The organism is Mesorhizobium xinjiangense (assembly GCF_009749525.1).
Taxonomy (GTDB): Bacteria; Pseudomonadota; Alphaproteobacteria; order Rhizobiales; family Rhizobiaceae; genus Mangrovimarina; species Mangrovimarina xinjiangensis.
Genome location: NZ_WOAC01000016.1, coordinates 1 through 55443, shown reverse-complemented (window position 1 = coordinate 55443; position 55443 = coordinate 1). Strand labels below are relative to the sequence as shown.

60 protein-coding genes and 2 pseudogenes (1 of these 62 only partly in view) are annotated in these 55443 nt (G+C 63.8%); 29 read left to right on the top strand and 33 right to left on the bottom strand.

Annotated elements, in window-relative coordinates:
* The 6 genes from GM909_RS17460 to GM909_RS17435 form a co-directional block, all read right to left on the bottom strand.
* Positions 1 to 571: the 5' portion of a L,D-transpeptidase gene (locus tag GM909_RS17460; protein WP_157018152.1), read on the bottom strand. It extends 38 nt beyond the left edge of the window; 571 of the gene's 609 nt are visible here — the first part of the coding sequence; the start codon lies at positions 569 to 571; its stop codon lies off the left edge, out of view.
* A gap of 158 nt (positions 572 to 729) precedes the next feature.
* Positions 730 to 1914: an L-2-hydroxyglutarate oxidase gene (gene lhgO, locus GM909_RS17455; RefSeq protein ID WP_157018150.1), complete on the bottom strand. Its 1185-nt coding sequence runs from the start codon at positions 1912 to 1914 to the stop codon at positions 730 to 732.
* Between the two features lie 93 nt (positions 1915 to 2007).
* Positions 2008 to 2466: a DUF3237 domain-containing protein gene (locus tag GM909_RS17450; RefSeq protein WP_157018148.1), complete on the bottom strand. Its 459-nt coding sequence runs from the start codon at positions 2464 to 2466 to the stop codon at positions 2008 to 2010.
* Complete coding sequence (locus GM909_RS17445; RefSeq protein ID WP_157018146.1) at positions 2463 to 3758, bottom strand: TRAP transporter large permease; 1296 nt, start codon at positions 3756 to 3758, stop codon at positions 2463 to 2465. The genes GM909_RS17450 and GM909_RS17445 overlap by 4 nt, the downstream gene beginning before the upstream one ends.
* A gap of 8 nt (positions 3759 to 3766) precedes the next feature.
* A complete protein-coding gene (locus tag GM909_RS17440; protein ID WP_157018144.1) occupies positions 3767 to 4303 on the bottom strand; it encodes a TRAP transporter small permease in 537 nt (178 codons plus the stop codon).
* A 36-nt stretch (positions 4304 to 4339) separates the two neighbouring features.
* A complete protein-coding gene (locus GM909_RS17435; RefSeq protein WP_157018142.1) occupies positions 4340 to 5359 on the bottom strand; it encodes a TRAP transporter substrate-binding protein in 1020 nt (339 codons plus the stop codon).
* A gap of 305 nt (positions 5360 to 5664) precedes the next feature.
* Between GM909_RS17435 and GM909_RS17430 the strand changes: the two genes are divergently transcribed.
* Together GM909_RS17430 and GM909_RS17425 are read left to right on the top strand one after the other, a co-directional pair.
* A complete protein-coding gene (locus GM909_RS17430; RefSeq protein WP_157018321.1) occupies positions 5665 to 6825 on the top strand; it encodes a CaiB/BaiF CoA transferase family protein in 1161 nt (386 codons plus the stop codon).
* Positions 6822 to 7946, top strand: a complete 1125-nt coding sequence (locus GM909_RS17425; protein WP_198174293.1) for an extracellular solute-binding protein — start codon at positions 6822 to 6824, stop codon at positions 7944 to 7946. Before GM909_RS17430 ends, GM909_RS17425 begins: the two co-directional genes overlap by 4 nt.
* 148 nt (positions 7947 to 8094) lie before the next feature.
* On the opposite strand, the gene GM909_RS17420 is transcribed toward GM909_RS17425, so the two are convergent.
* From GM909_RS17420 to GM909_RS17405, 4 genes are all read right to left on the bottom strand, one after another.
* Positions 8095 to 8403, bottom strand: a complete 309-nt coding sequence (locus tag GM909_RS17420) for a type II toxin-antitoxin system RelE/ParE family toxin (RefSeq protein ID WP_157018140.1) — start codon at positions 8401 to 8403, stop codon at positions 8095 to 8097.
* Positions 8400 to 8660 (bottom strand): CopG family ribbon-helix-helix protein, encoded by a 261-nt coding sequence (locus GM909_RS17415; RefSeq protein WP_157018138.1) that lies wholly within the window; start codon positions 8658 to 8660, stop codon positions 8400 to 8402. The genes GM909_RS17420 and GM909_RS17415 overlap by 4 nt, the downstream gene beginning before the upstream one ends.
* A gap of 59 nt (positions 8661 to 8719) precedes the next feature.
* The gene (locus GM909_RS17410; RefSeq protein ID WP_157018136.1) at positions 8720 to 9556 is read right to left on the bottom strand and encodes an amidohydrolase family protein; all 837 of its coding nucleotides are present in this window, start codon (positions 9554 to 9556) and stop codon (positions 8720 to 8722) included.
* 65 nt (positions 9557 to 9621) lie between these two features.
* Complete coding sequence (locus tag GM909_RS17405) at positions 9622 to 10404, bottom strand: IclR family transcriptional regulator (RefSeq protein WP_157018134.1); 783 nt, start codon at positions 10402 to 10404, stop codon at positions 9622 to 9624.
* 182 nt (positions 10405 to 10586) lie between these two features.
* Here GM909_RS17405 and GM909_RS17400 point away from each other — a divergent pair, with 182 nt between their 5' ends.
* From GM909_RS17400 to GM909_RS17345, 11 genes are all read left to right on the top strand, one after another.
* Positions 10587 to 11906: an ABC transporter substrate-binding protein gene (locus GM909_RS17400; protein WP_157018132.1), complete on the top strand. Its 1320-nt coding sequence runs from the start codon at positions 10587 to 10589 to the stop codon at positions 11904 to 11906.
* Between the two features lie 291 nt (positions 11907 to 12197).
* Complete coding sequence (locus GM909_RS17390) at positions 12198 to 13094, top strand: carbohydrate ABC transporter permease (RefSeq protein ID WP_157018317.1); 897 nt, start codon at positions 12198 to 12200, stop codon at positions 13092 to 13094.
* A 2-nt stretch (positions 13095 to 13096) separates the two neighbouring features.
* Positions 13097 to 13963, top strand: a complete 867-nt coding sequence (locus tag GM909_RS17385; protein ID WP_157018130.1) for a carbohydrate ABC transporter permease — start codon at positions 13097 to 13099, stop codon at positions 13961 to 13963.
* A gap of 3 nt (positions 13964 to 13966) precedes the next feature.
* Positions 13967 to 15064, top strand: coding sequence for an ABC transporter ATP-binding protein (locus GM909_RS17380; RefSeq protein WP_157018128.1), 1098 nt, complete (start codon positions 13967 to 13969; stop codon positions 15062 to 15064).
* A 2-nt stretch (positions 15065 to 15066) separates the two neighbouring features.
* Entirely contained in the window at positions 15067 to 16179 is a 1113-nt protein-coding gene (locus GM909_RS17375; protein ID WP_157018126.1) for a mandelate racemase/muconate lactonizing enzyme family protein, read from the top strand.
* Between the two features lie 11 nt (positions 16180 to 16190).
* Positions 16191 to 16520 carry an L-rhamnose mutarotase gene (locus tag GM909_RS17370; protein WP_157018124.1) on the top strand — a complete coding sequence of 110 codons (330 nt, stop codon included), beginning with the start codon at positions 16191 to 16193 and terminating at the stop codon, positions 16518 to 16520.
* 186 nt (positions 16521 to 16706) lie between these two features.
* On the top strand, positions 16707 to 17774 hold the full coding sequence (locus tag GM909_RS17365) for a Gfo/Idh/MocA family protein (RefSeq protein WP_157018122.1): 1068 nt from the start codon (positions 16707 to 16709) through the stop codon (positions 17772 to 17774).
* Positions 17774 to 18226: a MaoC family dehydratase gene (locus GM909_RS17360; protein ID WP_157018120.1), complete on the top strand. Its 453-nt coding sequence runs from the start codon at positions 17774 to 17776 to the stop codon at positions 18224 to 18226. The genes GM909_RS17365 and GM909_RS17360 overlap by 1 nt, the downstream gene beginning before the upstream one ends.
* 22 nt (positions 18227 to 18248) lie before the next feature.
* Entirely contained in the window at positions 18249 to 18980 is a 732-nt protein-coding gene (locus GM909_RS17355) for an SDR family oxidoreductase (RefSeq protein ID WP_157018118.1), read from the top strand.
* A 22-nt stretch (positions 18981 to 19002) separates the two neighbouring features.
* The gene (locus GM909_RS17350) at positions 19003 to 19848 is read left to right on the top strand and encodes a fumarylacetoacetate hydrolase family protein (protein ID WP_157018116.1); all 846 of its coding nucleotides are present in this window, start codon (positions 19003 to 19005) and stop codon (positions 19846 to 19848) included.
* A gap of 19 nt (positions 19849 to 19867) precedes the next feature.
* A complete protein-coding gene (locus tag GM909_RS17345; RefSeq protein WP_157018114.1) occupies positions 19868 to 21145 on the top strand; it encodes an L-fuconate dehydratase in 1278 nt (425 codons plus the stop codon).
* Positions 21146 to 21250: 105 nt separating this feature from the next.
* Here the strand turns inward: GM909_RS17345 and GM909_RS17340 are convergent, their stop codons facing one another.
* From GM909_RS17340 to dctP, 4 genes are all read right to left on the bottom strand, one after another.
* Complete coding sequence (locus GM909_RS17340; protein WP_157018112.1) at positions 21251 to 21607, bottom strand: SPW repeat protein; 357 nt, start codon at positions 21605 to 21607, stop codon at positions 21251 to 21253.
* A 135-nt stretch (positions 21608 to 21742) separates the two neighbouring features.
* Positions 21743 to 23053: a TRAP transporter large permease gene (locus GM909_RS17335; RefSeq protein WP_157018110.1), complete on the bottom strand. Its 1311-nt coding sequence runs from the start codon at positions 23051 to 23053 to the stop codon at positions 21743 to 21745.
* A gap of 54 nt (positions 23054 to 23107) precedes the next feature.
* Positions 23108 to 23653, bottom strand: a complete 546-nt coding sequence (locus GM909_RS17330) for a TRAP transporter small permease subunit (protein ID WP_157018108.1) — start codon at positions 23651 to 23653, stop codon at positions 23108 to 23110.
* 101 nt (positions 23654 to 23754) lie between these two features.
* Complete coding sequence (gene dctP, locus GM909_RS17325; RefSeq protein ID WP_157018106.1) at positions 23755 to 24783, bottom strand: TRAP transporter substrate-binding protein DctP; 1029 nt, start codon at positions 24781 to 24783, stop codon at positions 23755 to 23757.
* Positions 24784 to 24956: 173 nt separating this feature from the next.
* Between dctP and GM909_RS17320 the strand changes: the two genes are divergently transcribed.
* Positions 24957 to 25787 (top strand): IclR family transcriptional regulator, encoded by an 831-nt coding sequence (locus GM909_RS17320; protein WP_157018104.1) that lies wholly within the window; start codon positions 24957 to 24959, stop codon positions 25785 to 25787.
* Between the two features lie 172 nt (positions 25788 to 25959).
* Here the strand turns inward: GM909_RS17320 and GM909_RS17315 are convergent, their stop codons facing one another.
* Together GM909_RS17315 and GM909_RS17310 are read right to left on the bottom strand one after the other, a co-directional pair.
* The gene (locus GM909_RS17315) at positions 25960 to 26649 is read right to left on the bottom strand and encodes a DUF899 domain-containing protein (RefSeq protein ID WP_157018102.1); all 690 of its coding nucleotides are present in this window, start codon (positions 26647 to 26649) and stop codon (positions 25960 to 25962) included.
* A 2-nt stretch (positions 26650 to 26651) separates the two neighbouring features.
* Entirely contained in the window at positions 26652 to 26945 is a 294-nt protein-coding gene (locus GM909_RS17310) for a hypothetical protein (protein ID WP_157018100.1), read from the bottom strand.
* Between the two features lie 106 nt (positions 26946 to 27051).
* On the opposite strand from GM909_RS17310, the gene GM909_RS17305 reads away from it, so the two are divergent.
* Together GM909_RS17305 and GM909_RS17300 are read left to right on the top strand one after the other, a co-directional pair.
* Positions 27052 to 28272 carry an HTH domain-containing protein gene (locus GM909_RS17305; RefSeq protein WP_157018098.1) on the top strand — a complete coding sequence of 407 codons (1221 nt, stop codon included), beginning with the start codon at positions 27052 to 27054 and terminating at the stop codon, positions 28270 to 28272.
* Between the two features lie 82 nt (positions 28273 to 28354).
* Entirely contained in the window at positions 28355 to 29005 is a 651-nt protein-coding gene (locus GM909_RS17300; RefSeq protein ID WP_157018096.1) for a DUF6923 family protein, read from the top strand.
* A 30-nt stretch (positions 29006 to 29035) separates the two neighbouring features.
* Here the strand turns inward: GM909_RS17300 and GM909_RS17295 are convergent, their stop codons facing one another.
* Positions 29036 to 29911 (bottom strand): NAD(P)-dependent oxidoreductase, encoded by an 876-nt coding sequence (locus GM909_RS17295; RefSeq protein WP_157018094.1) that lies wholly within the window; start codon positions 29909 to 29911, stop codon positions 29036 to 29038.
* Between the two features lie 300 nt (positions 29912 to 30211).
* Between GM909_RS17295 and GM909_RS17290 the strand changes: the two genes are divergently transcribed.
* Positions 30212 to 30991, top strand: coding sequence for an IclR family transcriptional regulator domain-containing protein (locus tag GM909_RS17290; RefSeq protein WP_198174291.1), 780 nt, complete (start codon positions 30212 to 30214; stop codon positions 30989 to 30991).
* 18 nt (positions 30992 to 31009) lie between these two features.
* Here the strand turns inward: GM909_RS17290 and GM909_RS17285 are convergent, their stop codons facing one another.
* The 5 genes from GM909_RS17285 to GM909_RS17265 all read right to left on the bottom strand — a co-directional run bounded on the left by GM909_RS17285 (position 31010) and on the right by GM909_RS17265 (position 35669).
* A complete protein-coding gene (locus GM909_RS17285) occupies positions 31010 to 31723 on the bottom strand; it encodes an ABC transporter ATP-binding protein (RefSeq protein ID WP_157018090.1) in 714 nt (237 codons plus the stop codon).
* Entirely contained in the window at positions 31704 to 32468 is a 765-nt protein-coding gene (locus GM909_RS17280; RefSeq protein ID WP_157018088.1) for an ABC transporter ATP-binding protein, read from the bottom strand. Before GM909_RS17280 ends, GM909_RS17285 begins: the two co-directional genes overlap by 20 nt.
* Positions 32465 to 33472, bottom strand: coding sequence for a branched-chain amino acid ABC transporter permease (locus GM909_RS17275; RefSeq protein WP_157018086.1), 1008 nt, complete (start codon positions 33470 to 33472; stop codon positions 32465 to 32467). The genes GM909_RS17280 and GM909_RS17275 overlap by 4 nt, the downstream gene beginning before the upstream one ends.
* Positions 33469 to 34335: a branched-chain amino acid ABC transporter permease gene (locus GM909_RS17270; protein WP_157018084.1), complete on the bottom strand. Its 867-nt coding sequence runs from the start codon at positions 34333 to 34335 to the stop codon at positions 33469 to 33471. The genes GM909_RS17275 and GM909_RS17270 overlap by 4 nt, the downstream gene beginning before the upstream one ends.
* 164 nt (positions 34336 to 34499) lie before the next feature.
* The gene (locus GM909_RS17265) at positions 34500 to 35669 is read right to left on the bottom strand and encodes an ABC transporter substrate-binding protein (RefSeq protein WP_157018082.1); all 1170 of its coding nucleotides are present in this window, start codon (positions 35667 to 35669) and stop codon (positions 34500 to 34502) included.
* Between the two features lie 429 nt (positions 35670 to 36098).
* Here GM909_RS17265 and GM909_RS17260 point away from each other — a divergent pair, with 429 nt between their 5' ends.
* Positions 36099 to 37271, top strand: a complete 1173-nt coding sequence (locus GM909_RS17260; protein ID WP_157018080.1) for an MFS transporter — start codon at positions 36099 to 36101, stop codon at positions 37269 to 37271.
* A 27-nt stretch (positions 37272 to 37298) separates the two neighbouring features.
* Here the strand turns inward: GM909_RS17260 and GM909_RS17255 are convergent, their stop codons facing one another.
* From GM909_RS17255 to GM909_RS17245, 3 genes are all read right to left on the bottom strand, one after another.
* Positions 37299 to 38003, bottom strand: coding sequence for a hypothetical protein (locus GM909_RS17255; RefSeq protein WP_157018078.1), 705 nt, complete (start codon positions 38001 to 38003; stop codon positions 37299 to 37301).
* A gap of 79 nt (positions 38004 to 38082) precedes the next feature.
* Entirely contained in the window at positions 38083 to 39309 is a 1227-nt protein-coding gene (locus GM909_RS17250) for an aromatic ring-hydroxylating dioxygenase subunit alpha (protein WP_157018076.1), read from the bottom strand.
* 63 nt (positions 39310 to 39372) lie between these two features.
* Positions 39373 to 39798: a Rieske 2Fe-2S domain-containing protein gene (locus tag GM909_RS17245; RefSeq protein ID WP_235911956.1), complete on the bottom strand. Its 426-nt coding sequence runs from the start codon at positions 39796 to 39798 to the stop codon at positions 39373 to 39375.
* 287 nt (positions 39799 to 40085) lie between these two features.
* Here GM909_RS17245 and GM909_RS17240 point away from each other — a divergent pair, with 287 nt between their 5' ends.
* The 4 genes from GM909_RS17240 to GM909_RS17225 are packed head-to-tail and all read left to right on the top strand — an operon-like array spanning position 40086 to position 43639.
* Positions 40086 to 41318 (top strand): FAD-dependent oxidoreductase, encoded by a 1233-nt coding sequence (locus GM909_RS17240; protein WP_157018072.1) that lies wholly within the window; start codon positions 40086 to 40088, stop codon positions 41316 to 41318.
* Complete coding sequence (locus GM909_RS17235) at positions 41315 to 41779, top strand: flavodoxin domain-containing protein (protein WP_157018070.1); 465 nt, start codon at positions 41315 to 41317, stop codon at positions 41777 to 41779. Before GM909_RS17240 ends, GM909_RS17235 begins: the two co-directional genes overlap by 4 nt.
* Before the next feature lie 3 nt (positions 41780 to 41782).
* Entirely contained in the window at positions 41783 to 43243 is a 1461-nt protein-coding gene (locus GM909_RS17230; protein ID WP_235911955.1) for a glutamine synthetase family protein, read from the top strand.
* A 3-nt stretch (positions 43244 to 43246) separates the two neighbouring features.
* Positions 43247 to 43639: a 5-carboxymethyl-2-hydroxymuconate Delta-isomerase gene (locus GM909_RS17225; RefSeq protein WP_157018068.1), complete on the top strand. Its 393-nt coding sequence runs from the start codon at positions 43247 to 43249 to the stop codon at positions 43637 to 43639.
* 16 nt (positions 43640 to 43655) lie between these two features.
* Here the strand turns inward: GM909_RS17225 and GM909_RS17220 are convergent, their stop codons facing one another.
* Positions 43656 to 44069 carry a MerR family transcriptional regulator gene (locus GM909_RS17220; protein ID WP_157018066.1) on the bottom strand — a complete coding sequence of 138 codons (414 nt, stop codon included), beginning with the start codon at positions 44067 to 44069 and terminating at the stop codon, positions 43656 to 43658.
* A gap of 75 nt (positions 44070 to 44144) precedes the next feature.
* Here GM909_RS17220 and GM909_RS17215 point away from each other — a divergent pair, with 75 nt between their 5' ends.
* From GM909_RS17215 to merA, 4 genes are read left to right on the top strand one after another with little or no spacing between them, the layout of a single operon-like run.
* Positions 44145 to 44543: a mercuric transporter MerT family protein gene (locus GM909_RS17215; RefSeq protein ID WP_157018064.1), complete on the top strand. Its 399-nt coding sequence runs from the start codon at positions 44145 to 44147 to the stop codon at positions 44541 to 44543.
* A gap of 16 nt (positions 44544 to 44559) precedes the next feature.
* Entirely contained in the window at positions 44560 to 44892 is a 333-nt protein-coding gene (locus GM909_RS17210) for a heavy-metal-associated domain-containing protein (RefSeq protein ID WP_157018063.1), read from the top strand.
* Between the two features lie 4 nt (positions 44893 to 44896).
* On the top strand, positions 44897 to 45169 hold the full coding sequence (gene merF / locus GM909_RS17205; protein ID WP_157018061.1) for a mercury resistance system transport protein MerF: 273 nt from the start codon (positions 44897 to 44899) through the stop codon (positions 45167 to 45169).
* Positions 45162 to 46589, top strand: a complete 1428-nt coding sequence (merA, locus tag GM909_RS17200; protein WP_157018059.1) for a mercury(II) reductase — start codon at positions 45162 to 45164, stop codon at positions 46587 to 46589. Before merF ends, merA begins: the two co-directional genes overlap by 8 nt.
* A 738-nt stretch (positions 46590 to 47327) precedes the next feature.
* Here merA and GM909_RS17195 read toward each other — a convergent pair.
* Positions 47328 to 48470, bottom strand: coding sequence for a Fic family protein (locus GM909_RS17195; protein ID WP_328600467.1), 1143 nt, complete (start codon positions 48468 to 48470; stop codon positions 47328 to 47330).
* A gap of 417 nt (positions 48471 to 48887) precedes the next feature.
* Between GM909_RS17195 and GM909_RS17190 the strand changes: the two genes are divergently transcribed.
* From GM909_RS17190 to GM909_RS17180, 3 genes are all read left to right on the top strand, one after another.
* On the top strand, positions 48888 to 50822 hold the full coding sequence (locus GM909_RS17190; protein ID WP_157018055.1) for a helix-turn-helix transcriptional regulator: 1935 nt from the start codon (positions 48888 to 48890) through the stop codon (positions 50820 to 50822).
* A 78-nt stretch (positions 50823 to 50900) separates the two neighbouring features.
* Complete coding sequence (locus GM909_RS17185) at positions 50901 to 51500, top strand: acyl-homoserine-lactone synthase (RefSeq protein ID WP_157018053.1); 600 nt, start codon at positions 50901 to 50903, stop codon at positions 51498 to 51500.
* Between the two features lie 65 nt (positions 51501 to 51565).
* Positions 51566 to 52486: a LysR family transcriptional regulator gene (locus GM909_RS17180; protein ID WP_235911954.1), complete on the top strand. Its 921-nt coding sequence runs from the start codon at positions 51566 to 51568 to the stop codon at positions 52484 to 52486.
* Here GM909_RS17180 and GM909_RS17175 read toward each other — a convergent pair.
* The 6 genes and pseudogenes from GM909_RS17175 to trbB all read right to left on the bottom strand — a co-directional run bounded on the left by GM909_RS17175 (position 52476) and on the right by trbB (position 55319).
* Positions 52476 to 52712 (bottom strand): DUF2274 domain-containing protein, encoded by a 237-nt coding sequence (locus GM909_RS17175; protein WP_157018049.1) that lies wholly within the window; start codon positions 52710 to 52712, stop codon positions 52476 to 52478. The two genes, GM909_RS17180 and GM909_RS17175, sit on opposite strands and share 11 nt — an antisense overlap.
* A pseudogene (locus GM909_RS17170) lies at positions 52709 to 53134 on the bottom strand (TrbI/VirB10 family protein); the annotation flags it as partial. The gene GM909_RS17175 and the pseudogene GM909_RS17170, both read right to left, overlap by 4 nt.
* Positions 53124 to 53712 (bottom strand): annotated as a pseudogene (locus tag GM909_RS17165) (conjugal transfer protein TrbE); the annotation flags it as partial. The pseudogenes GM909_RS17165 and GM909_RS17170, both read right to left, overlap by 11 nt.
* Before the next feature lie 13 nt (positions 53713 to 53725).
* Positions 53726 to 54007 carry a VirB3 family type IV secretion system protein gene (locus tag GM909_RS17160; RefSeq protein WP_157018047.1) on the bottom strand — a complete coding sequence of 94 codons (282 nt, stop codon included), beginning with the start codon at positions 54005 to 54007 and terminating at the stop codon, positions 53726 to 53728.
* A complete protein-coding gene (locus GM909_RS17155) occupies positions 54007 to 54339 on the bottom strand; it encodes a TrbC/VirB2 family protein (protein WP_157018046.1) in 333 nt (110 codons plus the stop codon). The genes GM909_RS17160 and GM909_RS17155 overlap by 1 nt, the downstream gene beginning before the upstream one ends.
* Positions 54336 to 55319: a P-type conjugative transfer ATPase TrbB gene (gene trbB, locus GM909_RS17150; RefSeq protein WP_157018044.1), complete on the bottom strand. Its 984-nt coding sequence runs from the start codon at positions 55317 to 55319 to the stop codon at positions 54336 to 54338. Before trbB ends, GM909_RS17155 begins: the two co-directional genes overlap by 4 nt.
* Positions 55320 to 55443: the final 124 nt, after the last annotated feature.

The window sequence follows — 55443 nt, the reverse complement described above, 5'->3', positions numbered from 1 at the left end:
CATACAAATCGACGATATCGTCATTGGTTAGCCGGATACAGCCGCTCGAAACTGCTGTGCCGATTGTCCAGGGCTCATTCGTGCCATGGATGCGGAACATGGTATCCTGCCCGCCGCGGTAGAGATAGAGCGCCCGCGCGCCGAGCGGATTGCTGGGCCCGCCAGGAACGCCGCCGGCATATTCCATCAGGTGGGGCTTGCGTTCCAGCATGCTCTGCGTCGGGGTCCACGATGGCCATTCGGCCTTGCGCCCGACTTTCGCATGCCCTTTGAGCGTAAGGCCCTCCTCGCCGACACCGACGCCGTAACGGGTCGCCCAGCCGTCCTCCTGGACGAAATACAGAAAACGATCGGTTGTATTGACGACGATCGTCCCGGGCGCCTCGTCGCCGTCATATCTGACACTGCGCCGCTTGAAGCGCGCATCCGGCTCGGGCGGCGCGGGAAATGCGTAGGATCGAGTGACCCCCATGTCTCCGATCACAGGTGAGCAACCGGATGCCAGTCCGGCCGCCGCAGTTACAAGCCCGCCCAGCATCAACCCCCGGCGCGTCATATTTCCATCGGACATGTCGATATACCTAGATCTCACTCACCGATCGGTGGAGATTGCAGAAGCTGCATAGCGGCTTTTCTTACCACCCAATGTATTGCCAGCCAAGTGTTGCAAGCCTGACGGAGAAACCGGCGCGGAAGTGTTGCCGCGCGGACACGAATGCCGGCATGCGCTCAGCCCAGCTCATCGATCACCATGTCGGCGATCGGGATCGCTGAGGTGGCGGCGGGCGATGGCGCGTTGCACACGTGAAGCATCCGATCGGTCCTGGCGAAGAGGAAATCGTGCACCAGCGTGCCATCGCTCTTGACCGCCTGGGCACGAATGCCGGCCGCGCGCGGCTGCAGATCCGTCAACTCAAGGCCGGGGCAATACTTGCGGCATTCAGCCAGATAGCCGGACTTCCACAGCGAGTTGCGCAGTTCCGACACGGCGGAGGCGCGATATTTCAGCACCGTCTTCCAGAAGCCGCCGAAGGTCGCGAAATCGAACGTGTCGGCCAGATTCACGCCAAGCTTGGCGTAGGTCTCGCGGCCGAGCCCGATGACGGCGTTCGGGCCGACCGTCACCGAGCCATCGATCATGCGGGTCAGATGAATGCCGAGAAACGGCAGATCCGGGTCGGGGATCGGATAGATCAAGTGGCGGACGATCTCGTTCTTCTCCGGCGGCAGTTGATAATATTCGCCGCGGAACGGCACGATCCGGTGGTCGATCTTGAGCCCGGCCATGACCGCCAGCCTGTCCGACTGCAGCCCGGCGCAGGCGATCAGCTTGCGCGCCCGCCAGCTTCGGCCGGGCGTGTCGACGCTGACGCCGTCGCCGGTCTCCGTGATGCCGGTGACCTTCTGGCCCAGCGCGATCTCGCCGCCGCCCGCCTCGATCTCGCGCGCCATCGCCCGGCAGACCTCGCGATAGTCGACGATCCCGGTCGAGGGCACCAAAAGCGCCCCAAGGCCAGCGACATTCGGCTCGCGTTCGTTGAGTTCTTCCCCCGACAGGCGGACGACCTCCACCTGGTTCGTCTTCGAGCGCTCGTAAAGCGCATCCATGCGCTGCATTTCGAGCCCGTTCGTGGCGACCAGCAGCTTGCCGCAGACATCGAAGGCGATGTTGTGGGCGGCACAGAAATCCTTGGTCGCCTGGGCCCCCTTGCGGCACAGCTCGGCCTTCAGGCTGCCGGGCGGATAGTAGATGCCGGCGTGGATGACGCCGCTGTTGTGGCCGGTCTGGTGGCGGCCGACGCTGTCTTCCTTGTCGAGGACGACGACACTGCAGCCGGGCTGCCGCTCGACGAGGCGCATGGCGATCGCCAGCCCGACTATGCCGCCGCCGATGACGCAATAATCATAGATCATGGAGTTCCTGAAATCCTGCCGAGGGAGCCAGGGGCCGAACGACCCCGGGCCAAACAGGATAGGTCAATCGCCGCGGCGGTCAACGCCGATGCGTTACACAACCTCGAAGAAGGTCAGGCTCACATGGTCGGTGCCGCGCGTGCCGGTGCCGACGAACATGGTCCGGTTCAGCCATTCATAGCGCGCGTCGCCGGTCTCGAAGCTCGGCCGCGTGCGCATGTAATAGCTGGCAGGATCGACCGCCTCTCCACGGGCCAGGCGCTCCAGCACCTCCTTCGGGCCGTGGCGATAGCCGAAATTGCGGATATCGATCACCGCCCCGTCATGCGTTTCCATCGCGTAGCGCGTGTCGAGCTCGGCACTTCCGTCGGCAAGGACGGTCTGCCAGTCCGCCCCGAGGTCGAGAATGCGGCCCGCAAGGCGCTCGCCAGTGACCGTGCCGCCGACGATGGGAATGATGCGCCGCTTGCCGCGTGGGGCGTCACCCAGTTCGATCGGCGCGCCGAGCTCGACCTTGAGATCACACAGATGGCGGAGTTCAGGTTCGATCATTTCATGGTTCCCGGCAGGAAGAGGACGATGGCGGGGAAAAGTACGAGAATGGCCAGCCGGATGATGTCCGCGGCGACGAACGGCAGAACGCCGCGGAAGATCGTCGGCAAGCTCACGTCACGCGAAATGGTGTTGATGACGAAGACGTTCATGCCGACCGGCGGCGTAATCAGACCAAGCTCGACCGTCATGACGATGATGATGCCGAACCAGATCGGGTCGAAGCCGAGTTGCAGGATGACGGGATAGACGATCGGCACGAGCAAAATGATCATTGCCATGGCGTCGAGAATGCAGCCCATGAGCAGGAAGAAGCCGAGAATGACGGCCAGCGTGCCATAGGCGCCAAGATCCCAGGAGACGAGGATCGCGGTAATCTTCTGCGGGGTCTGGGTGATCGCCAGGAAATAGCCGAAGAGGATGGCGCCGATCAGGATCGTGTAGATGGCGACCGAGGTGCGCAGCGCCTCGATGAGGCTTTCCATGAGCGCGCGAAATCCGAGGCGCCGGCGCAACATGCCGATCAGCGCCGTCAGCACGGAGCCGACGGCGGCCGCCTCCGTGGCGGTGGCGATGCCGAGATAGATCGAGCCGATAATGGCGATGAACAGGACAAGCACGGCCCACACGCCGGCCAGTGACCGCACCGCCTTGCCGAGCTCGAAGGTCACGCCTTTTGGCAGCTTGCGTCCATGGGCGACGCGCACCGTGGCCATATACATCAGCACCGCCAAGAGCCCCGGCACGACACCGGCGATGAAAAGCCTGCCGACATCCTGCTCGGTGATATAGGCGTAGACCGCCAGCACGACCGACGGCGGAATGAGAATGCCGAGCGTGCCGCCGGCCGCGATTACTCCGGTCGAGACATCGTCGGGATAGCCGACGCGCTTCATCTCGGGATGGGCGATCTTGGTCATGGTGGCGGCGGTGGCGACCGAGGAGCCGCTGATGGCGGAGAAGCCGGCGCAGGCGGCAATCGTCGACAGCGCCATGCCGCCGCGAAACTGCCCCAGCCAGGCATAGCCGGCGCGAAACAGCTCGCGCGACATGCCGGAATTTGTCGCCAGAACACCCATCAGAATGAAGAACGGGATCAGGCTCAAATTGAAGTCGGTAACGGTGCGGATCGGCGATTGCGCCAACAGGTTCAAGGCCGGCTGAACGCCGGCGATCGCGGCAAAGCCGCCGATGCCGACAAGCCCCATGGCGACGCCGATGGGAACGCGCAGCGCCATCAGGGCAAAGAGGATCACGAAGCCCGAAACCGCAACGATGTCTGATTCACTCATACCGGCTGTTACTCATGCGTGTCGTCCAGAGACGAAGAGGCTTCGGCATCCTCGAACGCGTCGAGCCCGCCCTCGCCGCGCGCAATGATGAGGATGCGGGCGACGATGGCGACAATGCTCACCGCCGCACCCGCTGCAATCAGCGCCATCATCGGCCAGGCCGGCAGCCTGAGATCAAACGTCGCCTCGCCGCTGGCCGCGGCACTCAGCACACGGTCCCACATCTTCCAGGAAAGCAGCGCCGCGAAGACGAGGAGAACGCTCCAGGCAAAGATGTCGACAACGCGGCGCAATCCGGCCGGCATCATCTCGGCGAAAATGTCGACCTTGATATGGGAGCCGCGAAAGCCGACGCTGGCAAAGCCCCACAGGATCGCCGCTCCAAGCAGGAAACGCGAAATATCGAAGGCATCGGGAATGGGTGCGGCGAAGACATAGCGGCCGATCGCCGAAGCGACGATCAAGAGCGTGATCGCGGCGAGCAGGACCGCCGCAACCTTCTCGATGGCAATCGAGAGCGTCTCGAGGGCCCGGGCAAATCGCACGCCGCACCTCCTCCTTCGTCAATAAGCGCGACGGGCCTACTCGTAGAGCGAACCGTGGCGCTTCAGCGCGTCGACATATTCCTGATAGATCGCTTCAGGATCGCCGCCCGCGGCTTCGACGTCCTTTTTCCACTGGTCGACAAGCGGGGCGGCTGCCTCGCGCCAGAGCTCGATCTCCTCCCCGGTCGGCTCGTAAAGCGTATGCTCGCCGGACTCTATCATCTTGTCACGTCCGGAGGCTTCGTTGTCGGCCCATCCGGTGGAAAATTTCTGCGACCATTCCGACGTGCAGTGATCGTCGATCACCTTCTTGTCCTCCGGCGCCAGCCCCTCATACTTGGCCTTGTTGATGAGGATCATCTGCGAGGAAATGTAGAATGGCATGTCGAGGTGATACTTGGTTTCGCTGTCGATGCCGAAGATATAGATCGAGTTCCAGGGGAAGGTGATCGCGTCCGCCGTGCCCTTGGCCAGCGCTTCCCGCGCCTCCGGCGCCGGCACCTGGATGCTGGCCCCGCCGAGATTGGAGACGAAGCGCGCCATGGTGGCGTGGGCCGGACGGACGTTCATGCCCTTGATGTCGGCCGGCACCTTGACCTCGGTCTTGGAATGCATCGTGCCGGGATCATGCGGGTTGATCAGGCAGAACTTGACGTCCGACATTTCGGTCGGCGCGTATTGGGCGTACCATTCATGCAGCGCGGCGGCGCCGTTCTTGGCGTCTTTGACGTGAAATGGGATCTCGGCGAGGCTGTAGATCGGAAACCGTCCGGCCTGATAGCCGGGATTGACGTAGCCCATATCGGCGATGCCGTCGCGCGTCATGTCGTAGTGGTCGGGAGGCGAGCCGAGCTGCGAAGCGGGAAAGACGGTGATCGATATCCGGCCGCCCGACGCTTCGGAAATGGATTTCGCCCACGGCTCGATGCCCATCGTCTGCACCGGATGCGTCGGCGGCAGCCAGTGGGCAAGCCTGAATTCGACCTCGGCGGCAAATGTCGGCGATGCGACAGTGGTCAACAACACGGCAAGCGCCGCGCATCCTGTGCGTAGCATTGGAAATTCCTCCCTCAATCGCGCCCGGATCCCACATGCTCCAACCGGCCCGGACAGGCAAAAGTTATGGCATAGAACTATTCAGTCAAGGCGGAAACTGCGCCGGTCCAGCTATTTCGCAGAAATGAGCCCATTTCCGCAGCTGGCGGATTGTCTCCAGCTGTGCCGCAAGAGCCTTGCCAATTGCCTCATATTTAAATAATCTCTTCATGCAAGAATATCAGTGAGGACAGATGCCCGACCAGCATACCTTGGGGCGCGGCCCTGCAGACAGCGGACGCGCAGAGCCGATTGACGACGACAGCATGGCGGAAGGGGCCGAATTGCCTCTCCACGGACTGGTCGTCGTCGATATGAGCCAGTTCCTGTCGGGGCCCTATTGCTCGCTGCGGCTGATGGATCTGGGCGCCCGCGTCATCAAGATCGAGCGACCCGGCCAGGGCGACCTCTCGCGTCAGCTCTATCTGAGCGACACCGAGATCGGCGGCGATTCGACGATCTTCCACGCCATCAACCGCGGCAAGGAGAGCCTGGCCATCGACCTGAAAAAGGCGGAGGACGTCGATGCTCTGCGCAAGCTTCTGGCGCGCGCCGACGTGCTGATCCAGAATTTCCGGCCCGGCGTGATCGAGCGGCTGGGGCTCGACTACGAGAGCGTCAAGGCGCTCAATCCGGGCATCGTCTACGCGTCGATCAGCGGCTACGGCGAAGAGGGACCGTGGGTGATGCGGCCGGGCCAGGACCTGCTCGCCCAATCGCGCTCCGGCGTCATGTGGCTGAACGGCGACGAGGGCCAGGGCCCGGTGCCCTTCGGCCTGGCGGTTGCCGACATGCTGGCCGGCGCGGCCGCCGCGCAAGGCATCCTGGCCGCGCTGGTGCGCCGCGGCATTTCCGGCAAGGGCAGCCATGTGCAGACCAGCCTGCTGGAGGCGCTGGTCGATTTCCAGTTCGAGGTTCTGACGACGTTTCTAAACGACGGCGGACGCCTGCCCAGACGCTCGAATGTGCGCAGCGCGCACGCCTATCTGGCCGCGCCTTACGGCGTCTATCCGACGCGCGACGGCTTTCTCGCCATCGCCATGACGCCGATCCCGAAGCTCATCGACCTGATGGAGCTCGATACGCTCGAACCCTATCGCGACAAGCCGCAAAGCTGGTTTTCGGAGCGCGACGCGATCAAGGCCGTGATCGCCGCAAAGACGGTGACCCGGACAACGCAGGAATGGCTGGAGATCCTCGAGCCGGCCGATATCTGGTGCTCGAAGGTGCTCGACTGGAACGACCTTCTCGATCACGACGGCTTCAAACTGCTCGACATGCTGCAGACGGTCGAGCGGGAGGACAATGTCGCCATCCGCACCACGCGCTCGCCCATACGCGTCAACGGCCAGCGGCCCAAGGCGGCGCGCGCGGCCCCGCGCATCGGCGAACACAGCGCAGCCATCCGCGAGGAGTTCGGGCTGTGACGACCAGGCTGAAAGGCATGACGTGGAGCCACCCGCGCGGCTTCGATCCGATGGTCGCCTGCTCGGCGCTCTGGCGGGAAAAGACAGGCGTCGAGATCGAATGGGACAAGCGGTCGCTGCAGGATTTCGAGTCCTTTCCGGTCGAAGAGCTCGCGCGCAATTACGACCTGATCGTCATCGACCACCCGCATGTCGGTCAGATCACGGCGGAGGATTGCCTGGCGCCGCTCGACGTGCCTGGACGCGAGGCCGAACGCGAAGAGCTCGCGGCGGGCAGCGTCGGCCGCTCCTATGAAAGCTATGCCTGGGAGGGCCGGCAAAGGGCCTTTCCGATCGATGCGGCGGCACAGGTGCTCGCCTGGCGCACCGATCGCCTGGACGCGCCGCCCGCAACATGGAGCGACGTGCTCGTGCTTGCGCGCGACGGACAGGCGATGCTGCCGCTCAGACCGCCGCACAACCTGATGAGCTTCTTCACCCTGGCGGCCAATCTCGGCCATCCCTGTGCCAGCACGGCCGGCCCGGAGATCATCGCGCCGCAGGCCGGCGCGACCGTCTTCGAGATGCTGCGCGAACTGGCCGACCTGGTCGATCCGGCCTGCATGGAGATGGACCCGATCGCGGTCTCGGAGCGCATGGCCGAAGACGGATCTCCCATCGCCTGCGCGCCGCTCATCTACGGCTATGCGAATTACGCGATTGCCGGGTTCCGGCCGCATCGCATCGCCTTTGCCGACATCGCCGCGGCCGGCACCAATGGCTCCGCCGGCTCTGCGCTCGGCGGCACCGGCATTGCCGTTTCGGCACGCTCGAGCGAGCGCGCGGCGGCGATCGACTTCGCCTATTGGGTGGCCAGCGGCAGTGTCCAGCGCGGGCCGTTCGCCGAAGCCGGTGGCCAGCCGGGCCATGCCGCTGCCTGGGACGACGAACGGGTCAACGCGGCGACGGGCGGCTTTTACCGAGACACGCGGAAGACACTGGATGGCGCCTGGATGCGGCCGCGCCACGACGGCTATATGGCGTTTCAGCAGGCAGCGTCGGACCGTCTGAATGCGGGCCTCGTGGAGAAGGAGCCGGCCGAGACGGTCGTTGCGGACTTGAACCGGCTGTTCGCCAGTTAGAACATGTCCCGCTCAAACGAGCCCGTTTGAGCGAAAGGTACATGTTCCAGCATATTGATCTGGCGCGCATATCTTTGCTTCAACGTTTCCGTTTGAAGCGAATGCGCGCCAAGGCCCTGCTTAACATGATCGATATGCCGATCTCGACCTATTTCGGCCATCCCTCCGGCGGCCAGTCTCTCGACGTATGGATCACACGCAAGATGGAGATCACCTCGCCGCCGGGCTTGCCGGTGATTGCGTAGGCGAGGATCATCGGAAGGCCCGCTACCGACTTCTCATAAGTGCCGGTCACACGCCCCGGACGTCCCGTCGCCATGTCGCCGAGCGCCACACCGGTCGCGCGGATCCCTTCCGCCACCCGCCGTGCTGCAGGCGGATTTTCGGTGGCGATGTAGGACATCTGCGCCTTGAGGTCTTCGAGGGCACCGCGCGACCACTGAACGGGCCGCTTCACCTCTTCCTTGCCTCGGCGGCTTCGATCACGGAGACAAGCTCCGCCATGGCGTCTTCATGCGGTACCACGCGTCTGGCTTCCACATCGGCAAGACCGTGCTGGATACCCTCGATGATCTCGAGTTCACGATCCACAAAGGTGGCAACTGCTTCCGCCGCCAGAAAGGATCGACTGCGCCTGGTGTCTTGCGCCAACCGCCCCAACTTCTCCTTCACTTCGGGACTGACGCGGATGGTCATCGTGGTGCTGGCAGACATGGAAACACTCCGTGCTTGAATGTGTACATTCTACCACAAATGCCAGCATGAGCCAGCGTTCAAAGTCTCCAGATGCGCCGTGCATTGTCCGCGTAGAGCCGGGCGCGCTCGTCGGCGCTGGCGCCTGCAAACAAGGCCTGGGTCGCCGCGACCCAGGTCGACAGCCCACCGCCCAGCGTGCAGACCGGCCAGTCGCTGCCCCAGACCACCCGGTCCCAGCCAAAACTTTCGACGACGTGTTCGACCCATGGTCCGAGCGTCGCCACCGACCACGAATCGGGATCGGCATAGGCGACGACGCCGGAAATCTTGGCGACCACGTTCGGTCGCCGCGCGATCTCGGCAATCTGCGCCCGCCAGGGTTCCATCTCCCCGGCCTTGATGTCGGGCACGCCGCAATGATCGAGCACGAACTGCACGTCGGGCGCCAGATCGGCCAAGGCGATGGCCTTGGGAATCTGGCGTGGCAGCACGCAGAGATCGAAGGTGAAACGCGTGCCGGCGAGACGCTTGAGGTTTTGACGAAAAAGCGGTGCGTCCGACAAGTCGTCGGGCATGACATGCAAGACGCGGCGGAAACCCCTGACGAGGGGGTTGGCCTGCTGGCGTTCCAGATAGGCGGCAAACCCCTCCTCCTCCGGCCGGCACGACGCGATGGCGCCGACGATCAGGCTCTTCCGGCCTTGGGCGAGCCCGCCGACATATTCGGTCTCCGCCTCGATCTGATCCTCGGCGACATCGACCTCCATGTGCAGGCTCGCCTCGATGCCGACGCGCCGCGCCTCGAGCGCATAGGTTTCATAGGAAAAATCCCGGTTGAGCGCCGGCGCCTCCTCCAGCCACGGATAGCGCAACGCCTCCAGGTCAATCACATGCAGATGCGTATCGACGAACATGGCGGACCTCCTCACAGATTCCACGCCATAGCCTCACAGGAAAATCATCTCTTCAAATAAGAATGCTACTCCTGGCCCATATCCGAACCGGCCAGCTTCGACAGTTCGGCGGTGGTCTTCAGAAGCAATTGCATCGTGCCCGAGATATCGGGCGCGTCCTTCGCGTTGACGAGGGCAATATAGGGCACGGTGAGCGCGGCGATCGCCTTGCCGTCCGGCCCCAGCACGGGCGCCGACAGATTGAAGACGCCGGCGGTCTGAGCGCTCGACATCATCTCGTAGCCGCGCTCGCGGATCTGATCCAACCGGTCGAAGAACTCTTGCGAAAGTTCGGGCTTTTCACCGCTCTCGAGATTTTCGGCGATCATCATCTGGCGCTCTTCGGGCGAGCGAAACGCCAGAAGCACGTGACCGGAGCCGGTATCGAAAAGCCCGATATGCGAGCCGACGCGAATCGAGATGCCCCAATAGCCCGGCGCCTCCTGCTGGGCGATGACGACCGCCGAGCCGCGATCGAACACCGCCAGCTGATTGGCCTGCCGGGAGCTTTCGGCAAGCTCGCGCATCAGCGGCGTTGCATAGGAGACGAGCCGGCGCACCGGCACATGAAGCTGCGCCAGTCCGAACAGCTTGAGCGTCAGGGCGTAGCGGTCGCCATCGATACGCGTGACATAGCCGCGCCGCACGAGGCGGTCGAGCATGCGATAGAACTCGTTGGGGCTGCGATCGAGCCGCTTGCCGATCTCGGCCTGGGTGAGCCCGCCGTCGACCCCGGCCAGCAGTTCGAGGATATCCAGCCCCTTGTCGAGGGCGGGGGCGCGGTAGCGATCGTTCTCTTCGTCTTTCACGGGCATCTCCAGTGAAGATAAATCTTCATATATGCATCGCCACTGCCGGCGCAACGCAGTTTTCGCTTGACGCTCAAAATAGCAGATGTTTGTATATAAATTAAGCCCTCACCAATGAGGGTGACATGCAAAGACGCCTTCCGCGATTGCGCTGGAGGCGATTGCCCATTGGGAGGATATCCATGAACAGATTGCTCTCCGGCGCGTCTGTCGGCGCCCTGGCACTGGCGCTCAGCGCCGCCACGGCCGCCGCGCAGGACTTGCCCGGAAAATTCGACGGTGTGACGATCGACGCGAAGCTGATCGGCGGCCAGCAGTACGAGGCCCTCTACGCCCGCATCGCGGAGTGGCAAGAGGCGACCGGCGCCACGGTCAATGTCGTCTCCAAGAAGAACCATTTCGAGCTCGACAAGGAGATCAAATCGGACATCGCGACCGGCACGATCAGCTGGTGCGTCGGCTCCAACCACTCATCCTTCGCGCCGCAATATCCCGGCATCTACGCAGATCTCGCCGCGCTGCTGCCGCAGGAAGAGATCGACGCGTTCGTGCCGGCCAACATCAAGGCGTCCACGCTCGACGGCAAGCTGGTGATGCTGCCGCGCGCCCAGTTCGACGTCTCGGCGCTCTATTATCAAAAGAGCCTTTACGAGGACGAGGCGAAGAAGGCCGAATTCAAGGAGAAATACGGCTACGACCTGGCGCCGCCGGACACCTGGCAGGAAGTTTCCGACCAGGCCAAGTTCTTCGCCGACCCGCCGCAGTTCTACGGCACGCAGTTCGCCGGCAAGGAAGAGGCCATCAACGGCCGCTTCTACGAGATGGTTGTCGCCGAGGGCGGCGAATATCTCGACGCCGAGGGCCGTCCGGCCTTCAATTCCGAGGCCGGCGTGCGGGCGCTCAACTGGTTCGTCGACCTCTACAAGGCCAAGGCCGTTCCGGCCGGCACGACCAACTATCTGTGGGACGATCTCGGCCAGGGCTTCGCCTCGGGCACCGTCGCCCTCAACCTCGACTGGCCGGGCTGGGCGGGCTTCTTCAACGATCCCGAGTCCTCCAAGGTCGCCGGCAATGTCGGCGTCAAGGTGCAGCCCAAGGGCTCGTCGGGCACGCGCACCGGCTGGTCCGGCCATCACGGCTTCTCGGTCACCGAGAGCTGCGAGAACAAGGAAGCCGCCGCGTCGCTGGTCTGGTGGCTGACCAACGAGGACAGCCAGAAGCTGGAAGCCTCGGCCGGTCCGCTGCCGACGCGCACGGCCGTGTGGGAGTGGGTAGTGGCCGAAGCCGAGGGCGACGCCTACCGCCAGGAAGTGCTGAAAGCCTTCCAGCAGGCGGCGGAGCATGCCTTCCCGGTGCCGCAGACGCCAGCCTGGATCGAGATCTCGAACGCCGTCTATCCTGAGCTGCAGGCCGCCATCCTCGGCGACAAGACGGCCCAGCAGGCGCTCGATGATGCCGCCGACGAGGCGACCATGATCCTCGAGGACGCCGGCGAGCTTTGATCGCCACCCATGAGGGTGCGGCGTGACATGCGCCGCGCCCTCTCATTTTGCAAACGACCGATATGATGTTCGGCGCGATAGTTGCAGAGGCAAGGCGTTCCTGTGCACCCCCCTCTGCCCTGCCGGCCATCTCCCCCTCAAGGGGGGAGATCGTCTTTGGCACTGTCGTTGCCTAATCAGGGAAGCCGAAGGATGGGGCAAGGCAAATCTGAAATCTCCCCCCTTGAGGGGGAGATGGCCGGCAGGCCAGACGGCGGTACGACGCGTAGCCGAGAGGCCAAGTCAGGCTTCTTGAAGCCTTGGAAGCTGCCCGCGCCGTTCCTGCTCTTGCTGCCGACCTTCATCGTATTGGCGGCGGTCGTCGTCATTCCGCTTCTGCTGTCGCTCTATTCGAGCTTCACGCCCTTCCGCCTGACGCGGCCGGATACGATCTGGACCTTCATCGGTCTGCGCAACTACGAGCGCCTGTTCACCGACTGGGATTTTTGGGTCGCCTTCGGGCGCACGGTGCTGCTTCTGACATTCGCCCTCAACCTGGAAATGATCCTCGGCCTCGGCCTTGCCATGCTGGTGGAGAAGGCGACGCGCGGCCAGCGGATCCTGCGCACCATCATGATGTTTCCGATGATGTTCTCGCCGGTTCTGGTGGGCTTCCAGTTCAAGTTCATGTTCAACGACAATGTCGGGCTCATCAACAACGCGCTGCAGTCGCTCGGCCTGACCGACCGGGCCATTCCCTGGCTGATCGACGGCACGCTGGCCTTCATCGCCATCCTGGTGGCCGAGATATGGTCGTCCACCGCCGTCTTCGCCATCTTCATCCTTGCCGGGCTCATGGCAATGCCGAGAGAACCCCTGGAGGCGGCGCGCGTCGACGGCTGCACGCCCTGGCAGACCTTCCGCTATGTCACCTGGCCCTTCGTCATGCCGTTTGCCTTCATCGCCATGACGATCCGCTCGCTGGACATCGCGCGCGCCTATGACATCGTGAAGATCATGACCGATGGCGGGCCGGCCAAGCGCACCGAAATCCTTTGGACGCTGATCGCGCGGACCGGCTATTCCGACGCCCGCATGGGGCTGGCCAATGCCATGGCCTATTTCGCGATTTTCCTGTCGATCCTGTTCACGGTCATCTTCTTTCGCAAGCTCGCCCAGGCGCGCAGCCAGATCGGAGCGGAGTGGTAGTCATGGACATCAATGCCGCTCACAGCCTCAAACGCGCGGTTCTCACCGCCGCCCATCGCATCGGCCTCTTCCTGGCCATGGCCACCATCTGCCTGCCGGGCCTGTGGATCGTTCTCTCCTCGCTTCGGCCGACGGTCGAGATCATGGCCAAGCCGCCGGTGTGGATACCGCGCGAGCTCTCCTTCGATGCCTATGTCGCCATGTTCTCCGGCGTTGGCCAGGGCGGCATTCCGGTGCTCGACTATTTCAGGAACTCGCTGATCATTTCCGTCACCTCGACAGTGATCGCGCTCGCCATCGGCATGGCCGGCGGATATGCCTTCGCGCGCTACCGCTTCCGCTGGAAGACCTCGATCTTCCTCGGCTTCATGCTGACGCGCACGGTGCCGGGCATCGCGCTGTCGTTGCCGCTCTTCTTCGTCTACGCCAAGCTCGGCATCATCGACACGCATTTCGGTCTCATCATGGCCTATGTGGCGCTCAACGTGCCCTTTACGGTGTGGCTCATCGACGGCTTTTTCCGCCAAGTGCCGAAGGACTTGGCCGAAGCCGCGCAGATCGACGGCTGCACGCGCTGGCAGGCCTTCTGGCAGGTGGAGTTTCCGCTTGCCCGGCCCGGCATCGCCTCGGCCGGCATCTTCGCCTTCCTTATTTCGTGGAACGAATTCGCGCTGGCCTCGCAACTCACGCGCTCGACCAATTCCAAGACCCTGCCCGTCGGGCTGCTCGACTATACGGCCGAGTTCACCATCGATTGGCGCGGCATGTGCGCGCTGGCCGTGGTGATGATCGTCCCGGCGCTGACCCTCACCTTCATCGTCCAGAAACATCTCGTGTCCGGCCTCACCTCCGGCGCGGTCAAAGGATAGACCATGGCACCCGTTTCCCTCAGCAAGCTCGTCAAGCGCTACGGTTCGGTTGAAGTGGTGCACGGCATCGATCTCGACGTGGCCGACCGCGAGTTCATCGCCCTTGTCGGCCCCTCGGGCTGCGGAAAATCGACCACGCTCAGGATGATCGCCGGGCTGGAAGACATTTCTGGCGGCGAAATCCGCATCGGCGGCACGGTGGTCAACGACCTGCCGCCGCGCGCGCGCAACATCTCGATGGTGTTCCAGTCCTACGCGCTCTATCCGCACATGACAGTGGCCGAAAACATGGGCTTCTCGCTCAAGATCGCCGGCAAGGACAAATCCGTGACCGAAGAGCGCGTCGCCGAGGCGGCGCGCACGCTGGGCCTGGAAGCCCTTCTCGACCGCCGCCCCTCGCAGCTTTCCGGCGGCCAGCGCCAGCGCGTCGCAATGGGCCGGGCGATCGTCCGCGATCCGGAGGTCTTCCTGTTCGACGAGCCCTTGTCGAACCTCGACGCCAAGCTGCGCACGCAGATGCGCACCGAGATCAAGAAGCTGCACGCCAAGGTGCAGTCGACCGTCGTCTACGTCACGCACGACCAGGTCGAGGCGATGACACTGGCCGACCGCATCGTCATCATGCGCGACGGTCATATCGAGCAGGTCGGCACCCCGGAAGAGGTGTTCCAGCGCCCTGCCACGCACTTCGTCGCCGGCTTCATCGGCTCGCCGCCGATGAACCTGCGCGAGGCCGTCGTCGATGACGGCAAACTGGCCTTCGGCGAGGACGCCACTCTGCCCCTGCCGGCACAGTTCCGCGACCGGGTGACGGCCGGACAGAAGGTCGTTTTCGGGCTGCGGCCGGACGATCTCTACCCGTCCGGCCACGGCATCCATTCGGGCGAGGCCCACGAGGTCCACGAAATGGAGCGCACCGTCTCCATTACCGAGCCGCTGGGCAACGAGACGCTGGTCTTCGCCGGTTTCGGCGGGACGGAATGGGTTTCGCGCATGCTCAATCCGCGCCCAATGAAAGCGGGCGAGCCGGTAAAGCTCTCCTTCGACCTTTCGCAGGCCCATCTCTTCGATGCCGAGACGGGCAGGAGCCTGAGAGTCTGAACATGGCCCGGATCGAGAAAGTCGAGTTGCGCATGGTCGACCTTGTTCCCAAGGTCGAGCGCACCGACGCCATTCAGAGCTTCGTCAGTCAGGAAACGCCGATCGTCACGATCACGGATGCAGACGGCGCGTCGGGCACCGGCTATTCCTACACGATCGGTACCGGCGGCTCCTCGGTCATGCGGCTTCTGGCCGACCATCTGGCGCCGCGCCTCATCGGCCGCGACGCCGACTGCATCGAGGCGATCTGGCACGATCTCGAATTCGCCACCCACGCCACGACCATCGGCGCCATCACCGCGATCGCCCTGGCGGCGGTCGACACGGCACTGTGGGATCTGCGGGCGAAAAAGCAGGGCCTGCCGCTTTGGAAACTGGCCGGCGGCGCCCGCGAGCGCGCACCGCTCTACACGACCGAGGGCGGCTGGCTGCATATCGAAACGCAAGCACTGGTCGAGGACGCGCTGGCGGCGAAGGCGCAGGGTTTCACCGGTTCCAAGGTCAAGATCGGCAAGCCCTCGGGTTCGGAAGATTTCCGCCGGCTCGAAGCCGTACGCGATGCGCTTGGCGACGACTACGAGATCATGACCGACTGCAACCAGGGCTTCTCGCTCGACGGGGCGATCCGGCGCGCCGAGCGCCTCAAGCCGCTCGATCTCGCCTGGATCGAGGAGCCGCTGCCGGCCGACGATATCGACGGCCATGTGCGACTTTCGCGGTCCACTTCTACGCCGGTCGCCGTCGGCGAGTCGCTCTACTCGATCCGTCATTTCCGCGAATACATGGCGCGCGGCGCCTGCTCGGTCGTGCAGGTCGATGTCGGCCGCATCGGCGGCATCACGCCGTGGCTGAAGGTGGCACATGCGGCCGAAGCCTTCGACATTCCGGTCTGCCCGCATTTCCTGATGGAGCTGCATGTCAGCCTGGTCTGCGCGGTGCAGAACGGCCGCTATGTCGAATATATCCCGCAGCTCGACGACCTGACGGCAACCCGGATGCGCGTGGAAAACGGCCAGGCGATCGCGCCCACGGAGCCCGGCATCGGCATCGACTGGGACTGGGATGCCGTCAAGGCGAAGAGCATCGCCGAATTCACGAAAGAGATCAGAGCTTAAGGGAGGATGACATGCAGCGCATGGGAATGGTCATCGGTCTCGATCCGGAAAAGGTCGCCGAATACAAGCGCCTCCACGCCGCCGCCTGGCCCGAGGTGCTTGCCATGATCTCGGCCTGCAACATCAGGAACTATTCGATCTTCCTGAAGGAACCGGAAAACCTTCTCTTCGGCTACTGGGAATATCACGGCACCGACTTCGAGGCCGACGCAGCGAAAATGGCCGCCGATCCGAAGACGCAGGAATGGTGGGCCGTGTGCATGCCGTGCCAGGTTCCGTTCGAAACGCGCCAGGACGGCGAATGGTGGGCGATGATGGAGGAGGTCTTTCATCATGACTGAGATGCGCAATCGCTCCCTCCCCCTTGAGGGGAGGGTGGCCGCGAAGCGGCCGGGTGGGGTCGTTGCGGCAATGCACGGCGCTCTCATCTCGGCCGTCGAACCGGAAGGTCGGCGCGCGGCCGCACGCACCCCCTCTGGCCGCTTCGCGGCCATCTCCCCCTCAAGGGGGGAGAGGAGGTCAGCGCCATGACCTTCGACCCGACCACGCTTGCCCAATCCTGGCCTTTGCCATCCAAACCGCGCCCGATCGTCACCTTCGGCGCCGGCTCCATCGTCGGCGATGCGCATTTTCCCGCCTATCGCAAGGCAGGCTTTCCCGTTGCCGGCCTTTACGACCCGGACCGCTCGAAGGCGCAGAAGCTGGCCGAAGAATGGGGCGTCAAGGCCTTCTCCTCGGTCGAGGAAGCGGTGGCCGTCGAGGGCGCGATCTTCGACCTCGCGACACCGCCGGCCGCCCACGCCACGGTGCTCGAAGCGTTGCCGGATGAGGCCGCGGCGCTGATCCAGAAGCCGATGGGAAGCGACCTCGACGGGGCGACCCGTATTCTCGAGATCTGCCGGCGCAAGAACCTCAAGGCAGCGGTCAATTTCCAGCTTCGCTTCGCGCCGATGGCCCTGGCACTGAAGGATGCCATCGCCAAGGGCTGGCTCGGCGAGGTGGTCGATTTCGACGCCTGGCTGGCGCTCGCCACGCCCTGGCAGCTCTGGCCCTTCCTCAAGGGCCTGCCGCGCATCGAGATCGCCATGCATTCGATCCATTACCTGGATCTCATTCGTCAGGTCCTGGGCGATCCGCAAGGCGTGCACGCGAAAACGCTCGGCCATCCCAACCACGATGTGGCGCAGACCCGCACCAGCGCCATCCTCGACTATGGCGACGATGTGCGCTGCGCGCTGTCGATCAATCACGATCATGATTTCGGCCGAAAATACCAGGCCTGCGAGTTCCGCGTCTGCGGCACGGAGGGCGCGGCCTATATGCAGCTCGGCGTCAATCTCGACTATCCGCGCGGCGAGCCGGACATACTCGAGATCCGGCCGAAAGGCGGCAGCGAATGGGTGAACGTGCCGCTTCAGGGCACCTGGTTCCCCGACGCCTTCGTCGGCCGGATGGCCAATCTGCAGCGATACGCCGCCGGCGAGGATGCCGAGCTCGTCAGCTCGGTCGCCGACGCCTGGAACACCATGGCGCTGGTCGAGGCCGCCTACCGCTCGAGTGCGGCTCCCGCCACGCCGCTTGCAAAGAGGCCCTGATGGAAATCACCACCTTTTTCGAGGATTACGAGATCGGCTCGGGCCGCATGAGCTACGGGCGCACGATCACCGAGACGGATTTCGTCGTCCATGCCGGCCATACGGGCGATTTCTTCCCGCATCACATGGATGCGGAATTCATGAAGGCGTCCGAATTCGGCGGGCGCATCGCCCACGGAACAATGGTCTTTTCGATCGGCGTCGGGCTGACGGCGAACATCATCAATCCGGTGGCCTTTTCCTACGGCTACGACCGGCTGCGCTTCGTGCGGCCCGTCTTCATCGGCGACACGATCCGCACGAAGACGACCATTATCGCCAAGGAGGACGATCCCAAGCGGGCCGATGCCGGCCGCGTCTTCGAGCGCTGCGAGGTCTTGAACCAGAAGGACGAAGTCGTGCTCGTGGCCGACCACATCTACGTGGTCGAGCGCCGAGACAAGGCGGCCTGACCAACAACAGCAAGGACGAGAGATGAGCCAACTTCAGGGAAAGAGCGTGTTGATCACCGCGGCCGGACAGGGCATCGGCCGCGCCAGCGCGCTGGCCTTCGCGCGGGCCGGCGCCAAGGTGCACGCGACCGACATAAACGAAGACTTGCTGGCCGCGCTCAAGGGTACGGACGGCATCGTCATGCATCGGCTCGACGTGCTCGATGCTGAGGCCGTCGCCTCGGTGGTCTCCGGGATCGGAGCGGTCGACGTGCTCTTCAACTGTGCCGGCGTGGTGCATTCGGGCTCGGTGCTGGAGATGACGGACGCCGAGCTCGACTTCGCCTTCGATTTGAACGTCAAGGCGATGGTGCGCACCATTCGCGCCGTGCTGCCGGGCATGCTCGCGCGCGGCGACGGGGCGATCATCAACATGTCGTCGGTTGCCTCGAGCATGAAGGGCGTGGCGAACCGCTGCGCCTATTCGACAACCAAGGCGGCGGTGATCGGCCTGACCAAGGCCGTCGCCGCCGACTATGTCGGCATGGGCATACGCTGCAACGCCATCTGCCCCGGAACCGTCGACAGCCCTTCGCTGCAGGAGCGGCTGAAAGAAACCGGCGACTACGAGGCGGCCCGCCAGGCCTTCATCGCCCGCCAGCCGATCGGCCGCATCGGCACGGCGGACGAAATCGCCGACCTCGCCGTGCACCTTGCCGGCGCCACCTATACCACCGGCCAAGCCTACGCCATCGACGGCGGCTGGACCATCTGACTCCCAACCCGAGGACCTCACCATGAAACTTGTTCGCTATGGCGCGCCTGGCGCGGAAAAGCCCGGCCTTATCGATAATGACGGTAAGCTGCGCGATCTTTCCGGCCGCATCGCCGACGTTGCCGGGGCGGCGCTTTCGCCGGAAAGCCTCGCCACCCTTTCGGCCGTCGACCCGTCGAACCTGCCCGCGGTCGACGGCAATCCGCGTCTCGGCCCCTGTGTGGTCGGCACCGGAAAGTTCATCTGCATCGGCCTCAACTATTCCGACCATGCCGCCGAAACCGGCGCAGCCGTGCCGCCGGAACCCATCATCTTCATGAAGGCCACCTCGGCGATCTGTGGGCCGAACGACGACCTCGTCATTCCGCGTGGCTCGCAAAAGACCGACTGGGAAGTCGAGCTCGGCGTCGTCATCGGCAAGACGGCGAAATATGTCAGCGAAGCCGACGCGCTCGACTACGTGGCCGGCTACTGCACGGTGCACGACGTCTCCGAGCGCGCCTTCCAGATCGAGCATGAAGGCCAGTGGACCAAGGGCAAATCCGCCGACACGTTCGGCCCGACCGGCCCGTGGCTGGCGACGAAGGACGAGATCGCCGATCCGCAGAATCTGCCCATGTGGCTGAGGGTCAATGGCGAGACGATGCAGGACGGCTCGACCAGAACCATGATCTACGGCGTGGCGCATCTGGTCTCCTACCTCTCCCGCTTCATGTCGCTGCAGCCCGACGACATCATCTCCACCGGCACCCCGCCTGGCGTCGGCATGGGGATGAAGCCGCCGCGTTATCTCAAGCCAGGCGACGTCGTCGAGCTCGGCATAGAGGGTCTGGGCAGCCAGAAACAGACCTGCGTGGCAGACGAATAGCAAGACCAGAGGCCAGCCCGTGACCCGCATCACTGACCTGAAAACCCACGACATCAGATTTCCCACGTCGCAGTCGCTCGACGGCTCCGACGCGATGAACCCCGACCCGGACTATTCGGCCGCCTATGTCGTTTTGCAAACGGACCGGCCGGGGCTCGAAGGACACGGGCTGACCTTCACCATCGGCCGCGGCAACGACATCTGCTGCGCGGCGATCGAGGCGATGCGCCATCTCGTCGTCGGGCTCGATCTCGACTGGATCAAGCAGGACCCCGGCCGCTTCTGGCGCCACGTCACCAGCGACAGCCAGTTGCGCTGGATCGGCCCCGACAAGGGCGCCATGCATCTGGCCACCGGCGCAGTCGTCAATGCGGTCTGGGACCTGTGGGCGAAAGAAGCGGGAAAGCCGGTTTGGCGGTTGGTCGCCGAGATGAGCCCTGAAGAGATCGTCGGGATCGTCGACTTCCGTTACCTCACCGACGCGCTGACACCGGAGGAAGCGCTGGCGATCCTGAAACGCGCCGAGCCGGGCAAGGCGGAGCGCATCGCCGCGCTCGAGGCGGAAGGCTACCCCTGCTACACGACCTCGGCCGGCTGGCTCGGCTATTCCGATGACAAGCTGCGCCGGCTGTGCCGGGAAGCGGTCGATGCCGGCTTCAACCATGTCAAGCTGAAGGTCGGCCGCGATCTGGAGGACGACAAGCGCCGGCTGACGATTGCCCGCGAGGTGCTCGGCCCGGACCGCCATTTGATGATCGACGCCAACCAGGTGTGGGAGGTCGGCGAGGCGGTCGACTGGGTCAAGGCACTCTCATTCGCCGATCCCTATTTCATCGAGGAGCCGACGAGCCCCGACGACGTGGCCGGGCACAAGAGGATTCGCGAAGCGGTCGCGCCAGTGAAGGTGGCGACCGGCGAGATGTGCCAGAACCGCATCATGTTCAAGCAGTTCATCGCCGAGGGCGCGATCGACGTCGTGCAGATCGATTCCTGCCGCATGGGCGGGCTCAACGAAGTGCTGGCGGTGCTTTTGATGGCGGCAAAATACGACCTGCCGGTCTGGCCGCATGCCGGCGGCGTGGGGCTTTGCGAATATGTGCAGCATTTGTCGATGATCGATTTCGTTGCCGTTTCGGGCACCAAGGACGGCCGGGTGATCGAATATGTCGATCACCTGCACGAGCATTTCCTCGAACCCTGCGTCATCCGCGACGCGGCCTATATGCCGCCGCAAAAGCCGGGCTTTTCCATCGAGATGAAGCCCGAAACGATCAGGACCTATGCCGTGTCGGGATAGGGTTGCAGTCTACTCACCGTGCACCGCCGCGGCGGTGCACGCCGTCTGCATGGATGAGACGGCCCGCCCACGATCTGGTTGGCGGGCCGTTCAGTTCACGCGCGCTCAGGCGTGTGCGTGCGGGTTATGGCGATAGTCCCAGACAGCCCAGGCCGACATGCCGGCAACGAGCACGCCGACCAACAGATGGGTCCACATCGCGCCCGTGACTTCCGCGAATCCCAGGATCCAGGGCGACACGATCAGCCACACCCCAAGCACCAGATTGACCCATTCTTCCCATTCCGCGAACACCGAGAGCGTCGCGACCGCCAGGGCGCCGAGTACTATGCCGACGATCCAGGCATTCCATGCCGGCGCGGCGGCAAATCCGACGACCCAGGGCGAGATGAACAGGGCAATCGCGAGGACCAGATTGATCCAGTCCTGCGCCTTCGTTCCTTCCATCGGTGCATTTGCCATGACAACCTCCACAAATGAAGCTGCACAAAGCCATGCGTGCCAAGCACGCAACTGAAAGATAGTTTCATATGCAACGACGTTCAAGAGTGCCGCCTGATTGCCGGCACCTTCGAACGCCGCCCTCCTGTCCTCCGGCTACATCAGAACCGATGGCAGCCAGGTCGCGATGGCCGGGAAGATCATGATGATCGCCATGGCGACGACCTCGACCACCGTATAGGGCAGGATCGAGCTGTAGATGTCGCCCATGGTGATGCCCTTGGGCACAATCCCCTTGAGGTAGAAGAGGTTGAAGCCGAAGGGCGGCGTCATGTAGCCGATCTCCATGTTGATGATGAACAGGATGCCGAACCAGACCGGATCGAAGCCGGCCTCCACGACGAGCGGCACGACGACCGGCAGCATGATGAGCATGATGCCGAGCGGGTCGAGCACCATCGCCAACAGGAAGATGACGAACTGGACGACGATGATCATGCCCCACGGACCGCCGGGGATCATCGCGACCCATTCCTGCATCATCGATTTCGCGCCCATGAACTGATAGGCGGCCGAAAAGGCGTGCGCGGCGAACAGGATCCACATGATCATGCCCGTCAGGCGGAAGGTGCGGATCGAGGCGTCGCGGATCAGCGCCCAGTCGAGACGGCGATGCACCGCCGCCGAGATCAGCGCGCCGGCAACGCCGAGCGCGGCGGCTTCCGTCGGCGTGGCGATACCGGCGATGATCGAGCCCAGCACCATCACCGCGATCAGGATCGGCAGGATCACCGAGCGCAGGGCACGCAGCTTTTCGGGCCAGGAGGCGCGATCCTCCTTCGGCAATGCGGGACCGAGCTCGGGCTGCACGAGACAGCGCAGGCCGATATAAAGGGCCAGCATGACGGTCAGCAAAAGGCCCGGCAGGATCCCCGCGGTGAACATCTTGCCGACCGAAACGCCGGTGATCAGCGAATAGAGGATCATGATGACGCTTGGCGGTATGAGGATGCCGAGCCCGCCGCCGGCATTGATGCAGCCCAGCGCCAGCTTCTTGTCGTAGCCGCGCTCGAGCATATTGGGCAGCGCGATCGTTCCCATGGCCACGACCGCGGCGCCCGAAATGCCGCACATGGCGGCGAAGATGGCGCAGATGCCCACCGTGCCGATGGCGAGGCCGCCGCGCATGCCGCCCCACCACAGATACATCATGTCGTAGAGGTCCTTGGCCACACCGGTTCGCTCCATCACCATGGCCATGAAGACGAAGAGCGGGATCGCGATCAGCGTGAAGCTGTTCATCGTCCCCCAGACCTGCGAGGTGACCATGTAGAAGGCGAGCGGCCCGCGGTCGAAATAGAGGAAGACGACCGACACGCCGCCCAGCACGAAGGTGAGCGGTAGGCCAAGCAGCAGAAAGAAGAGCAAGGCGCCGAAGAAGAGAAGGGTGACGAGTTCGATGCTCAACGGGCGTCTCCGGACAATCCGGCGCAGCGGCCGGCAGGCGATGAAAAGCTTTCGTCAGACCTTCTCGATGGTCTCCGTGGGGGATGCGGTCTGTGCCGGGGCACCATGGAGCACGATGCGCACGTCCTCGATCAGCTTGGCGAGCGCCTGCAGGAGGAGCAATCCGGCAGCAATGGGGATCAAGAGCTTGAGCGGCCAGATCGGCTGCTTCCAGGCCGAGATCGAGCGTTCCATGCGGCCGACCGATTCCACGGCCATCGAGGTCGCAAAGTAGAGGAAAGCGCCGAGAAAGCAGAAGGTCAGGACCGAGGTGAAGATATCGACCGCCGCCTGCCGGCGCGGCGTCAGCCTCGAGCTCAATATATCGACATTGGCGTGGCCGCGATGCAGCAGCAGATAGCCGCCCGACAAGAGCGCATAGGCGCCGAACAGCATCTGCGCGCTCTCGCCCAGCCAGACCGTTGGCGAGGCCATGCCGTAGCGCATGAAGACCTCGGCCAAGAGCAGCACGAATATGGGCAGGATCAGAAAGGCGGCGAGCCAGCCGACCTTCTCGTTCAGCCAGCTCACGCCGCGCACGAACCGCTCGAGGATCGTCATCGCCGGCATCCATTGCCGTGGGACAAATATGGCAATGCCGGCCACGGCGCCGACCCGCATTGCCGTCGCTGCCGCCTGCGCGTCATGGACGAGACGGCCATTCAGTAGCCGAGCGCGGCACGGAAATCTTTCAGCTTCTGCAGCGCCTCGGCCGCCTTCTCACCCTTCTCAGCCTCCTTCTCCCAGAAAGAGAGCGCCGTCTCGGCGAGCTGTTCCTGCACGGCCTCGGGCAGCATCAGGGTCTGGACATCCTGCTCCTTCTGCGCCTTGGCGAGCGCCAGCCGTTCCTTGTACTGGTACTCGTTGGTGCGGAACCAGAACTGCTCTTCCAGCGCCGCCATGAGGGTCTGGCGCACGTCCTCGGGCAGCGCGTCGATCGCTTCCTGGTTGATGACGAAGGCATCCGTGGCCGCGATGTTGAGCGGCGGCAGCACATGGTATTTGGCGACCTCGTACAGCCCCATGCTCATCGCCCCCTGGGCCGCGCCCCAATGCGCACCGTCAACGACCCCCGTCGACAGCGCCGGATAGAGCTCTGGGCCGGAAACGTATGTTGCCGCCGCCCCGGCGGCGGTCAGGAACTCCTGCAGAGCGCCGGAGGAGCGGATCTTGAGGGAGCGAAAATCATCCATGTTTTCGATCGGCTTGGTCACCACCATCTCGGTCGGATAGACCTTGTCGGTGGAATAGAAGACGCCATGCTCGGCCGCCTCTTCGCGCAGCATATCCTCCAGCCCGATATTCTTCTGGAAATAGGCCGCCTCCCAGACATCCTTGAATGCGAAGGGCAAGCCGGAGGCGATGCCGGCGACCTCGATGAGGTCGGTCACATAGGCCGGCGAGATGGTGCCCATCTCGATGGCCCCGCGGCTGACGGCATTGAAGATGTCGCTGGCCGGGAACAAGGCGCCCGCCTCGTGCAGTTCCAGCACCAGCCGGCCGTCCGTGCGTTCCTCCAGCGTCTCCTTCAGCCGTTCGAGACTGTCGGTGAAGGAACTGCTGGCACCGGGCCAGTGGCTCTGCACCTGCCAGGTCGTGGTCTGGGCCGAGGCCGGGACGGCAGCCAGACCCGTAAAGGCAACTGATAGGGCAGCCGCAACGGCCGCGGTGACAGCGGAAAACTTCATCATCGATATCCTCCCATACGCCGGAGCGCCGGCTGGCACGCATCCGCACTGGTCTGCTTGACCTATTTCTGCATTGCGGAATTATATTCTGTCATTGAAAACTTTAGGCGAAGGCCGCTTCGGGTGTCAACGGGCGCGGCGGACCGGGCAAGCCGCGAGGCAAGGAACAAGGCACAATGAGAAAACGCGCGAACCCGGCCGACAGGCCGGCAGTTGAGGCCAACGACGCCGAGGATCGGCAATTCGTCACCGCGCTGCACCGCGGCCTGGAAATCCTGCGCTGCTTCAAGCCGACGGACCTTGCCGGTCTCGGCAATGTGCAGCTTGCAGAGCGCACCGGCCTGCCCCACTCCACCGTCTCGCGGCTGACCTATACGCTGACCGCGCTCGGCTATCTCCTCTATGACACGGAGACGGCCCGCTACCGGCTCGGCATTCCGGTTCTCGGCCTCGGCTATGCATGCCTGGCCGGTCTCAAGGTGCGCGAGACGGCGCGCGAATATATGCGCGAGATGGCGCAGCGAGCGGGCGAGAACCTGCTCGTCGCGCTCGGCGGCCGCGACGATCTCACCATGGTCTACATCGCCTGCGCGCGTTCAAAGGGCATTGTCTCGTTGCAGCTCGATGTCGGCTCGCGCATATCGCTCGGCCGCTCAGCCATGGGCCGGGCCTATCTCGCCGGGACCAGCGAGGAAGAGCGCGCGCGGCTGATGCAGCAGATCCGTGCCAGGGCAGGAGAAGCGGCGTGGCCGGCGCTCGAAGCCGGCATCGAGGACGCCGTGCGCCAGGTGCGCGAAAAGGGCTTCTACACCAATCTCGGCGAATGGAATTCGGGGGTCAACGCGGTCGCCGTGCCCTACCGGTCGGCCTATTCCGACATGCCGCTGATGGCGTTCAATTGCGGTGGGCCGGCCTTCCTGCACACACAGAAGGCGCTGGAGGAAAAGATCGGTCCGCTCCTGGTCGACCTGGTGCGCACGGTCTCCCTGGCAAACGGCGATGCGTAGAACATGTCCCGCTCAAACGGAATCGTTTGAGCGAAAGGTTCCAGCATATTGATCTGCGCGCATATCTTTGCTTCAAACGTTTCCGTTTGAAGCGAATGCGCGCTAGCCGGCCCCGTAAGCGGATCGGGATGACCGCTCTTTCGGGGCCGGCTCTCGGCGGGCATTGCCTGCATCAATATTCGTCGTGCAGCTTCACCCAGCTCATCGTGCCACCGGTTTCGTTGCGGCCCTTGGGCGTAAGGTCGAGCCAGCTGAAGGCGCCGATGAGCGGCTCGTCTCCACGGGCGTAGGTCGAGTAGGTGTGGAAGATGTCGCCGCCGTCATCTCTGGTGAAGATGCTCGTGCCGTGCATGTCTTCGCTGTTTTTGATCACCGTGCCGTAATTGTAGATCGCACGGCCGCCGGCGAGGTCCTCCTTCTTGAACGACACGCCGAAATCGAAATTGAAGTCGCTGCCGTGCGAGGAAAACCAAGGGAAGGTCCAGCCCATGCGCTTCCTGACCTGTTCGATCTGCTCGAGCGGCGCACGCGAGACCGCGGCGAATGCCAGGTCGGCCTGCTCGAAATGCTGGCGTGCGGCATCGATATGGTCGGAGATGAAGGAACAGCCTGGGCAGATATGGTCGGAACCCGGGGCCAGCATGAAGTGATAGACGGCGAGCTGGCTGCGGCCGCCGAACAGGTCGCCGAGCCCGCATTCGCCCTCGGGCCCTTTGAAGACATAGGGCTTGTCGATCCTGACCCAAGGCAGTTGCCGGCGCTCGGCGCGCAATGCGTCGAGCTCATGGGTCAGGGCGCGCTCCTTGGCCAGCAATGCCTTGCGGGCGGAAAGCCATTCATCGCGTGAAACGATCGCGTTCATCGTCAGTCTCCTTCGGTTTGGGTTGCCGTGTGGGCGAGGCGCCGCGGACGGCCGGAAGCGAGCTTCAGCCATGGCGGCAGGTGGAAAAGGCTCATCAGCAGATACATCCAGGCCATGCCGCCGATCGGGAGCATGTCCGGCATCGCGGAACAGATGGCACCGCGGGGCGCGTCGACCGCCACGATCCATGCCATCAGCCCGAATGTCGGCGCGGCCGCGAGGCCGAGCCACCTTGCCATGCCTGGCGCCCATTCCGTACGCCCGACGTGCCACTTTGCCTTCAAGGGTGTTGCCATTTCCGGTCTCCCGATCGACTTTGCGATGTCCTGCCGCTGCAGAACCGAGTGAGACGCTACGACGGGAGGGACCGGGGGTGAGAGTGACAAGTGTGACGGGATTTCGATGGACTCGCTGATTACCGCATCGGCACGAGCGCTGGCCGCGGGCGACCCGCTGGCGGCGCTCAAACGCGTCGCGCTGCGCGACGATGCCCCCGCGCTCGCCCTGCGCGGTATCGCGATGGCGCAGCTCGGCGAGTTCGCCCGCGCCCGGGAACTGCTGCGCAAGGCCGCGCGTGCCTTCGAGCCCCGGGAAGCCAGGGCGCGTGCGCGGTGCGCCGTTGCCGAAGCGGAGATCGCGCTCGTCTCGCGCGACCTGGGCCGGCCCGTCCAGGGCCTTGACGCGGCGCGGGCGACGCTCGAAGCGCATGGCGACCGTGCCAATGCCGCCCATGCCGGCTATCTCGAGGCCCGGCGGCTTTTGCTGATCGGGCGGCTCGACGAGGCCGAGCAGACACTCGACGGCTACGACGCCGATGCGCTTGCGCCGGCATCACGGGCCGGGCATGAGCTGGTCGCCGCGGGCATAGCGATGCGGCGCATTCGCGCCAAGCCGGCACGCGCCGCGGTCGACCAGGCCGCGCTTGCCGCGCGCAAGGCGGCAATTCCAGCACTTATGGCCGAGGTCGAGCGCGCGGCACATGCCCTCGAGGCGCCTGCCGCGCGGCTGATCACGCGCGAGAGGAACCGATTGCTTCGCCTCGACGAAGTCGAAGCCGTGCTGGCATCGGAGGGACTGGTTGTCGACGCCTGCCGCAACGTCGTGCGCGCCGGAGCAACCGTGATCCCGCTCGCCAGCCGCCCGGTGCTGTTCGCGCTGGCGCGTACGCTGGCAGAAGCCTGGCCCGAAGACGCCTCGCGAGAGATGCTTCTTGGACGTGCCTTCCGTGCAAGGGACGCCGACGAATCGCACCGGGCACGGTTGCGCGTCGAGATCGGCCGGCTGCGCAAGGCGCTGCGAGACGTGGCCGGCGTAGAGGCGACGAAGAAGGGTTTCGTGCTGGTCCTCGCCGCAACCGGCACGGTCGGCGTGCTGGCACCGCCGGTGGAAGGGGATCACGCCGAGGTTCTGGCGCTGCTCGCCGACGGCGAAGCATGGTCGAGTTCGGCGCTGGCGCTTGCCCTCGGCATCAGCCCGCGCACGGTGCAGCGGGCGCTGGAAGCACTCGCCGAGACCGGCAAGGTCGAATCGTTCGGCCGCGGACCCGCCCGCCGCTGGATCGCGCCGAACGTGCCGGGTTTCCCGACAAGCTTGTTACTCCCCGCCCCGCTGGCGAACGGCTAGGCCGTGTGGACAGTTATGGATTGGAGCGTGGTATGAGCGAAAATCGTTCGGTTGCCGACGCCCCACACGATAGGATCAGGACATGAAACGCACAGCCGCCGAAATCATTCGCGAATACGGCCCCTTCTCCGGCATCGACAGCGTCGGCGGGGTCAGTTTCGACGGGCGCCGGGTCTGGATCGCCGCCGGCGACACGCTCAACTCCCTCGACCCGGAAAGCGGGGAACTGCAGGGCGCGTTCGACCTCCCCGCGCATGCGGGAACGGCGTTCGACGGCCAGCACCTGTTCCAGATCGGCGAAGCGGTGATCCGCAAGATCGATCCGGAGACCGGCGAGACACTCGCCACCATACCGGCGCCCGGCGACGGCGCGGATTCGGGGCTCGCCTGGGCCGAAGGAACGCTCTGGGTCGGCCAGCACCGCGGCCGCCGGATCTACCAGGTCGATCCCGAAACCGGAGCCGTGCTGAGAACGATCGAATCCGACCGTTTCGTAACCGGCGTCACCTGGGTCGACGGAGAGCTTTGGCACGGCACATGGGAGGACGACGGCAGCGATGTCAGGCACATCGATCCCACGACGGGAGAGGTGCTGGAGAGCCTCGAAATGCCGGCCGGGACCGGTGTCTCGGGGCTCGAATCGGATGGGGCCGACCGGTTCTTCTGCGGCGGCGGAGACAGCGGAATGGTGCGAACCATCCGCCGGCCGAAACGCACTGCTGCGGCTTCCTGAACGACGCGTCGACGACGCAGATTGTCTTGGTCACAGGCCCGCCAGGATCCGGTCGGCGCGTTCGCCCGCCTCATCGGGACCGGGGTCGAGCGCGAGCGCGGCCAACTCCTCCTGCCACAGCGCGGTTGCCGCCGCCATGCGGTCCGGCAGGCCGAGTTCGCGCAGCGTGGCGGCGACTTCGCGCATTTCGGCGGCGCGGCGCGCGCCATGCACCATCATGCGCTCCAGATTGTATGCCGAGCGTTTTTGCCAATCGATGCCGGGATCGGAGGATTGGAGCGAGGCGAGGACCGCGCCTTCCACCCCGGCCCGGCGCGCGGCGAGGATGCATTCGGCGGTCAATGCCTCGATGCCCTTGACCATCACCGAGCGCAGCATCTTGATCGAGGAGGCATCGCCCACCTTGTCGCCGGCCGCGCGCAGGTCCATGTCGAGCGGGCCCAACGCCGCGATGGCTTCGCCTGCGTGAGGGCCGGCCAGGAGCGCCGGCGTGCGGTGCAGCCGCGGATGGACCGGCGCCATGATCGCCATATCCACATAGCGCCCGCCGGCCTCCTCGACCACCTTTGCGGCGGCCCGTTTCGTGCCCGGCGCGCAGGAGTTTCCGTCGAGCCACAACAGGCCCGGCGGCAGATGCGGTGCGGCCGTCTTCGCCGCCACCAGCGCCTGGTCGGCCGTCACCAGGCAGAAGGCGACCTGCGCTTCGGCAAGCGCCGGCGCGGGCTCCGCATGACAGGCAAGCGCCAGCGCACCCGCCGCCTCTTCCATCGCCGGAGCCTCAAGCGGGTCGGCGGCCTTTATGTCATGGGCTGCGATCCGGCCCGCGCCTTTTTCTCCCCATCCGGCAACGAAGGCCCGGGAGGCCTCGCCGAAGCCGATCATGGCAATGCGCGGAAAACTCTTCATCTGAGCGGCTCCCTGCTTTTCGACCGGCCGACACATCGGCGGCGGCATTTGCGTATATTTATAGGCGCTTGGATGTATAATCGCACAATTGGCGGCTATTTGATTCCCTACAACGTCTCGAACCGGATTGTCGGGCCGTCGCGCAAACTTTAGAGTATGTCCCGCTCAAACCGAATCGTTTGAGCGAAAGGTACATGCTCCAACATATTGATCTGGCGCGCATATCTTTGCTTCAAACGTTTCCGTTTGAAGCGAATGCGCGCTAAGCGGCTGACGGCCGGTGAGGAGGAGCAGGCAAAGATGCGGCGCGAAAGCGGAATGCGCAAGATCACCGATCGGGACATCTCACTGACCTTCGCGAAAGGCATGGGTGTGCTGAAAGCCTTCGACACGTCGTCGACACATTTGACCCTCCCCCAGATCGCGCGAACGACCGGACTGGACCGCGCGACCGCCAGACGACTGGTTCTGACGCTGGTTCACCTGGGCTATGTGAAGCAGGAGGATCGCGTCTTCTCGCTGACGCCGCGCATTCTGGTGCTGGCCAGCGGCTTCCTGCAGGCGCGTCAGTTCGGAAAAACCATCGATCCCGTCCTGCGCTCGTTCTCCCAGCAGATTTCCGACGGCATCTCCATGGCGATGATCGACGGGCTGGAAGCGGTTTACGTCGCCCATGCCGGTGCCGACTCCAGGCCGGCAAGCATCGGCTTCACGCTCGGCAGCCGGGTGCCCCTGCTGCACACGGCGATCGGCCGGGCGCTGGTATCGTCCTGCCCGCCGGAGCAAGCGCGGCATCTGACCGAGAACGCCCCGCTGGAGCGTTTCACCGACAGCACGGTGCTCGACCGCGAGACAATCTCCGCCGACATCGCTTCGACCTCGAAACGTGGCTATGCCTTCGTCGACGGGGAGTTCGAGGCCGGCGTGGCCGCCCTGGCGACACCGGTCAGGTCCGACAGCGGCGAAATCGCCTCGCTCGGCATCTCTGGCAACAGTGCCCGGCTCATGGACGAGAACTATCGCAACATCGCCATCGACACGTTGCGCGAATGCTCGAAAGCCGTCGCCGGGCTGATTTGAACTTCGCGCCCGCGCGCCTCAGTGAATGCCCACGCCGATATAGGTCTCGATGAGGTCGCGGTCGGCCCTGAGGGCCGAAACCGCCCCCTCCCACGCGATCTGGCCGCGTTCGATGATGATGGCGTCCTCACCGAAGACCAGAGCCCGTTCGATCTGCTGCTCGACCAGAATGATGCTGATGGCGCGTGACGATGCCAGTTCCGTGATCGTGGACATGAGTTCGTCGCATATGATCGGAGCCAGGCCTTCAAGCGGCTCGTCGAGCAGCAGGATCGACGGGTGGCCAAGAAGCGTGCGGGCAATGGACAGCATCTGCTGCTCGCCGCCCGATAACTGACTGCCAAGATTGCGGCGGCGTTCGGCGAGCCGCGGGAACAGTTCGTAGGCCTCGTCAAGCCGTGCATCGCTGCCGGCGCGGATACCGGTGCTCAGGTTTTGCTCGACGGTCAGCGACTGGAAGATGTCGCGTGTCTGGGGCACATAGCCGAGGCCCATCATGGCGCGCCGCGATGTCTTCCTTCCGGAAAGCGCCTCTTCGCCGAGTGCTATCGTCCCGCCATGCTGGGTGCACAATCCCATGACGGCGGAAAGCAGGGTGGTCTTTCCCACGCCGTTGCGGCCCAGAACGACCAGCTTGCGGCCCGCCGGCACCTCGAAACTCACATTCGAGATGATCCGGGTCGGCCCGTAGCCGGCCGTTAGGTCGGTCACCTTAAGCGGAACGGCGGTCATTGGCGTAACTTCCCAGATATGCGCTGCGCACCTCGTCATTGGCGGCCACCGTGTCCGGCGTGCCGTCGCAGATGAGCTTCCCGTTCGCCAGGACCAGAACCCTGGAGGCGAAACGGAAGACGAGATCGATGTCATGCTCGATCATCAGGACCGCTATGTCTGCCGGCAGCGCCGCTATGGCGTCCAGCACGCGATGCGTTTCCTCATGCGGAATGCCGGCCGCCGGTTCGTCGAGAAGCAGGACCTTCGGCTTCAGGGCGAGCGCCATGGCGATCTCGACGAGGCGCTGTTCGCCATAGGCCAGAACGCTGACGGGATCGTAGGCACGGCTTTCGAGGCCGGTGACCTGAAGGATGCGGGTCCACTCGTCGCGTATCTCGGGCCGTTGCGTGGCCGAGGAGAGAAAGCCCATCGCCAAACCTTTGCGCTGCAGGAGCGCAAGCGCCACGTTGTCGGCCACGCTCAAGGTCTGGAACAGGCGCGTGATCTGGAAGGTGCGCACGAGACCATGGCGAACGCGATGCGATATCCCTGTATGCGTGACGTCTTCGCCCTGCAGAAGAATGCGTCCGGACGACGGATTGAGATTGCCCGTGACGAGATTGACCAGCGTCGTCTTGCCGGCACCGTTCGGTCCGATCAGGCCGACCCGGTCTCCGGTTTGCAGGGTGAACGATACTTCCTGCGTGACCTTGAGCCCGCCAAACGACATCGAGACGTCGTCGAGTTGCAGCAGCGCGCTCATTGCGACACCCGGGACTTGCGGAATTTCGCCATCGCGGAAGCAAAGGCGGAATAAAGCCCCTTCGGGGCGAACAAGGTGATCAGGATCAATGTTCCCCCGACGATCGTCATCCAGTGGAACGGATTGGTCGAGCCCACAAAATGCCCGAAGATCTGGAAGAGGATCGATCCGAAGACGGCGCCCAACAGATGACCGGCGCCGCCGACCACGAGCATGACCAGGGCTTCGGCCGACATCTCGAAACTGACGCTGTGAAGGCTGACGACCCCGACATTGATCGCTGACAAGGCGCCGCCTACCCCGGCGACGGCGCCCGACACGCCATACATGACGATCAGACGCGGGTAGACCGCGGTTCCGATCATGCGCGCGCGCAGCGCATCGTCGCGGATCCCGCGGCACATCAGCCCGAATGGCGATTGCACGAATCTGAGGAGAAGGGCGAGGACCACCGCGAGGACGACCAGCGAGAAGCCGAAGGACGTGCGGCCGAAGATGTCGAACTCGAAGACGCCGAGCACCGCCGAAGGCGCGAATCCGGCCAGACCGTCGCTGCCGCCCGTGAATTGCGCGAGCTTGTTGGCCAGCGCCGCGACGAGCTGTCCGAAGGCAATGGATATGACCAGTTGCGGCAGCGCCGAGAAGCGGGAAATCAGCACGCCCGATACCAGCCCCATCAGCGCGCCGGCGATGATGCCGACGCCCAGCAGCATGACAGGATCCGTTATTCCCGCCAGGCAGGCATTACCCACCGCATAGGCGGCAACCCCGAAGATCGCCGCCTGGCCGAGCGTGACAACGCCGGCATAGCCGGTCACCAGGTCCAGCGACAGCACCAGGAAGGTCACCGCGATGATGCGCGTCAGCAGCGCCAGATCAAAGGGGAAGACGAGATAGCCGATGAGCCCGAGCGCAGTGACGACGGCAAACGCCGTCACTTCGTATCTGACCCAGCCTGGCAGGCGGGGCGCGCCCGCCGCCGTCGTTGTGCCGATGGCGGTCATTTGCGGGCTCCAAGCAGACCGTGAGGAAATATGAAGACGACGAGAATGACCGTCAGATAGAAGAAGAAATCGCCGAATTCGGGCGCCATATACTTGCCCGCGGTGCTGGCCAGTCCGAGAACCAGAGAGGCCGCGAGCGCGCCCAGGATCGAGCCGGCCCCGCCTACCGAGACCACGACCAGGAATATGACCATGTAGCGCAGTGCGTAATAGGGCTCGATGGGCAGCAACTGCGCGCCAAGAACGCCGCCGAAAGCCGCCAACCCGACCGCCAGCGCGAATGTGGCCGCGTAGAGAATCTCGGTTCTTATGCCGAGGGATTCCGCCATGGCGGCGTTGTCCACGGTCGCCCTGATGCGCGTGCCGAACTGCGTCTTGTCGAGGAGGAACCAGAGCCCGAGAGCCGTGATGGCGCCGCAGGCGATGACCAGAACGTAATGCGCCGGCACCATGCGAAATCCGATATCGAGCGGCCCGCTGAGCGCCTCGGGCAGGGGAATCGGCTTCGAGGTCGGGCCGAAGACGGTGTTGGTGATGCCGATGATGAAGAAGGTGAGACCGATCGTCATCAGGATCTGCCGGAAGGCGTCGGCGTTTCGGTAGAGGCGCCGGTAAAGCAGGAATTCCAGCGGCATCAGGATCGCAATCGTTCCGAGCACCGCCACGAGCGTGGAAAGCGCAAAGCCCGCGCCGGCTTCGCGCAGCATGTAGGAGGCGATGTACCCGCCAATCATCGCGAACGCGCCGTGAGCCAGGTTGACGACGCGCGCCAGCCCCATCATCACCGACAGGCCGATGGATATGATGAACAGCACCATTCCGAAGGCGAGCGCGTCAATCGCTATGCTGAGTATCGTGATCATTGGGAAGCGTTCATTCGAAAGGGATGTTCGTGCCCGGCTTGTGCCGGCCGTTCAAGAAGGAATCCGGAGCCGGGAAGGGCGACGGGCGATGCGGGAAAATCCGGCGCCAAAGGCCTCGCACGGCGTGCCCCCGCGACAAGTTTGTCGCGGGGGCGGCTCGCTTGTTACTCGGCCAGTCCCCAATCGGGCTGGGCCTCGAACGTCTGCGTTTCCTTGTTGATGAAGGTGTCACCCTCCTTGGCGACCTCGCGCAGATAGACGTTCTGCTTGATGTGGCGGGTTTGCGGGTCGATGGAGACCGGGCCGCGCGGGCTTGCCCAACTCATCCCCTTGACCGCCTCGATGGCCGTGTCCGGATCCTGCTTGCCATCCGTCGCCTCGATCATCTCATAGATCAGGCGCGCGCCGTCATAGGCCGCAACGGCGGTCATGGTCACCTCGCCGGGCTTTGCGCCAACGGTCTTCATCGCTTCGAGAAACGCCGCGTTTTCCGGCGAATCGTGCGACACCGCATAGTGATAGGTCGACAGGATGCCAAGCCCCGCCTCGCCAATGGCCGGCAGATCGGGCTCGGTCACAACGTCACCGGTGGACAGAAGCTTGATGCCGTCGGCCTTCAGGCCGTTGTCGATATAGGCCTTGACGAAGGCGAGCGTGGGCGGTCCGGAAGGCAGGAAGGTAAAGATGGTGTCGGCACCGGAATCCTTGATGCGCTGCATGATCGGACCGAAGTCCGTCGTGCTGAGCGGCATGTTGACTTCCTCCACGACTTCGCCGCCCATTTCCTCGAACGTCGCCTTGAATGCGTCACGGGCGTCGTGGCCTGGACCGTAATCGCTGACCGCGATGGCAACCTTGTCGGAGCCCATATCCTTGGCGACCTTTGCCGCCGGCACCGTGTTCTGCCACATGGTGAAGGAGGTGCGCACGATATAGGGGCTCTTTTCCACGATCGAGGAGGTCGCGGCATTCATCACGACGAGCGGCACCTTGCCCTGCGCCAGCAGCGGGGCGGCGGCCATTGCATTCGGCGTGAAATAGGTGCCGGCCAGATACTGCACGCGATCCTTGACGATGAGTTCCTGCGCCAGAGCCTTCGACTTGGCGGGATCCGGGCTTTCCTCGTCACGGAAAATGAACTCGACCTTGTGGTCGCCGACCGTGTCGCCGTTTTCTGCAACCCAGGCGTCGATGCCCCATTTGAAGTTTTGGCCAAAAAGGGCGTAAGGCCCCGACATCGGACCGATGACGCCGACCTTGATCGTGTCGGCGTGAGCCACCGACACGACGGCGCTGGCGACCAGGGCCCCTAGAATGCGTCCAAGCGAATGCATGTGTATCTCCCATTGCTGCCATGCACAGACTGCGACAGGCGCAGCTTTGCGGTTGCTGGAAACGAAACCGGCATCGTCCCGGATATCGGGCCGGAATGCGCCGCCTTCGTAACTCAAATCTCCGGCTCTTGCCCCTCGGCGCTCCGAAACGGCCCGGTGAAAGCGGCCGCCTTCACCGACAATTCGTATAGCGCTCAGTTGTGCGACTATATTGCATTTTTCCCGCTACGCAATGTTTGTCCGCCATCACAGTGATCAATTTGTGCAAATTTTCGCATTTAAGTTCGATTATCGCGCAGAATTCGTTTATGTCGGCTGATGCAATACAATTGTCACCGACCGGGAACCGAACCACAATTTCCATCTGCGCGGTATGCGCAGAGCACGCATTGCAGGTTTTCAGCCACGCGATAATTCGACGAGGATCAGTTGGAACACAAAACCGAATGGCGCCAGGCGAGCCTCATCATCCTATCCGGCATCATCGGCGCCGCGCAGATCGGCAAGGCCGCAATCGCGGTGCCGCTGATCCAGGCCGATCTGCAGCTGACGCTGTTTGCCGTCTCGTGGATCGTAAGCGCCTACGCCATCCTCGGCGCATTCGGGGGCATGGCGGCCGGGTTCGTGGTCTCCCTATTCGCCATACGCCGCGTGCTGGTCGGCGGGCTGCTTCTCATTGCGCTGGGCAATGTCTGGGGCGCGACGAGCTTCGGCATGGCCGGCATGCTCGCCTCGCGCGCGCTCGAGGGCGTGGGCTTCCTTCTGGTGGCCATTTCCGGGCCGACGCTGATCCGCACGGTCGCCAACGACCGGGACCGGCCGCTCATCCTGGGCCTGTGGTCGGCCTATATTCCCGTCGGGGCGGCGATCATGATGCTCGCCGGACCGCTGATCATGCAGGGTGACTGGCGCGTTCTGTGGTTTTTCAATGCCGCCATATCCGCAATAGCGGCATTGCTGGTCCAAAGGATCATCCCGCTCGCGCCGCCGACCCGGCGTGAAGCGGACCAGGCGTTGTTCTCAGACGTTGTTGCGGTTCTTCGCAGGAAAGAGCTGCGCCTTCTCGCCCTCGCCTTTCTGCTCTACGCGATCCAGTATTTCGCGCTCGCCACGTTTTTGCCGATCCTGCTTACGGACCGGCTCGGCTTCTCGCTCGCACAGGCGGGAATGATTTCGGCGCTCGCCTTGACGATGAACGCCGCCGGCAACGTCATTGCCGGACTGTCGCTGAAACACGGGATCTCGCTGTTCGCGATCATGACGGCCGCCTTCGCCACCGTCGGCATAAGCGGCTTCGGGATCTTTCTCGATATCTCCCCCACCCTGCTGGTCGCCGTCGCTTCAGGGATATGTCTCGGCGTCGCCGCACTGTTGCCCGCAGCAATCATCTCCACAGTGCCGCAATACGCCCCCACGCAGCGCAAGCTCGCGCTGGGCATGGGCATGATCCAGCAATCGTCGGGCTTCGGTCAGATGATAGGGCCGGCGCTGATCGCGTTCTGGGTCGAGCGGTACAGCTGGAACGGCGTTCCATACATGTTTGCCGCGATCGCCCTAACGGGTTTCCTGATCGCCCTCTTCTTCCACAGGCGGCACGGCTGAATGAAATGGCGCTCCCCGGCGCTCGGATCAGAGACGCCGCGCAAGCTCCAGGGCCTCTTCGTCCGGCTGGTCCGCACTGAGATCGACGAGCAGATAGTCCCAGTTGGCCGGAAGCGGCGATGAATGAGATGACGCCTTCGCCGCACGATCTGGCGCCTCGAATCGACGGCCGAAGAGCGCATGCGGGGTGTCATCGGTGTCGCGCCGAATGCCTGAAACGGGCTTGCCCAGCCCCCAGGCCCGGCTGGCCTGCCAGCCGAGCCGGCCGGTGGCTTCCTCGAGCCACGCCTCAAGCGGCCTCGACACATCCCGGCGCGCCAGCGCGACCGTGGCGCGGGCGTTTGCATCGGCTGCCTCGCCGCCAACTCCGATGCCGCGCACGAAGGCCGGCTCGCCGAGACGGGTCGAGGGCGGGAAGGTTTCGGTTTCCTCCCGTCCGTCGACCCAGAACCAGTCTCCCACCCCGGACAGGCGCACACCGTCATCGGCTTGTGTGGCCACCAGCGCCATATCGTCGATCATGCCCGAATAGGTTTTCGGAAGAGACAGCGGAACCGGCGCCGTCGGCGGCAGACCGCGGATGTTCATGACCGGCGCGTGCAGCAGCGTGATCCACATCGACGCAAAGCCGTGACGCGCCATCATCTGCCGCACGCTCTCGCCGAGCGGGAAATAGCCGTCGAGAATGTCCTCGAAGGCGTGACCGGTCACCGGCCACACTGCGCAATCCATCACTGCCATCATTTCACCGACAACTCGTCGCGGCCGCGGCAGCAGATGCCGCCGGCCGACGACATGCGTGTTTTCCCGCTCAGACGGAGGCGTCCCAGGGGCATTCGGCGCGACGTTGCATATCGGCCTGCCAGCTCGCCTCCTTCCAATCGCCCGTCGAGGCGATCGCATCGTTCGACAATGGCCCGACGATCCCGTTCACGGGTCCGGCGCGCATCGGAAGCGCATCTTCCTTGTTGTTTTCGACGGCCTTGATCGCCTTGCGCAGCATCAGGCGGTAACGCACGATCGCCGCGTCGCCGCGGCCCAGATGCTCGCGCGTGCGATCCTGGATGCGGCCCAGCCCTTCGACTGCCCACTGGTCGTGTACGTTGATGTCGAGACCCATGCCCGTATAGGTCAGGGACTTCTGCTCCTCCGGATCGTAGTGATAATTGTTCGACCGGTTCTTCAGCGGCGCATAATCAGGCAGGCGATGTTCCTTCAACCGCTGGGCACGCATGAGGTCCTTGTCGACCGGCTTCGCGAAGCTGGTGAATATCGTGTACCAGTAGCAATTCTCGTCATCGATCGGCACATGCCACTGCGTGATGGTCATCTCGCGCGACATGGGAATGCAGATCGCCTCGGGGAAGATCTGGTTGGTGACACGCACATGGGTCAGATCATTCTCCATGTGGCGCAGCGCCGTGATCTTCAGCCCGAACTCCGTTTCCTCGACCTCGATGTCGGGCCGCGGATATTCGCGCAGGACCTGCGTCATCGGCATGTCGGTGTGCGCCGCCTTGTCGCGAAACTGCTTGCCGTAGCTGTCTTCCGGATCCTCGTCCTGCAGGAAGCGGTGCAGGAAGGAGGCGTGTGCGGGATCGATGCCGACTTCGAGCGCCTGGAGCCAGTTGCACTCCCACAGGCCCTTGAAGGCGAAGACGTGGCTGTCGGGCGCGCGGAAACAGTCGAAATTGGGAAACTCCGGTGCCTCGCCCGGCCCCATATAGGCGAAGACAATGCCCTTCTTCTCGACGACGGGGTAAGTCGGTCCGTCATCGAGCACGTCGATTGCATCGGCATCGGGGTAGAAGGCAGGCGACTCATCCGGCGTCGTCACGCGGGTCTTGAGGACGAGCTCGCCACTCTCGCCGCGCAACAGGACCAGCCTTTCGCCCAGAAGGTTGACCGGCACGACGGGGTTTTCGCCCTGCGCCTCATCGACGAGGGCGGCGGGCTGCCAATAGCGCCGCAAGACGGCACCGGCCGCCGTGCCGGGACCGACGCGGGTGATCTGATCGTTCAATTTCTGGCTGATCATGTCGAACTCCTCCGATCTGATTGTCTCGCACGCCGCGACGCACGAGCGAACAGGGATATTGCCCTATGACTGCTGTGCGTCCGCGAGGCCGGCAATCGCCGGTGGTTCGCCCTCGCCCATATAGGTCAGGATGAAACCGTCTTTTTCCACCACCGGATAGCTGGGCAGCTTGATCGTCTTGTACATGGTGGAGTCTTCCGGTTCCGCCGGCTGCTCGACGCACTGGCCCGTACGGTCGAAGTGCCAGCCGTGAAACGGGCAGCGCAAGCCGTTGTCCTCGCGCCGGCCGAAGCAAAGGTCGGCGCCGCGGTGCGGGCAGTGCCGCCCGATCAGGCCGAGTTCGCCTTCGTCGTCGCGAAACAGCACCAGCCGCTGGCCATAAAGCGTGACCGCAATGACCGGCCGAGGTCCGGCAAGGCCGGCGCTCGCGGCAGCCTTGATCCAGGCGTTCGGTGCCGTCGTTTCCCCGTTGTCGATCTGATCCGTCACATCAGGCCTCATAGCATCGGATTCTCGAAGCTGGTGTCACCGCCACGCTTGACAATACCGCTTTACGTCCAGAATTTTGTGCGATATATGAACTAATGATCGCATAATGAACATATGGCATTTTTCCCTTAAGTCAATGACCACGACACGGCCCGGCCCCGAAGGGGCGAAAACAGCACTCCTGAGTGACATGGCCATTCATGAGGCTCGAATACCCGCGCGGCTGCCGCAACCAGGCAGGACCGCAACGGGACGGCTTGTCATGCCTGGCGGGGGAGCCTGACGGCATGGCGGGAAAGATCGCGATCGTGGGGGCAGGCCCCTCCGGGTGCTACGTGGCCCAGGCATTCCTGAAAGCCGATCCCGGCCTCGAGGTCGATCTCATCGATGCGCTGCCGGTGCCGTTCGGGCTTGTTCGCTATGGCGTGGCGGCGGACCACCAGGGCACGAAAGGCGTTATGCGCCAGTTCGCCCGCATCTTCGAGCGCCAGGGCGCAAGATTCTTCGGAAACGTCCATATCGGGCGCGACGTGACGCTGAAGGCGTTGCGCGAGGCCTATGACGCGGTCGTGCTGGCCGCAGGCCTGTGCGAAGACCGCCGCCTTTCCATTCCCGGCGGCGACCTGCCCGGCGTCCACGGCGCCGCCGCCTTGACGCGCGCCCTGCACGAGCATCCGCAGGCAGGCGCCCTGCCCGCTCTCGGGCCGCATCCGCTGATCCTTGGCAACGGCAATGTTGCCATCGATCTTCTGCGTCTTCTCTGCAAGACATCCGAGGAACTGAACGGCACGGACCTCGGCCCGGGACCAAGTGCCTGGCTTGCCGGCAACGCGTTTGAAGCGATCACGATCGTCGGACGGTCCCCGGCGGCCCGCGCCAAGTTCGATCCGGTGATGATCCGGGAACTGGGCAAGCTCGGCAACGTGTCGATCAAGGTCGAGGGCGCCGGTCGGTCGGAGGAACCGGAAGAGCAAAAACGTCTCGAGGCACTTGCCGCCATCGACGGGCACGGCAGCGGACCGCTCAAGGTCACGTTCCGGTTCGAACTCCGCCCGCTTTCCGTCGAAGGCAAGGATCGCGTCGCCGGCCTGCGCGTCGAGGGACCGAACGGCGAGGAGACCGTACGGGCCTCGTCCGTCCTGACGGCGATCGGCTTTGATTCCAACGGCGACCTCGATCGCGCCACGCTCCTCGACGAAGCGGGCGAGAGGGAGGCCGGCAAGCTGGCCGACGGCCTCTTTGCGGCGGGCTGGTTTCGCCGCGGCCCCCGCGGCACCATCCCCGACAGCCGGACCGAGGCGCAGGCCACCGCGGCAGCGATCCTCGAGGAAATGGCCCCAGATCCCGCGCGCGCCGGCCCGGCAATTTTTCACAAACTCGAAAACGTCGTGGACTATGCGGGGTGGCAGCGAATAGATGCGGCCGAACTGGCGCGCAGCACACCCGAGCGCTGCCGGCAGAAGCTGCCTTCGACCGGCGAGCTACTGCGCGCCGCGACACAGCAGGATATCGACCAATGAAGATATGCGTCCTTTATGGCACGGAAACCGGCAATGCTGAGATGCTCGCAGAGGACATCCAGTCGGCCCTGGAGGACGACCACGACGTGACCTGCCGCAACCTCGCCGACACCGATCCGGCGGCGCTCGACGGAGAGACCTTCCACGTCGTCGTGTGTTCCACCTATGGCGACGGCGACCTGCCGGCTTCGGCGCAGCCCTTCGCCGACAGGCTCGAAGACGGCGCGCACGATCTTTCCGGCGTACGTTTCGCCATCTTCGGACTGGGCGACGCCGAATATGACGAAACTTTCACGCAGGGCTCCGAAAAGCTCGCGGCGAAGTTCAAGGCGCGCGGCGCGACGCAGATCGGCGCCCGCCTGACGCACGACGCCTCCGGCGACGATCTGCCCGAGGATATAGCCCTGCCGTGGATTACCGATATCCTGGCAAACATGTCAGTCGAACAAGAGGAAGGGTAAATCGTGACGGAAGCGTTTGACACCACGCCGGCGGATCTGAAATCCGGCAAGTCGCGATTGACCGACGAACAGGCCCGCGCGGCAGCCGATGTGCTGGAACGCATCCGGAAATCCGGACTCGAGACGGTGCGGCTTTCCTTCGTCGACCAGCACGGCGTGCTGCGCGGCAAGACGATCGTCCCGGAGGCGCTGGAAGGGACCTTTCGCGACGGCCTGGCGATGACGTCGACCCTGCTGTTGAAGGATACCTCGCATCGCACCGTCTTCCCCGTATGGGAGGATGATATCGGTTTCGGCCCCGGCAAGTTCACCGGCGCCGGCGACGTGATGATCGTGCCGGACCCGGATACGTTCAAGGTCCTGCCCTGGTCGTCCCATAGCGGCTGGATCCTGTGCGACCTGCGCGACAGGGACGGCAGCGAGATGCCGTTTTGCACGCGCTCCATCCTCAAGCGGGCCATTGAGGGCCTGGCGCAGGACAATCTCGCCATGGTGTGCGGGCTGGAATTCGAGTTCTACGTCTTCCGCGTCGACAAGAGCCGGCTTGACCACACCGATTCCGGCATGCCCGCGGTGCCGCCGGAAACCAGCCTCGTGGCGCATGGCTACCAGTATCTCACCGAGGCGCGTTACGACGCGCTGGAGGACGTCATGGACGATCTCAGGCGCGCCTGCCAGCAGGTCGGCCTGCCCGTGCGCTCCATGGAGGCCGAGTTCGGCCCCAGCCAGTGCGAATTCACCTTCGCGCCCGGCGCACCTCTGGAACAGGCCGACGCAACCGTGCTGTTTCGCTCGCTGGTCAAGCAGATCTGCGCGCGCAAGGGCCTGCACGCGACCTTCATGTGCCGTCCGAAGCTGAACGGCATCGTTCCCAGCGGCTGGCACATGCACCAGTCGATCGTCGATAGCCGCACGGGCGAAAATCAGATGATGCCGCAAGACGCCGGCGCCCTGTCGAAGGTCGCCGACAACTGGATCGCCGGCCTGCTCGACCACGCCGAGGAAAGCTGTCTGCTGACGACGCCAACCGTCAACGGCTACAAGCGCTACCAGCCCTTCCAGCTCGCTCCCGACCGCGTCCAGTGGGGCCGTGACAACAAGGGGGCGATGATACGCGGGCTGATGACGCCCGGCGACAAGGCCTCGCGGGTGGAAAGCCGCGTCGCCGAGCCGACGGCCAATCCCTATCTGTTCATCGCCTCGCAGATCCTGAGCGGTCACGACGGCATCAGGCGCGACCTGAAGACGCCGCCGCCGGTCGAAAACCCCTATGCCAGCGAGGCGGCCAGCCTGCCGCGCAGCCTGATCGCCGCGCTGGAGCGCTTCGACGCAAGCGCCTTCTATCGCGAGACGCTGGGCGCGGATTTCGTGCGTTACCTGTCGCACATCAAGCACGCCGAATGGGAACGCTACCTGATGACGGTCTCGGAATGGGAGCAGAGCGAATATTTCTCGCTCTTTTGACGCATGCCGCATCTCGTCATCGAATATTCCGACTCGCTCGATCCCGCGCCGGACATTGCCGCAATGATGCGGTCGCTGTGCGAGGCGGCGGCCAATACAGGCACCGTGCGCCGCGCCGACCTGAAATTGCGGGCGATCCCTTATGCCCAGTTCCAGCTCAACGACGGATCGAGCGGCTTCGTGCATCTGACGCTTTCGTTGCTCGAAGGCCGGACCCCGGACCAGAAGGAAGCGCTCTCCATCGCCTGCCGCGCGGCCCTCGTTGAGACCTGTCCGCAGGCCGACGCGATCAGCGTCGACATCCGCGACATGGATGCCCATGCCTACAAGAAGCGCGTGCGGCATGGCCAGGAGGCGATGCGATCAGTTTCCTCCTCCAGCGCCGCACCGGCTTAGATTGTGAATAACGCTATTACGATGCCAGCGCCTCCAGCACCGGACATTCCGGCACGTCCTCGCCGGAGCATTGCGCGGCCGTCGTCGCCAGCACCTTCTCGATCCGCTTGAGATCGGCGATCTTGGCCCGCACATCGCAGAGGTGCCGCTCGGTTCGCTCCTTCACCTCGGCGCAGGTCTGCCTGCCGCCATCGACGAGATCGAGCAGGCCGCGGACCTGCTCGATGGAAAAGCCGAGTTCGCGGGCACGCAGGATAAAGCGCAGCCGCGAGACGTGGCTATCGTCGTAGATGCGGTAACCCGAAGCGGTGCGTGGCGGATCGGGCATCATGCCGATCTTCTCGTAATAGCGGATGGTTTCGAGGTTGCAGCCCGTGCGCCTTGCCAGCTCGGCGCGCTGCAACCGCTTCCCGGAACCGTGATCGGCCATTGCCCGAATTTCCCTTGAGTCTGTAGTTGCTACAGACCGTAGCTTGCTTGCGACTGGAAATCGAGGGCGAACCGCATGAGCGAGACAAAAATCGAGACCGTTGTGTTGGACGCGCCGGCGCAAGCTGCCGATCGGCGACAAGGCTGGTTTGCCGCCGGCGGAGTGATCGGCGCCATCCTGGCTTCGACCTGCTGTATCGCACCGCTGGTACTGTTGACGCTCGGTGTATCGGGCACCTGGATCGGCAGCTTGACGGCGCTCGAACCCTATAAGCCGATCTTTGCCGGCGTCGCGCTCGTCTTCATCGGATTCGGCTTCCGGCGGGTCTATTTCAACGCCAAGCCTGCATGCGAGGACGGGTCGCGCTGCGCCCGTGCCGAATCCGCCCTCATCGCCAAATCGGCCCTGTGGCTTTCCACGGTTCTGGTCGTCCTGGCGCTGACCATCAACTGGTGGGCGCCGTTCTTCTACTGATCTGGAGGCACTGAGCATGAAACGACTTCTCATCGCTATGGCGGGATTTCTGGCTGTCGGGGTCTCCGGCCTTCCCCTTATCGTTTCTGCCCCTGCACCGGTTCTCGTTTCGTCCGCGCAGGCGGCGGAAACCGAACGAGCCGCCACCTTCGACGTGCCGGGCATGACCTGCGCGCTCTGCCCCGTCACGGTGAGAAAGGCGATGGAAGGTGTCGAAGGCGTGAGACAAGTCGAGGTCGATTTCGATGCCAGGACGGCGACCGTGGTATTCGATCCGTCCATGACAACGATCGAAACCATTGCCGCCGCCTCGACCAATGCCGGATACCCGGCCGCGGTGAAGGACTGAGCCGGTGAAGGACGCCGCGATCTTCAAAACCGGCATCGTCGGGTCGGCCATTGCCGCGGTCTGCTGCGCCACGCCAATCCTGGTCATCGCACTCGGTGCTCTGGGATTGTCTGCCTGGGTCGTCTGGGTGGATTACGTGGCCCTTCCGGCGCTCGCCCTGTTCCTCGCGACAGCCGCTTACGGACTGTGGCGGCGGCAGCGGGCGGCCGACTGTTGCTCGTCGGAAACGCAATCAAGCAGGACGCAACCGCGCCAAGAAGGGGACGGACATGGCTGACTGCTGCAACACAGCGGAGAACCGGAAGGGATACGACCTTGCCGTCATCGGCGCGGGCTCGGCGGGCTTTTCAGCTGCCATTACGGCCGCCGAGCAGGGCGCGAATGTCGCGCTGATCGGCCATGGCACGATTGGCGGCACCTGCGTCAATGTCGGCTGCGTTCCCTCCAAGACCATGATCCGCGCTGCCGAAACCCTGTATGGCGCCCGCGCGGCAGGCCGGTTTCCCGGATTGAACGGCGAAGCCCATGTCAACGACTGGCGTGCGCTGGTCGCGGCCAAGGACGATCTGGTCGGCACATTGCGGCAGAGGAAGTATATCGACCTGCTGCCCGAATATAACGCGATCGCCTACATGCAAGGACGCGCGCGGCTGAATGGTGCCGGCGTGCTGTTGGCCCGCCAACCCATTGCTGCAGACAAGATCATTGTGACGACGGGCGCCTCGCCAGCCATTCCCCCCATCCCCGGCATCGAGAACGTTCCTTACCTCACCAGCACCACCGCGTTGGAACTTGAGGACCGGCCGCGCTCCCTTCTGGTCATCGGCGGCGGCTATATAGGGTGCGAACTGGCGCAGATGTTCGCCCGCGCGGGAACTGCCGTAACTCTGGTTACGCGCTCGCGCCTGCTTCCCGAAGCCGAACCTGAAATTGCCGAGGCCCTCGCCGGCTATCTGGCCGCCGAGGGCGTGACGGTTCGTGCCGGACTGAGCTATGCCGGGATCGCCAGCCGGGACGATGAAATCGCTCTGACCATCGACGTCAATGGCCGCTGCGAAACGCTTCATGTCGAACACATCCTGGTGACGACCGGCCGCTCGCCCAATACCGCCGGCCTCGGCCTGACGGAATCCGGCATCGAATTGGCCCCGAATGGCGGCATCGTCGTCGACGAACGGATGCGCGCCTCGAAGGCAGGCGTCTACGCCGCCGGTGACGTCACGGGCCGCGACCAGTTCGTCTATATGGCGGCCTATGGCGCGAAGCTCGCGGCAAGCAATGCGCTGAACGGCGACAGCCTCACCTACGACAACAGTGCCATGCCGTGGGTGGTGTTCACCGATCCGCAACTTGCCGGCGTCGGCCTTTCCGAGGGCCAGGCGAAAAGCAAAGGATTTCAGGTGAAGACCTCGACACTGCCGCTCGACTCCGTCCCGCGCGCTCTCGCCGCTCGCGATACGCGCGGGCTCGTCAAGCTGGTCGCGGATGCGAAATCGGATCGATTGCTCGGCTGCCAGATCCTCGCCCCCGAAGGGGCCGACAGCATCCAGTCCGCGGCGTTGGTCATCAAATTCGGCATGACGACGAAGGATCTGGGCGAGACGATCTTTCCTCACCTCACCACTGTGGAAGGGCTGAAACTCGCCGCCCAGGGCTTCAGCAAGGATGTCGCCAAGCTTTCCTGCTGCGCCGGGTAAGGATGCCGGCGGCAGAGACGGGACAATATCATTCGCAATTTCAGTGAATTACGTCGCATTCTGGTGTGCTGGCCGATGTTCCCGGCATGGTCTCCACGATGGTCATTAGACGCTCCTTTACACCCTCACCGAGCTCCTCTACACCCTCACCGAAATGAGCCCGCGAAGAACGCCAGATTATTCCCACTCCATCATTTACGAGACTGATAACTAATTGTTTTTCAGAAAGTTTTTTTAATTACAGGATTCCGAACTACCGTCACTTTTACCGTCAATTTTTAGTGATGCGATTTCATTGAGGAATCCGGAGGTCGCGCATGCGGCATGCATTCCTGACGCTGAATGATCAATTCGCAGAATCTGCGGTGTGGCGAAACCATTGAAGTCACTCACAAATTCGGTTCACTCCATCGTCGTTGACGCCCGGGGACACATCGTCAATCAGCCCGGAAGCCCAAATGCCGGGACGAGGTAAGACCCTGATCTTACAACACATTCGCCCTCCTTGCCACGCCATTGAGTTGCCAATCCAAGGCAGACGATCTGACGGTATATTTGACGGTCGTTTGCAAGCACTTGATTCTACAGATGTTTCCAGTCCGAATTTGGAGTACCTCTGGCGTCGGCATGGCGACTGCCAAGGTTTTGCCGACGATTCCGCCAGCCGAAGCGCCGCCACGGTGGGCCAATTCGCACAAGCACAAGGCCAGGATTTCGGCGGTCATCGGCCCCGCCTCTTCAGTCGCTGCTGTTCAAATCCGTTCCCGCCCGCAGACGCTCCATATAGGCGCGATAAGCGAAGCTGCGGTCGCGTTTCTTTCCTGTCGTTTCCACGAGGATGCCGACTTCGGCCAGCGCTTCGATCGCGCGGGTTGCGGTCGGCTTGCTCGCATCGACCAGCTTCATGGCGGAGGCCACCGACACGATCGGGTGGCGGGGAAGCTGCTCGAACAGTCTGAACGCCGAGACGGAAGCGGACTCGGCGCCGAGGAGCCGCGCCCGGTCCGCGCTGACAAGATTGAACAATTCGCGCGCCGAGGCGACTGCTTCATCGGCGATCGTGGCGACCCCGTCGAGAAAGAAGTCGGTCCAGCCCTCCCAGTCTCCTTCCAGCCGCACGAGGTTGAGCCGCCGATAATATTCTTCCCGGTGGCGTTTGAAAAAGAGGCTGAGATAAAGGAGCGGAGCTCTCAGCAGACCCCAGTGCTCCAGCAGGAGCGCGACCAGCAGCCGACCGATCCGACCGTTGCCGTCGAGATAGGGATGAATGGTTTCGAACTGAACATGCAGGAGGCCCATACGCACGAGCGGCGGCAGCGGGTCGTCGGCATGGATGTATCTCTCGAACTCGCTGAGGAGCTGGGGGAGCTTGTCAGGCGCCGGCGGCACGTATGCCGCATTCCCCGGCCGGCTTCCGCCAATCCAGTTCTGGCTGTGACGCACGTCTCCAGGTTGCTTGTTCGAGCCCCGCACACCGCGCATCAACCGCTTGTGCGTCTCATTCAATAGCCGCATCGAAAGCGGAAGGCCGCGCTTCGCTGCGAGTTGGCCGCGGGCATAGGCGAGCGCATCGAGGTAGTTCGTGATCTCCTCGATATCGGCATTGGCCGCAGGCTGCTCTTCGGCCTCGAAGGTGAGAAGGTCGACGAGCGATGCCTGGGTGCCCTCGATCTGCGACGAGATCACCGCTTCCTTGCGCACGAACGCGTAGATAAACCAATCGAACGAAGGCACCATCTCGCCTGCAAGGTCGAGCCGAACGAGCGCCAGCTCGGCTTCGCGGAGGCGATGCTCGAGCTTGCCGTCAACAACGAGCGCTGGCCGCGCGGGCGGCAGATCGAAGGGAATGAAGGCATCAACCTTCTCGCCGCCGGCGGTCACGCTTTCATATCGGCCCGTGGTACGCTTCGGCATCTGTTTGCGGCTCACCCCAGGATCGATCTCGTTGGTATAGTGAATGCAAGGCACGACAGCATTCCCTGCCGACTCCACTGGGAACGGAGACTTTACTAATGACAGCCATTAGTCAAGGAATCGTTCCTAACGCCCTCCAGTGGAGACGTTCCCATTCCTTCGACGGGAACGCGACCTTGACGTCGGTCCGGCAGCAAGGCGCAGCGTGCTAATGTAAGCGAGCTTAAATAGGCTCGTCGCTCTGGACCGACTCCATCAGAAGCATAAAGCCGTCCGCTCAGCAGTGCGAGCGCAATGACAAGGAGATTGGGCATCCGACGCGACGAATCGGATAGGACCGCAGCCTTCGTCAATCACCCCAGAGAATCTTCATAGCCTACTCACATGCCTGACCTTCCGCATACCAAACTGCTTGCCCGCAAGATCTCCGACTTCTGCCGCCTCCGTGTCGATCCCGCATTGCCCCCGCAGGAAAGCACACGGATCAAAGAATTTCTCCTCTGTCTGATCGCCCAGTCGCAAACGCCGCCTCGCAAGGTGCGCGGCTACGATTGGGACGAAATCGCCCTTCAATGCAGCCTCGACAGGGATGCTCTTCGGGGCGCAAGAGCGGTGATTGAACCGGCTCTGGATGCCATCGTGCGGAACACGAAAAACCAAACCAAACGCGCCCCCGCCACGATCCGAGATACACAGGATTCAAAGCCGCGTCCGCGACGTGGCCGTCCTCCGCGACAGCCAGTGGAAAAGGCGAGCGCTGCCGGCCACATTGGCGCGAAGGATCGATCGGAGCAGCAGCCGACGACGAACCGGCTGAAGCCCGGCATCAAGCCGCGCGCGATCGAAGAGTTCCCAACGCCCCTCTTCGATGACTGGCTCGACCCACCAACCTTTCGGGAGGCGCTTGAGCTGCACATGCGCCGCCACGGCGACAGCTATTGGCATCTCCACCGTGCCGTCGTCCGCGATGGCGAAAAGCTCGACCATTCGACGATCCGCCACTGGCTGCAGGGATCGAAGGCGCCCCGTAGCGTGGCGAGCATGGAGGTCCTCGGTCGCATCGAGCGCCGCTATCGCCTCCCGGCGGGATACTTCAAGGCAAAGCTCCCGCATCAGACTCGGTCGGCCTCGGGCCACATCCTTGACGACATTAGCCCGGCCGAGCGGCGGCGGCTCGCCTGGCACCTACCCGATGATTTCAACACACGCCCGCGCCAGGAACAGGAGGAAATCCTTGAATGGGTTCAGCGCGTCATCATCAGGGGCTCGACCGACTATAGACGGTTCCAGGCGGCCGCGATGAAGCAGCGCTACGCAATCCGTTTTCCAGGGATCACCTACGGCCAATCTGACGCTGCGGATGACCACCGCCCAAACAGATACGAAGAGCAGGACGAAGACAGCATTTCCTTCACCGATCCCGATCTGCGATCTGGTGTCATAGACGCTCCACCTGTCCTCGCCATGGAAATGGCCGAACTGATCCGTTTCAAGACCGCAACGCTCACGGCATTCGGTCTGCAGCGGAACGGCGTCTGGGGTGAGGAGACGGCTTCGCAGAAGGTCGAGCATCTCGGCCTGATGTTCGGCGCATTGGCCGCCCATCCGCGCGGACCCGTGCGTGGCTACGGCGTGCCGCTGCAACACCTGACCTTCGGGCTGCTCGTTTTCCCCTCGATCTGGGACTGGTACGTGCAATGGCGCGAGAGGCGGCGCGGTTTCTACACGGCCTGGGAAGTGGACATGCTGCGAATTTCGCTCGCCCTCACCCGGAGGGAAACGGGCTGGCTGCGGCAGCACCCTCGTCTCGGATCACGGCTCCAGCCGATCAAGGGACTGGTTACACAGGCGGACATCGACCGCGCCTGTGCCGACTGGGACGATGCTTGCGACGTCTATTTCAAGCATGCGTCCTCCCGCGTGAAGGAGATCCAGCGCGTCGCGCGGGTCCATCGTGACCCGTTCGAGCCGATCATGCCGGTATTGGAGGCCGAAAGCCCGGTCGGCGAATATCGGAAGATCACGGAAGAGATCCTCCGGCTCATGCCGGACGAGCGGCTCTATCGTCGCCCGGCGGCAGAAGCCGTCCGATCGTTCCTGATGCTGCGCTTTGACCGCCGCACAGTCCATCTCTCACGTCGGCAACGTGAGGCAGTGGCCTGGGCCTCCGAAGGGCTTACGAACGACGAAATAGCCGAACGGCTGAACGTCAGCATCCACACCGCCGACATGCATTTGCGGGCTGTCCGTGCAAGACTAGGGGTTGGCAACACAGTGCACGCGGTCGCCGAAGCGTTGCGCCTCGGGCTGATTTCCTGATTACCTACGGATTCTCGTAATTCCCGGAGGCTGGCGATAAGAACATCCTCGGTTGACTTCAACGCCGGAGGTCAACCGATGCTTCTTATCGTAACTTCGCAGAACGCCGACAATCACCGGAAGGAACTGGATCAAGCCTTCCGGTTGCGTCATCGAATCTTTGTCGAAGAAAAGGGTTGGACAGATCTTCGCAGCGACGATGGCCGCGAGACGGATCGCTTTGACGATGAGCACGCGGTCCACATGCTCTACATCATTGATGATCGCGTAGTCGGTTATCAGCGCATGCTGCCTACAATCCGGCCTCATATCCTTTCGGACGTGTTGCCGGAACTGTGCGAGAGCGAGCGACCAGCCGGCCCGGATATCTGGGAATGGACACGCTACTGCGTCGAGCCAGGTTGCCGCGAGCGGGGGCGGATGTTGAGCCCGGTGGCGAATGCCCTTCTCTCTGGCATCGTCGAATGGGGTCTTGAGACCGGCGTATCGACGATCCTGATCGAGATGAACCCGCTCTGGCTACTGCGATTGGTGCAACTGCATTTCAGGGTCGTGCCGCTTGGAATTCCCAAAGCGATCGGCGGCGAGGAAACGCTCGCGGTAGCCGCGAGTTTCGACCGTCGCACGCTTGCGCGGCTGCGGGAAATGCGGAACTCCAGCAAGCCCGCGTCCGTGTGATGAGGCGCCGTCAACCGAGACACCACGATGGTCAGGTCGAGGGTAGTATCCATGCGCGGTCACCCTTGGGATACCGCATCCCGCTCGTGGCGTTGATGCAGGCGGCGGCCGTCGCTGAGCATCTCAATTTCAGGCACGCCGCCGCGGCGCTTGGCGTCAGTCAGTCCGGCCTCAGCCAGCGGATCAAGCAATTGGAAGAAGATCTCGGCGTGCTGCTATTCGAGCGGCGGCATCGCGGCGTGACGGTTACCGAGGCGGGCGAGCGATTCCTCCGGGATGTCGCCGTCGGCATTGGTCAACTCGATCATGCCGTGAAGATGGCCGGGATGGTCGCTGGCGGGGAGCTGGGCCGCCTTCGCATCGGACTCGTCGGCGTTCTCATCTCTCATGCTCTTGCTGATCTCCTCGCGCGCTTCCGAGACTCCTATCCTCGCATTGCTGTCGAGATTACCGACGGGCAGCGCGGCGACATGCTGCGGCAGATCCGCGAGGGCAAGCTCGACATCGCCTTTGTGATCGGGGCCGCGATCGTTCCCGACTGCCACTCGAGACAACTTTGGATGGAGCAGCTTGTTGCAGCCCTGCCCGCACACCACGACCTTGCCAAAGAGCAGGAACTGGATTGGGTGGACCTCGCGTCCGAGACCTTCCTCGTGCGCCACGACGGGATGGAGCCGCAGGTGCTGGATCGCGTGTTGCACCGGTTCAGTGAACGAGGACTCCAACCAGATATCCATCGTTTCAACGTGGGGCGAGACACACTCATGCGGTTGGTTGCCGAGGGATACGGCATCGCACTGGTGCCGGAATCCGCGACCGCGATCGCGATTCCAAGGGTCGAGTTTCGGAACCTCGACGATGAGCCGCCGGACTCAATTCCCGTCACAGCAATCTGGTCTCCCTTCAACCGGAACGTTCCTCATCGCAATTTTCTCGACATGATGCTGCGACGCTGCCGAAATGGCGCGGCGTCAATCAGGAATTAGCTGCGCCGCCGCGATTCCGACGGGCCTTTGCGAAAGCTCGATCGGTCGCCATGAAGCGCTGCAGCATAGGGACAATCAGCTTTGCGGGGGCCAAAGCAGGCTGTCCCGTCGTTCGGCCGAGCACCTCGGCATAGGCGACAAGGTCGCGATGCACGGCGGCTGGAATCTCGATTGTGAGCTTCACCGGCTTGTCGTCCATGATTGCGCCGAGCTTCAGCTTGGTCATCGGCCAGCCTCCGCAGGTTCGAGAACCAGGTCTCGCGTAATGACAATGCGGACGGGAAAGCCCGGCCGGATCGTCAGTGTGGGGGCCGCCTGCAATTGCCTTTGGACGATTTGCTGGCCGGCATCGTTGATGGTGTCCTGGGCACCATTACGGATGGCACTGAGCAGACGATCTTCGTCGTCGATCGCCAGTTCGGCGCCGACCGCGAGCAGTGTCGAAAGGCCGGCGGCTTTGGCCAGATCCCACCAATGATAATCGACACCGTCCTCGAGCCCGACATAGCCCTGGGCATCGGCGCCGGGCTGGCGCTCCAGCACGATGGAGCGGCCGTTGGGGAAGATCAGCCGGTTCCAGACGAGCAGTACTCGGCGCTGACCGAATCCGACATCATTGCTGTATTAGCCGATGACGCGCGTGCCCTGGTCGAGACGGTCGAATGCAGGTAGGTCAGCGTCTCGCTGTCATCGAGCCAGCGGCACGCCGGCATGAAGCCGTCGATCAACGCCTGCACGCGGTCGGTGCGGTCGATGAAGGCTGCAAGACTCTCGTGCGGATTGACGCCCGTTTGCTCGCGGCCCTCGTAAAGCCAGCTTTCCGCGCGGGCGGCGTCCTCGACCGGCGGCAGATGGAGAAATGTCAGGAAGTAGCTCGACTCGTAGTGCGCACCGGCTTCCTCGAAATCGGCTTTGCGCTCTGCATCGACCAACGCCGACGCGGCATCCGGAAAGCGGCTTTCGGGATAGCCCGCGGCCTCGTACCGCTGCGCCTCGACGAAGATCGCCCAGCCCGATCCGAGCCGGCGGAAGGCGTTGTTCAGGCGGCTCGCGACAGCGACCAGTTCCGCCGCGACGGCCGAATCCAGATCAGGACCGCGAAACCGTGCCGAACGCTGGAAGCTGCCATCCTTGTTGAGCACAACGCCCTCGCCGACGAGCGCTGCCCAGGGCAGGAAATCCGCCAGACGGCTTGCAGTGCGGCGGTATTCAGCGAGGTTCATCATCGCGCTGCCACCTTCAGACCGTGAGGTGATCGGGGATGCGCAGATGGCGGCGACCGACCTCGACGAAGAGCGGGTCGCGTCTGGCTGCCCAGACGGCCGCGAAATGACCGATCGCCCAGATCGCCAGACCGACCAGCCAGAGCCGCAGGCCGAGGCCGACCGCACCGGCCAAGGTGCCGTTCATGATGGCTATCGAGCGCGGGGCGCCGCCGAGCAGGATGTGCTCGGTCAGCGCACGATGGACCGGAACGGTGAAGCCCGGCACTTCAGCAGCCTGCTCGAGGATGCCCGGCATCACACCAGCGCCCCGCCGCCGAACGAGAAGAACGACAAGAAGAACGAACTGGCGGCAAATGCGATCGACAGACCGAAGACGATCTGGATCAGGCGGCGAAAACCGCCGCTGGTATCGCCAAAAGCCAGCGTCAAGCCGGTGATGATGATAATGATGACCGCGATGATCTTGGCGACCGGCCCCTCGATCGACTCCAGGATCTGCTGGAGCGGCTGTTCCCACGGCATGGACGAGCCCGAAGCATAGGCAGCGGGCGCCAGCATCAGGCTGATGGACACAGCGGCGACGGCCGACGCCATGTGCCGGCAGCCGCGCGAGACGAAACGGATCATGATGGGTCTCCTGCAGGATTCGGGTTTGCTGTGGTGATGCGGTAGTCGCCGTCCGGTCCGAGCCCTTCGACACGGGCGAGCTCGGCGAGCCGGCGCGAGGCGCCACGGCCGGAGAGCACCGCAACGAGATCGATCGTCTCGGCGATCAGTGCGCGCGGGACGGTGACGACGGCTTCCTGGATGAGTTGCTCGAGGCGACGCAGCGCGCCAATGCCGGTGCCGGCATGGATGGTGCCGATGCCGCCGGGATGGCCGGTGCCCCATGCCTTGAGAAGGTCGAGCGCTTCGCTGCCGCGCACCTCGCCGATCGAGATGCGGTCGGGCCTGAGACGAAGCGAGGAACGGACCAGATCGGAGAGCGTGGCAACGCCATCCTTCGTCCGCATGGCGACGAGGTTGGGCGCGGCGCATTGCAGCTCGCGCGTGTCCTCGATGATGACGACGCGATCAGCACCCTTCGCCACCTCGGCCAGCAGCGCGTTGGTCAGGGTCGTCTTGCCGGTCGAGGTGCCGCCTGCGACAAGTATGTTCTCGCGCTCGATAACAGCCTGACGGAGAACTGCGGCCTGATCCGCCGACATGATGCCAGCGGCGACATAATCATCGAGGTCGAACACCGCGACGGCCGGCTTGCGGATGGCAAAGGCGGGCGCCGTCACGACCGGTGGCAATAGGCCCTCGAACCGCTCCCCCGTCTCGGGAAGCTCCGCCGACACACGGGGGCTTCGGGGATGCACCTCTACGCCGACGTGATGTGCGACCAGGCGCACGATGCGCTCGCCATCGGCGACGGGCAGCAGTTCGCCGGTGTCGGCAAGCCCTTCTGCCAGACGATCGACCCACAGGCGTCCGTCCGGGTTGAGCATCACTTCGACGATTGCGGGATCTTCCAGAAATCGGGCGATGGCAGGTCCAAGCGCCGTTCGCAGCATGCGCGCGCCGCGCCGGATCGCTTCCGATTGCTGGTGAGTGGCTGCCATATCGTCCCCGTTGCTTGCGGGGATGTGACAGGCGATCAGAGGTGGTGCCGGTTTCTGAGACAGGGGCTTAAGGTGGATCGATCGATGAAAAGGACGATCCAGCATGAAGACACGCAGACGGTTT

Coding starts and splice junctions, on each gene's coding strand:
- lhgO (WP_157018150.1), bottom strand. CDS start 1,914: ATGATCTATGATTATTGCGTCATCGGCGGCGGCATAGTCGGGCTGGCG.
- GM909_RS17450 (WP_157018148.1), bottom strand. CDS start 2,466: ATGATCGAACCTGAACTCCGCCATCTGTGTGATCTCAAGGTCGAGCTC.
- GM909_RS17445 (WP_157018146.1), bottom strand. CDS start 3,758: ATGAGTGAATCAGACATCGTTGCGGTTTCGGGCTTCGTGATCCTCTTT.
- GM909_RS17435 (WP_157018142.1), bottom strand. CDS start 5,359: ATGCTACGCACAGGATGCGCGGCGCTTGCCGTGTTGTTGACCACTGTC.
- GM909_RS17430 (WP_157018321.1), top strand. CDS start 5,665: ATGGCGGAAGGGGCCGAATTGCCTCTCCACGGACTGGTCGTCGTCGAT.
- GM909_RS17415 (WP_157018138.1), bottom strand. CDS start 8,660: ATGTCTGCCAGCACCACGATGACCATCCGCGTCAGTCCCGAAGTGAAG.
- GM909_RS17410 (WP_157018136.1), bottom strand. CDS start 9,556: ATGTTCGTCGATACGCATCTGCATGTGATTGACCTGGAGGCGTTGCGC.
- GM909_RS17400 (WP_157018132.1), top strand. CDS start 10,587: ATGAACAGATTGCTCTCCGGCGCGTCTGTCGGCGCCCTGGCACTGGCG.
- GM909_RS17385 (WP_157018130.1), top strand. CDS start 13,097: ATGGACATCAATGCCGCTCACAGCCTCAAACGCGCGGTTCTCACCGCC.
- GM909_RS17380 (WP_157018128.1), top strand. CDS start 13,967: ATGGCACCCGTTTCCCTCAGCAAGCTCGTCAAGCGCTACGGTTCGGTT.
- GM909_RS17375 (WP_157018126.1), top strand. CDS start 15,067: ATGGCCCGGATCGAGAAAGTCGAGTTGCGCATGGTCGACCTTGTTCCC.
- GM909_RS17370 (WP_157018124.1), top strand. CDS start 16,191: ATGCAGCGCATGGGAATGGTCATCGGTCTCGATCCGGAAAAGGTCGCC.
- GM909_RS17365 (WP_157018122.1), top strand. CDS start 16,707: ATGACCTTCGACCCGACCACGCTTGCCCAATCCTGGCCTTTGCCATCC.
- GM909_RS17360 (WP_157018120.1), top strand. CDS start 17,774: ATGGAAATCACCACCTTTTTCGAGGATTACGAGATCGGCTCGGGCCGC.
- GM909_RS17355 (WP_157018118.1), top strand. CDS start 18,249: ATGAGCCAACTTCAGGGAAAGAGCGTGTTGATCACCGCGGCCGGACAG.
- GM909_RS17350 (WP_157018116.1), top strand. CDS start 19,003: ATGAAACTTGTTCGCTATGGCGCGCCTGGCGCGGAAAAGCCCGGCCTT.
- GM909_RS17340 (WP_157018112.1), bottom strand. CDS start 21,607: ATGGCAAATGCACCGATGGAAGGAACGAAGGCGCAGGACTGGATCAAT.
- GM909_RS17330 (WP_157018108.1), bottom strand. CDS start 23,653: ATGACGATCCTCGAGCGGTTCGTGCGCGGCGTGAGCTGGCTGAACGAG.
- dctP (WP_157018106.1), bottom strand. CDS start 24,783: ATGATGAAGTTTTCCGCTGTCACCGCGGCCGTTGCGGCTGCCCTATCA.
- GM909_RS17320 (WP_157018104.1), top strand. CDS start 24,957: ATGAGAAAACGCGCGAACCCGGCCGACAGGCCGGCAGTTGAGGCCAAC.
- GM909_RS17315 (WP_157018102.1), bottom strand. CDS start 26,649: ATGAACGCGATCGTTTCACGCGATGAATGGCTTTCCGCCCGCAAGGCA.
- GM909_RS17310 (WP_157018100.1), bottom strand. CDS start 26,945: ATGGCAACACCCTTGAAGGCAAAGTGGCACGTCGGGCGTACGGAATGG.
- GM909_RS17305 (WP_157018098.1), top strand. CDS start 27,052: ATGGACTCGCTGATTACCGCATCGGCACGAGCGCTGGCCGCGGGCGAC.
- GM909_RS17300 (WP_157018096.1), top strand. CDS start 28,355: ATGAAACGCACAGCCGCCGAAATCATTCGCGAATACGGCCCCTTCTCC.
- GM909_RS17295 (WP_157018094.1), bottom strand. CDS start 29,911: ATGAAGAGTTTTCCGCGCATTGCCATGATCGGCTTCGGCGAGGCCTCC.
- GM909_RS17290 (WP_198174291.1), top strand. CDS start 30,212: ATGCGGCGCGAAAGCGGAATGCGCAAGATCACCGATCGGGACATCTCA.
- GM909_RS17285 (WP_157018090.1), bottom strand. CDS start 31,723: ATGACCGCCGTTCCGCTTAAGGTGACCGACCTAACGGCCGGCTACGGG.
- GM909_RS17280 (WP_157018088.1), bottom strand. CDS start 32,468: ATGAGCGCGCTGCTGCAACTCGACGACGTCTCGATGTCGTTTGGCGGG.
- GM909_RS17275 (WP_157018086.1), bottom strand. CDS start 33,472: ATGACCGCCATCGGCACAACGACGGCGGCGGGCGCGCCCCGCCTGCCA.
- GM909_RS17270 (WP_157018084.1), bottom strand. CDS start 34,335: ATGATCACGATACTCAGCATAGCGATTGACGCGCTCGCCTTCGGAATG.
- GM909_RS17265 (WP_157018082.1), bottom strand. CDS start 35,669: ATGCATTCGCTTGGACGCATTCTAGGGGCCCTGGTCGCCAGCGCCGTC.
- GM909_RS17255 (WP_157018078.1), bottom strand. CDS start 38,003: ATGGATTGCGCAGTGTGGCCGGTGACCGGTCACGCCTTCGAGGACATT.
- GM909_RS17250 (WP_157018076.1), bottom strand. CDS start 39,309: ATGATCAGCCAGAAATTGAACGATCAGATCACCCGCGTCGGTCCCGGC.
- GM909_RS17240 (WP_157018072.1), top strand. CDS start 40,086: ATGGCGGGAAAGATCGCGATCGTGGGGGCAGGCCCCTCCGGGTGCTAC.
- GM909_RS17235 (WP_157018070.1), top strand. CDS start 41,315: ATGAAGATATGCGTCCTTTATGGCACGGAAACCGGCAATGCTGAGATG.
- GM909_RS17225 (WP_157018068.1), top strand. CDS start 43,247: ATGCCGCATCTCGTCATCGAATATTCCGACTCGCTCGATCCCGCGCCG.
- GM909_RS17220 (WP_157018066.1), bottom strand. CDS start 44,069: ATGGCCGATCACGGTTCCGGGAAGCGGTTGCAGCGCGCCGAGCTGGCA.
- GM909_RS17215 (WP_157018064.1), top strand. CDS start 44,145: ATGAGCGAGACAAAAATCGAGACCGTTGTGTTGGACGCGCCGGCGCAA.
- GM909_RS17210 (WP_157018063.1), top strand. CDS start 44,560: ATGAAACGACTTCTCATCGCTATGGCGGGATTTCTGGCTGTCGGGGTC.
- merA (WP_157018059.1), top strand. CDS start 45,162: ATGGCTGACTGCTGCAACACAGCGGAGAACCGGAAGGGATACGACCTT.
- GM909_RS17190 (WP_157018055.1), top strand. CDS start 48,888: ATGCCTGACCTTCCGCATACCAAACTGCTTGCCCGCAAGATCTCCGAC.
- GM909_RS17185 (WP_157018053.1), top strand. CDS start 50,901: ATGCTTCTTATCGTAACTTCGCAGAACGCCGACAATCACCGGAAGGAA.
- GM909_RS17175 (WP_157018049.1), bottom strand. CDS start 52,712: ATGACCAAGCTGAAGCTCGGCGCAATCATGGACGACAAGCCGGTGAAG.
- GM909_RS17160 (WP_157018047.1), bottom strand. CDS start 54,007: ATGCCGGGCATCCTCGAGCAGGCTGCTGAAGTGCCGGGCTTCACCGTT.
- GM909_RS17155 (WP_157018046.1), bottom strand. CDS start 54,339: ATGATCCGTTTCGTCTCGCGCGGCTGCCGGCACATGGCGTCGGCCGTC.
- trbB (WP_157018044.1), bottom strand. CDS start 55,319: ATGGCAGCCACTCACCAGCAATCGGAAGCGATCCGGCGCGGCGCGCGC.